Raw genomic sequence first — 57,671 nt, 5'->3', positions numbered from 1 at the left:
CGTCTTACCAGCCAACTCATTTTCATCTTTCCATTCCGCTTTCGGATCGATGAACGATTGCTCGATGAGGATTCTCAAGTATGGCGGGCTCTTTCGTTGCGTTAAGGATTGGTGCGCCAGCATCCTTACCTCCGGCAACTTTTCTTTCTCCTTTCGAAGGCTGTGAACATGCGCCCTTAGGTAGAGCCCAAGAGGATCTTTGGATTGCTCGAAGAGGGCAAACTCTTCATCGGTCGCGGTATTCTGCCTATCCAACCATATGCGTTTGATGAAAGCCAAAAAGATAGGAGCGGCTTGCGCACGGAACTCTTCACTATCGAGCCCCACTTCCCGATAGTCCTGAACCAAGCCCTCGACGACGCCTTCGATGTGACGCCGTCGGCCTTTGGTCGTCCGAGCTTCTGGATGACCAAACGGAGTCTTCCAAAGATCCGACAAAGCGGCCTTGAGGTGGGGATCCTCCTCCAGTCGCCTGGCCTCTACCTTGTCCACTTCCTCGAGCAATTCCTGCATGTCCTGAATCCATGGCTGGGCGAGTCGCTCTATCTCCTCGTCATACAGGTTTTCGTAGGCGGGCATGGTGTACGAAAAGCGGTGCTTCACATCTTTCAAGAAACTCATCGACTCTTGAAACGGCACTACCTTGCCCGGCGGACCGCTGGATACCTCAGGAGTCGGAAACGAAAGCAACTTGTACTTGCGGATTTGGTACGTCAGGAGCCCGCCGGAAACTACGATCAAACCGATCGCGAGAATCCATGTCTGGCGGGAACGGGAACGCTGGGGAGATGCAGCCGTCATACGAGGAGGATCCAAAGAGGGTGCGTGTGGGGACGCCCGCCAAATACCTCGGCATGCTTCGAATCAACATCTAGAAGGCCGGAGAATCTTTCCGCGGGCGGGGAAAGCTTGGACGATCAGTATACAAGAACCCCAGCGCGGAAATCTTCAGCCTCCCTGCGAAAAAAGCGAAGAATTCCGTGATCCTTCTCAAAGAGCCAAATCAAGACTTCGAGACGACGCTAGGAATTGCGACGAGACGGATTGTCAGAGTCTGCACCGTCCTGATTGGGCAAATCAAGCTCGATGTCTTCGAACTCGCTCAGCTCTTCGTCCTGCACAGCATCTTCCCCCTCTGCAGACTCGTCTTCGATATGCTCGTCTTCGGTATGCTCGTCTTCGGTATGCTCGTCTTCGATACCCTCGTCCGCATCCTCGTCCTCGGGCTCTTCATTCTCCGATTCTTCGCTATCGAACTCGTCTTCGAATTCCTCTTCGAATTCCTCTTCGTACGTGTCGTCGGCGTCCTCGTCGTAAGCTTCGTCCTCAAACGAATCGTCGTCGCTTTCATCAACGACCGGCAGGAGGTTGGCGCGCATGGCGCTAGAGTCCCCAATTTCGTCGCGAGAATCGTCGCGAGCGCGAGGCTGGAGATAGAGCTTGATCGGGATCTCACCAAACGGAAGGTGATCTCGAAGGAAGCCTAGAAGATATCGCCGGTAGGGAGCCGTGAAGCCCTGCGGTTGGTTGCACACCACCACGATGCTCGGGGGCGCTTCGCTGACTTGGGTCGCGTAATAGATCTTTGGGCGTTTGAGCTGATACAAGGGCGGTTCGTGCTTCTCCACGGCCGCTTTGATCAATCGATTGAGTTGTCCGGTGGAGATCCGTTGCTGGGATTGCTTGAAAAGCATCTGGGCATGGTTGAGCAAGGCTTTGACGTTCTTGCCCGTTTGGCCCGTAACAAATCCGATCGGGCAATAAGCCATCGTTGGGAACATCTCGCGAACGTATCGAACCCATCGTTCGGTCGGCATTTGCCCGGCGAGTTGATCCCATTTATTGACGACAAAGATACAAGGCTTGTACTGCTCAGCAATGTAATGCGCAAGCTGTTTATCCACTTTGCTCATCTGTTGTTTGCAGTCAAAGAACAGCAGTACCACATCCGCCCGACGGATGCTGCGCTGGGCACGGTGGACGCCATACCAATCGATATCGGTCTTCACACTCTTGTTGCGTCGAAGACCCGGAGTATCGATGGCCATGAATTTATGGCCATCGAGTTCGAACATCACGTCGACGCTATCGCGGGTGGTACCGGGAACTTCGCTGACGATGACTCGCTCTTCTTTCGCGAGCGAGTTGACGAAGGTGCTCTTCCCGACATTTCGGCGCCCGACAATAGCGACCTTCATAATCGGAGGCTCGATATCCTCGGGCTCTTCAATCATCTCAGGCAAGCGCTGGACAATCAAATCCATCAATATGTCTTTATTTCGGTTCTGTTGCACGCTGACCAAAGTCAACCAACCCCGTCCCAGCTTGCGAAATTCCTGAGCATTCGCATCGAGGCTGGGACTATCGGTCTTGTTCGCCACCAACAGAATCGGCTTGTCAACCTTTCGAAGCCGAAGAGCGACTTCTTCGTCGAGCGGAACCAAACCGGCTCGCGTATCGACCACAAAGAGGAGAATGTCCGCTTCCTCGATGGCCGCTGCGATCTGCCCTTCGACTTGCTCGGTCAAGTTGTCGACATCCTCGATCCCCATTCCACCGGTATCGATGAGCTCGAAGTGACGACCATTGTACTCGATCAAGGTCGTCAACCGATCGCGCGTCACTCCTGCAGTATCCTCGACGATGGCCAAGCGACGGCCACCGATCCAATTGAAGATAGAACTTTTGCCGACATTGGGTCTGCCGACGATGGCAACGCGGGGAATTGGCATTATGAAGAGGTTGGTTGGACCGGACTGGAAAACCTGTTATCGTAGTCTCGATACGGGATTCGCGGGAGGGATTTTCCCCTCCAATCCACGGCGAATCCCCGCTGGAATCCCTGCTAGAGTCCTGGCGCACGCGGGAAATCACCGACCGTAGAAGAATCCTCATGAACTCCTGGGCATCGCAGGCCGCCAAACAACTCTTTCAATCCTGGGCTCGATGCGGCGTGACACACGTCCCGCGTCCCAGCGAGGCAGGGGTCCGCGACGCAGAAAAGTGGGTGGACCAATGGAGCGTCGATTCGGGGGTCGAAGCCGCAAAAAACCTCGGTGTGCACCCAAGCCTCCCTTCGAACAACGATGCGCTCGCACAGCCCTCATCGGAAATCAAGGTTGCAGCTCCCGCACAACCTGCCACCGTTCCAACTCCGCTCCCACCCGCCGCCCACCAGCGAACGACCGCTCCCCTGCCAAACCTCCCCGCAGGACAAACCACGTGGAGTGAACGTCCCCTTGAGCTCGCGGCCAGGGTCGAGCGCTTTCGTGTTTTGCAGGAAGAAGTGGCTGCCTGTCGCAAGTGCACGGAAATCGTGTGCCGCCGCCAAAAGACGGTGTTTGGAGTCGGACCGACCAACGCGAGGATTGTGATGTTCGGCGAAGCCCCTGGGGCCGACGAAGATCGTGCAGGAGAACCCTTCGTCGGTGCCGCGGGGCAGCTAATGGACAAGATCCTCGTCGCATCGGGCTTGAGCCGCGAAGAGGTCTACATCATGAACGCTCTGCGATGCCGGCCACCGAATAACCGCACCCCAACCGAAGCCGAAGTCGAAAACTGCAGACCCTTCTTCGAAACCCAATTGGAAACCATCCAACCCGAGTACATCGTCTGCTGGGGCGCGGTCGCCGTTCGGGCCGTTCTTCGTTCCACCGAAAGCGTGGGGCGATTGCGAGGCAAATTCCATAACTACCGCGGTGCGAAAGTCATGGTGACTTATCATCCCGCCTACCTCCTCCGCAATCCCGACGCGAAACGACTTACGTGGGACGATATGAAAATGCTCATGCGAGAACTCGGCATCCCGATCCCACCACCCAAACGAGCCTAATGGGAATGCGCGATCTCACACGGCGGACGCTGGTTGCATTCGCTCCGAAATCATAACATCACCGAACAAAACTTCGGTGCAACAAATCGTTCACACTAGCACTCCTGCACCCGTCCCATTTCTTTCCCCCTTGCGAGGGTTGCGCCTCTGCGAGTGTTTCCCGCCTCTGCGAGCGTTGTGCCTTGCGAGCGTTTCCCCTTTGCGAGCGTTGCGCCTTGGCGCGCCAATCCCCCCAAGTGCTTGGACGAGGTTCGATAAACGTTTCCTCCCTGCGATGGCAGAGGCTTGCCTCGGCCCTGCCAGCTCCTTACAGTTGGTCCGTACAAGACGTGCAGACGGATCGGTCGGCGAATCGACCGCAGCCCGCCTAAACAACCTAGACGTCGCAGCTTATCAAGCAGGTGACATTTAGAGTTTCTCGAGGGATCGAGGGCATTTGTCCGCATTTCCCATCTTTGCGCTACATCGCGACCAACCCTGAGGGACTTTTCCGGTTGCTGTGTTGGTGACGGCAAAAGTCATTCAGGTTTTTTTGACCGGCGCTTTTGGGGCTGCATACTCCAATGCTTCCAGACCTCTCGGAAAATTCCATGTCCCCAACTGATTGCCCAAGCATGCTTTCCCACTTGAGAAAAGCTTTCGGTCTGTTCACGATCGGCACCGCCCTCTCGTTTGCTCCGACCAGTCTCTTTGCAGACGAACCGGCAGGTCGCGGTGCGGCCGTTAGCGAGAGCGACGTGATCGAAACGGGTCGAAAGCTGGAACAGGAACGCCGATGGCAGGAAGCGATCCTGCATTACGAGAAGTCAACCAAAAAGAACCCGAGCTTCGCCGAAGTAGGTAGCCGCTTACAAGTCTGCCGGGTGCACCACGACGTCACGCGCCGCTACTCCGATCGATCCTTTCTCCAAACCGTGGACTCGGCAAGCGCATCGGAGACACTCCAAGTCTTCAGCGAGGTGATCGCGAAGCTGGAAGTCTACTACGTCGAGAAAGTCAATTACTACCACTTGGCTCTGCACGGCACTGCGTTCCTCGAAGTCGCTTTGACGGAACCTGATTTTCTGGGCAAACATCTACGCAATGCGGACCGCGAGAGTGTCGAACGCTTCCGACAAAACATTCACAAGACGGTGTTTGGCCGCCGAGTTACCAACGCGGAAGAGCTGAAGGCGACCGCAACCCACGTGGCGAAAATTGCTTACGATGAACTCGGACTTCCCACCAATGCCGTCCTCTACGAATACATCGCAGGATCGGTCGGATTGCTCGACCCTTATAGCGCCCTGCTGACCCCTGGCGAATACCGGGAGGTCATGTCGCAAATCGAAGGGAACTTGATCGGACTCGGGGTCGAATTGTGGGCGGAAGGAACTCAGCTCCGCATCGTCGATGTTTTTCGAGGAGGTCCCGCTTATTTCGCCGGCTTGGTACCCAACCAACATATCGTGAAAGTCGACGGTCTCTCCGTTCAAGAAATCGGTGCCAAAAAGGCTGCAGACCTTTTGAGAGGTCCCGAGGGCTCTCAAGTCCAACTGCAACTTCAAACCGTTGATGAACGCTTGATCGATGTGCGAGTCGAACGTCGTCGTGTCGACGTCCCCAGCGTATCGATTGCTGAGATTGCCGAGCCCGGCATCGGATATATTCGAATCACGAACTTCCAAAAGACGACTCCATCAGAGGTCAACAAAGCCCTTTACGACTTGTCCGGAAAAGGAATGAAGTCCTTGGTCATCGACCTGCGGAAGAATCCAGGCGGATTGCTCGATGCCGCCGTCGATCTCGCCGATCAATTCCTCACCGGCGGGACCATCGTCTCCACGCAAGGTCGCAATGGGATGGAGAACCACAACTTCACCGCCAAATCCCCCGGAACTTGGGAGATCCCCCTCGTCGTATTGATCGATGAAGACAGTGCGAGCGCCAGCGAAATCTTCGCCGGAGCCATGCACGACCACGCCCGAGGGACCATCGTCGGCCAAACATCGTATGGAAAAGGAAGCGTGCAAGGTGTCTTCCACAATGAAAAAGGCAACGGCGGTCTCCGACTTACCGTCTCCAAGTTCTATTCGCCCAATGGAACCCCCATCAGTTCGAATGGAATTCATCCGAATGTGCCGGTCGAAGTCGAACCGACGCCGAGCCCTGCCACGTTGGACGTTGTGGCGCTCAAACCCGCCTCGGACGGGTCGCGGATGGTAAGCACTCAGATCAAAGTCGATTTGATCAAAGAGCGAGGACTGGAAATGGCTCGAAAAAAGATCCAGTTCGGTCGCTAGTAACTGGCTATAATGGGGCGATCTTTTTCATCCCCCCTTGATCCTCTCTCCGGATCCCAGCCATGTTGACATTCGTCGGTAAAGGTACTGCTCAAACATGCGACGGCACTCTGCGTCGCGATTTCTTACAAGTCGGTGCACTGGGGGCAATCGGTCTTGGCCTACCCCAGTTGGCCGCTGCCGCCGAAGCTGGAAAGATCGACCCGAGCAAAAGCAAACGCTCTGCGATCATGATCTTCAATCTGGGTGCACCGAGCCAGCTCGATACCTTTGACATGAAGCCGGACGCGCCTGCAGAAATTCGCGGCCCGTTCCAGCCAATCTCCACCAGCGCTCCAGGAATCCAAATCTCCGAGATCCTTCCTCTGCATGCGAAGATTGCGGACAAGTTCTCGCTCGTTCGGTCGTGCTTCCATCGTGGAGCGGCTGTCCACGACGCAGGCTGGCAAATCATGCAGACCGGGCGTCAATTCTCCGGAGGGGTCAATACACCCCACGTCGGATCCGCAGCCAGCTACCTTCTCGGTCGTCGAACCGACTTGCCTCCCCACGTGGTCCTCCCCGAGACGATGGGCCGCGGTGGCGGGAATCTTCCCAACGGACAGGCCGGCGGCTTTTTGGGCAAGTCGCATGACCCGTTTGCACTGATGGCGGATCCTTCCAAACCTGACTTCAAGGTCCCGGATCTGCTTCCTCCCGAGAACATCGGCACAGCCCGTCTCGATCGACGCAAACGGATGCGTGAAGTCGTCGAGAGCACCATCAAAAACTTTGAGACGAGCGAAGCGGCTCGCATGATGGACGAAAACTTTCAGTCGGCCTACCGCTTGATGACGAGCCCGCAAGCCCGCGACGCCTTTGACCTCACCAAAGAGCCGGAGTCCGTCAGGCAACGCTACGGAATGAATCGCTTTGGCCAATGCTGCTTGCTGGCCCGCCGTCTCGTCGAGGCCGGCGTTCGATTCGTGACTGTCAACACATTCCTTACCGTCTTTGATGAAGTCAGCTGGGACATTCACGGCAGCAAACCCTTCACATCGATCGAAGGGATGAAGAACATCGTCGCACCGATGTACGACCAAGGCTACACGGCCCTCATCGAAGACTTGCACCAACGTGGGCTCTTGGAGGACACCCTGGTTTGCAATCTGGCCGAATTTGGACGCACACCCAAGGTCAATCCAGCAGGAGGCCGCGATCACTGGCCTCAATGCTTCACCGTCTACTTCGCCGGCGGTGGTGTCCAAGGGGGCCGCGTCGTCGGAGCGAGCGACCCGATCGGTGCCGTGCCGGCGGATCGCCCCGTCGAACCACCTGAGATCGTCGCAACCATCCTCCATTCGTTGGGCTTGGATCTCGAGACCCATCTCCCTGGCCCCGCAGGCCGCCCCTTTCCGCTGGTCGATTTCGGATACCGCGAGATCCGCGAACTGTTTTAGATCCTTATCGATCACGCAGTTTTTGAATCAGTCGCATGGCGATGTCTTGCTCCACCGCGGCACCTGTCGCGCGCCAGCCTGGCACCGCGTTGACTTCAATAAGCATCGTTCGCCCATCCAGCGTTTCGATCAGATCGACACCAACCATCCAACCTCCCACAGCGCGCGCCGCCCGATAAGCGATTTCGGCTTGCTCAAAGGTCGGCTCGAAACGCTTCGCTTCGCCCCCTTGCGAGACATTCGCCCGCCAGTTTCCATTCCCATGGCGACGCACACAAAAGAGCTCGTCATCCAGCACCAGTAGTCGCAGATCGTAGCCCTCGTTAGGCAGGAATTCTTGCACATACATCACCGCTTGAATCTGCGATAACGTGCTGAACACCCGCCACGCCATGTCGTAGTCGGTCACCCGTACAATACCGCGTCCCTCCCCACCGAAGATCGGCTTGACCACACAATCCTCACCCAGTTGATGCCAAGCCTCGATGGCTTCCTCACGGCCTTGGCAGCAAATCGTCTTGGGGGTCAACAGACCAACGTGGCGCGCTCGCTGAATCGTGAGCCACTTGTCGATGCAAATCTCCAAACATCGGGGACCATTGAGGATCGGGACACCGAGTTGTTCGGCGACGTGCAAGGCGTTCATACGAAAGATGACTTGCTCCAACGACCCGAGAGGCATGGTGCGAACGAGAACGGCATCCAACGCGTCCAGAGGCATCGATTCGGTCGGCTTGGATGGCTCGTGCGATTCCATCGCGAGTGCGGAGCTTACGGACGAACGTTCGAGTGAAGCAGCCTGCAATCGATCGAATGCGAGGGGAATGATTTGGACACCACTCGTCTCGCCCGCAGCGCGAACCAAGTCGCGCATGTACCAGCTCACAGGTGAGCCCAACACGCCGATCATGAAAGGGAGCGTCATATGGATTCGACTCCCCTAGGCCGCTTTGCGAACGCGGGAGGCGGGGGGCGTGCGCCAGCGCCGATGAACCCACCAATATTGCTCGGGATCTTGGCGAATCGCCTGCTCCAGCCGCTGGTTGTACCACATCGTTAAGGCAGGGATCCCATTCAAATGCTCCCCATCCTGCTGAGGATCGGCGACACCGAGCAAGGTAAGATCGAACACGAGAGGCCGACCGCGTCGGACATTGCTACACACCATCATCGGGGCTCCACTGCTCAAGGTAAACAGTGCTAACCCCTTGTGACAAGATGCCAAACGCCCCATAAACTCGACCCAACACCCCTTTTCACCAGCATGTTGGTCGGCGAGCAACGCCAGCTTGCCACCATCCCGAAGCAGATCCTGTATCTCCTCCGCACTCCCCTCCTTCGGGAGAAAATGCTGGCCGCCGAGGGAACGAAACCCCATTACGAAGTCATGAATAAATCCGTTATCCAACGGCCGGGCGATCGTCGTGGAGGGAAACCCAAACAATCCCGTAATGAATCCTGCCAATTCGAAGTTCCCGAAATGTCCCGAGACGAGAACAGCAGGACGTTCATCCATCAACACTTGCAAGATGCCGCGTCGATCGGAGATTCGATAGTGCTCATGCCAATTCTCACGATGGATCTTGCGAGGCGCGTGCGCGATTTCACAGCACATCAATAGAAGATGATGCCACATCTCTCTCGTCACCTTCCGAGACTCTCTAAGGGACCAGTCCGGATAGATCAATTGAAAGTTTTCGGCCAACAAATTGCGACGGATCGGAATCCAGTCGGTCATCAGATACGCCAACAATCGACAAACGCGATCGCAACGTTCGAGAGATGTCATCTGAATGAAGCAGATGACCAATCGCAGCGCTACGTACGCCAACCAATCGGTTAGTCGGTACGATTGATTTTGTGCTTCGGCATGCGCGCTGCGAGACATAAGACCATCCGTGGCCAACTGGATCAGTTCGGAAACAAGATCACCAACTCCATTCGACACGTATGGTATCGATTTCTATCGATCGCGTACAGCGCATTTGAATGCTAGCATTAACGGATAGGATCAAGCCCATGCAATCGCCTCAGCATTCCGATTTGTCCGGCATGGATCGATTCGTGAAGCGGGCAAAAGAGCAAGGCACCGAGTTTGATTGGGAAGGCTGCGTATGGCATCTCTGTCGGCTCGGCAAGATGCTCGGCCGATAACGTTGGCAACACGGCCATCGCTTCGAGATGGATCCGTTCCAAACAGGCGAGCAACTCTTCCCTGGATGGATTCTCCGCAGGGTCGCTCGACGGCTTGGTCCCTTTGCCGAACTTCTTTCGAAGCCAGCCCGGCATCAACTCCAAGTCTCCTTCGGACCGCCCGCGCTGCCGAAACAACATCAAACCATATTGGGCCACCGCCAAATGCCCGACTTGCCACGCGAAGTGCGACGATCCCCCCGGCGGAATAGCGATCCAGAGAGAATCGGGAACATTGGCTAAGAGGTCCAAGGTATAGTTTCGTGCGAACTGCATCTGCCCGATGACGCCGTCTCGCATCGCGACCAAAGACTCCGCACTGGGAATGACTGACTCGGACATATCTCTCTACCTTTCTGTTTCACAACGGGAGGTTCCGGCTCGGTATCGCAAAAACGTGGTGGATGCGGTCAAGCGGACGGCGTAAGTGTAGTGGCAATCCAAGCCATGACGAGCCATCTTGTAGTAATGGGACAAACCCGTGAAAATGGTTCCCTTGCATAAGTTCTAGACCTGGATCGCCCAGCCGCAATCTTGGTCTTCATCCATCAACCCTGGACGATTCTGTGTCGAACGCACCCACCGGTAAACCTGTCAAAAGCATCGGCGATCTACTCCGCGAGTTTCGCGAGCATCGGGATCAGATGAAATCGGAACTGGCGAAGGCGATTGTCGGACAGGACGAAGTGATCGAGCAACTCTTCGCCGCTATTTTCACCCGCGGACATTGTTTGCTCGAAGGCGTACCGGGCTTGGCAAAGACACTTATGGTCGCCTCCCTCGCTCGAATCCTCGATGTGAACTTCAAACGTGTGCAATTCACCCCCGACTTGATGCCATCGGACATCACCGGGACGAATGTGCTCGAGGAGGACTCGAACGGAAAACGGGAGTTTCGTTTCGTCGAAGGCCCGATTTTCACGAATATCTTGCTCGCCGACGAAATCAACCGCACGCCACCCAAGACCCAAGCCGCCTTGCTCCAAGCGATGCAGGAACGTGAAGTGACCGTCGGCCGACAAACCTATTCCCTCCCCGATCCGTTCTTTACGATCGCTACGCAAAACCCTATCGAGCAGGAAGGCACCTATCCGCTGCCGGAAGCCCAATTGGATCGCTTCATGTTCAACATCAAAGTGGGCTACCCCTCTGCCGAAGAAGAGGAAAAGATCCTGCTATCCACCACCCGCGCCGACAAGCCGGAGACTTCGAAAGTTCTATCCGCCCGCGCCATTCTCAACATCCAAAAGCTTGTCGGCAGCGTCGCTGTCAGCCCGTTCGTCGTGAAGTACGTCGTCGCATTGGTCCGGGCCACCCGACCTAGCGAACCCGATGCCCCAGAAGTCGTCAAAGAACTGCTTGACTTCGGCGCAGGCCCCCGGGCAGGACAATTCTTGATCCAAGCCGGCAAGGCAATCGCTGCAATGGATGGTCGCTTCAGCGTTGCCATCGAAGATGTTCGCAAAATCGCCGTGCCCGTCCTTCGCCATCGCTTGGCCACTAATTTCCAAGCGCAAGCGGAAGGAATGACATCCGACAAAGTCATTCAACGATTGCTCAAAGATATCAAAGAGCCCGCCGTTCCTAAGTACGGTGGCATCGATCCCGCACTCGCTCCTCCGGTGCAGTGATCGGTTATGCACTTCACCGTCGAAGCTCAAGAACGGATCAGGCAGCATGTTCATTCACTGCCGACCGCCTCCCGCAAACTCCTTGCCCTGGATGCAACCGCAGGGAATGGATTCGATACGCTTTTCCTGGCCCAACTCGTTGGCGAACAAGGAATCGTGATTGCGATCGATCGTCAACCCGCTGCGATCGAGGCGACGCGTGCTCGGCTCGAGGAATCCGGACTCCTCCATCGCACGAAACTTCAAATCGGCTGCCACTCGCGAATCGAGGAAATTCTGGGAAGCGAGGAGACGGGGGAACCGAAACGGGAAATCGATATTGGGATGTTCAACTTGGGATATTTGCCACTGGGTGACAAGTCGATCATCACGCAATCGGCAACAACCGTTCGAGCGCTCGATCAAGTCGCTTTGCGGCTGAGGGCGGATGGAATCCTCTCCGTGATCTCCTATCCCGGGCACGGCGGCGGAAGCGAAGAGCATCAAGCGGTATGCGATTGGTTCCGATGCCGAGGAGATCGATTTTCCGTGGAGGCCTTCCGCGACGAGAACAATCCCCGAAGCCCCGTCCTTTGGCTAGCGAAACGGTAATTGCATCCCTGGCGAACGGTCGGCTTTTATGTCCTGAAAGGACTTGAGCCATTAACTGGCGCGATGCGTTAGGCGATGCTGATCTGTTGAGGACAACAGATCGACAATGTCGAACGGCTCGTCCTCGACCGTTTCAGCGCTATAGACCACCACTCTATCAACCAAACCACCTCTCCCACCAAGCTCCCTGGCCAATCGCCCGGGGGAGAGATTCTTAACTGGCGCGGCGCGTTAGGCGATCCTGATCTGTTGAGGACAACAGATCGACAATGTCGAACGGCTCGTCCTCGACCGTTCTAGCGCTATAGACCACCGCTCTATCAACCAAACCACCTTTCCCCCAAGCTCCCTAGCCAATCGCCCGGGGGAGAGATTCTTAACTGGCGCGGCGCGTTAGGCGATCCTGATCTGTTGAGGACAACAGATCGACATGTCGAACGGTCGTCCTCGACCGTTCTAGCGCTATAGACCACCACTCTATCAACCAAACCACCTCTCCCCCCAAGCTCCTTAGCCAATCGCCCGAGGGAGAGATTCTTAACTGGCGCGGCGCGTTAGGCGATCCTGATCTGTTGAGGACAACAGATCGACATGTCGAACGGTCGTCCTCGACCGTTCTAGCGCTATAGACCACCACTCTATCAACCAAACCACCTCTCCCCCCAAGCTCCTTAGCCAATCGCCCGAGGGGAAAGATTCTTAACTGGCGCGATGCGTTAGGCGATCCTGATCTGTTGAGGACAACAGATCGACAATGTCGAACGGCTCGTCCTCGACCGTTTCAGCGCTATAGACCACCACTCTATCAACCAAACCACCTCTCCCACCAAGCTCCCTGGCCAATCGCCCGGGGGAGAGATTCTTAACTGGCGCGGCGCGTTAGGCGATCCTGATCTGTTGAGGACAACAGATCGACAATGGACAACAGATCGATATCGACTAACTTTCCAATACAATCGCGGTCGCATTGTCGCGCCCCGATTCCGCAACAGCGTTCAAAACAAGCCGCTGCGCCGGAGACTGATCGATCACCGACGACTCTGGCCGCAAAACCAGATCTTCGATCGCTCGATCCCACAGGCCATCGGTGACACCATCGGTGCAAAGAATCAACTTCTCACCCGCCTGCAGCGTGAATCGACCTACTTGTGGTTCCGCAAATTGGTTCCCTGCCCCTAATGCCTTCGCAAGAACGTTTTTACGCGGGTGCGTCCGGGCCTCCCGTTCATTGATTTTGCCAGAACGACGCAGCCAACCGACATGCGTGTGATCCTCAGAGGCTTGCTCCATCTTCATATCTCCCTCGGCATTTTTGCGAAGGCGATACAGACGCGTGTCCCCAACATGTGCGAACATGACGACCGATTTATGAACCCAAACCATCGTCAGGGTCGCACCCATGTTGATGCAAAGGGGATCGTACGAACCCAATTTGACCAGTTCGCTATGAATCGCCGCGTAGAGTTCCTTCAAAATCGATTGCGAGTTCTCCTCCAAGTGTCTTTCGGACATCATGTAGGCGCGAGGCAGGAGTCGCGTGATGTTGTCGAGGGCGATTTTCCCGGCCAACTCCCCGGAGCGCTCGCCACCCATGCCATCTGCAACGGCGAAAAGCAAATCGCAGTTCGCCGTGCTCATCGAACCTTGCTTGCCCAGATAACGCACCCCTCGTTCGTCGATCAGCATCGCGAGGAAGCGATCTTCGTTATTGGTTCGAAAGGTCCCTTGATGGGTCATCGCTGACCATTTCAAGTCACGTGGCTGCGTCGCATCGCTCGCGGCATTCTCTTCCTCACTCGCGGATTCCGACGATTCCTCGAGGAATGTGGAAAACTCGAAATCGATAATGCAAAATCGGCCATCCGATGCTCGATAGGTGATATTTCGCAGGTAAGGATCGTCGTGGCGGATCCCGTAGGACTCCAATTCAGCAAAGATCTCTTTGATCCGCTCTTCTCCCATCCGCTCGACGCGCGCGCCGCAATTGGAGGTGACAATCTCCAACCGGTTCTTGTCCGCCGCGATCAACCGCGGGACGAATGGGCACTTCCTCTTCTCAAGGTATAGGAGTGCCTTGCATTCGTTCTCGAATCGCTTCTCCGCCTCGGGACCTTGAAACTGTTTGTAAACGCGTCCGTCGTATCCGATGCGCACGACAGCGCGCTGGGTGTTTTTGGCTTCAAACATATTGGGTTAAAACGCGTGTGGATGGTTGCTGTGCATCCAAAGGCCTAACCCTGGATTGCGAATGAAGTAAAAGCGTTCTCCGGACTGGCTTTCGTTCCAACCATCTTGAATCTCTGCGAGGCGATACTCGCTCATGGCTTGCTCGGGCGATCCTTTGTAGTAACCGACCCCTTCCAGCTCTTGTTGGGTGAGTTTATCCGTGCAGTACTCCACGCGGAATCGATTCTCGGGAGATGCGTGGATCAAATGGGCGGCGGTCGACAGATTGGCGCGCAGATCGTCGTTCTTCGCGACCATTTCTTTTACTTCTGGCGTCGTGCGGTATCCGTACTTCCGGATCAAGCCATCGACATCATCGTGTTCACCGAATCGAGCAACACCGGGTGCGATCACGACGAGCGTCCCACCATCGGCGATGGCCATTCGAGTGCGGTAGATCGATTTGTTGGCGACCCATGTCTTTTTGTATTTACTCGGATCCATCCACACCACGATCTTTTTCGGGGACTCGGGGATGCGGAAGCAATTGACTTGAGCGGCCAGCTCCCCTGCGATGGTGAAAACGGAATGGTCATCGCCGACGTACAAACCTCGCACAACAGGACCTTGATCCGGCGTCGATTCGACCACCGTCAGGACATACACCACGGGACGATGGGTGAGGTAGAGATCGGCCGCCCGGTTCAAGATTCTTCGCAGGGGGGTATCGCATCGCCCCATGATGCGTTCCATCCCGTAGAGTGCGCTCAAGTAATGACTGCCGTCGATCCCTGCATTCCCGCCGGTCCCCACGAAAATATTCTTCGTATAGTTGGCCATCCCGATCACCTCGTGCGGCACGACTTGTCCGATCGACAAGATCAGATCATGATCCCCGCGCGAAATGATCTTGTTGACTTGAGCTGGCCAAGCTTCGCTGTAGTTTCCTTCGGTGACCGTGTCCACGAAATCGGCGTCCACGTAGCCGAGGGTATCCACATCGGTCTTGTAATGATGCACGCGAATGAGATGTCTCGGGAAGTCCCCGAACATCTTGGTGAGCTCCTCCTCATTCATGGCCGAATGGGTTCCGAGCGCAGGCATCACATCGGTCAGCTTGTCCCCTAGCACCCGCAACGCGGCGTGGGTGATCGGTCCTGCCTGAGAATCGAGCCGGGTGTGATCGGGAGGAATTGCCAAGACCTTTTTGGCCCCGCCTCGAGCCTCCAGCGTCGTCTGGATGGCTTCGATAAAGTCTGGCATCCCAAGCACCGACTGCTTGGAACCTCGCGAAAAGTAAATCGTCATACGGAAAGGATGTTCAAGGGAACGCGGGGAAATCCGGGTTGGTCCGGGTAGGTAGCCGTGCGTATGATCCCAAAATCTCCCGGCGATGGATAGCTACCGTTCTCCCACGAATGTCACTTTTTCGGACGTGATTCAGGCGTCCCATCCTCCTCACGCAACAGCTCCGTGACCAACTCCTCAATCTGCTTGTCCCCGGTCGCCCCCTCCCAATTCAGCTCCCCCTGCCACCAAAGCCGTATATACCCTCGTTTGTCCACGACATAGACCGTCGGCCACATCGTATTTCCCCACGCATCCCAATTCTTCATCTCCGTATCGATCAACACCGGAAACTCGAATCCATTCTCCTTGGCATCCCGTCTCACCTTGTCCGCATCCCGCTCCGCCGATGTTTCGGGGGATTGAATTCCGATCACCTGCACGCCAGAAGACGAAAGCTCTCGCTGCCAACGCTGGTAGATCGGGAAGTTCTTTTTGCAATTGCCGCACTGAAACGCATAGAAGTGAACGAGCAACACCTTGCCGCGAAGCCCCTCGAGCGCCACGGGCTCATGAACCCACTCCGAGGAGGGAATCAACTCCGGCGCCAGCGGGTAAATACGCTTCAGCTTCGAAGTATCAAATGGCTTCCCGATCAACGATCCAAGCCGCTCTCGCTGCCGTTCGCTCAGTAACGCCACGACCTTCTTCGGCTCCTCCTCCAACGCGCGCGCCAACCTCTCGGCGGCAGCCTCCTCCACCTGACCAGGCTTCGGATACGCGCGCTTGCGAGTTTCCTCCGTCACTCCGAACAAAACCGTTAACGACTCCAATTGAGTCTCCGTTATCCCCAGATACCCCACCACCTCCGGACGGATCAACGCGCGCACTCCCTGCGATTGCCACTCCAATTGCCGCAACCTCTTGATCACATGCGGACCAAACGACTCGGACAAAAAACGTGCTAACCGGTCCTCTAACAATGCCGTACTCTTTCGATGCTCCACATCTGGCCGTATCCGTCCGCGCCACCACTCGCCATCGACCGTTCGCAAAAAACCCTCGACCTTCTCTCGCTCCGCTCGAGGAATCCCAATCTCGTCCAAGACCTGCGGCGTATGCACCAAACTCAACATCGTTTGCGGAACCAAAAGACTCTCCGCCGATAACGTACTCCGAACAGGATCAATCTTCTCCTGACCCACCACCCTATCAAGTCCCCATCCCCCAACGAACGAAACCCATCCCATCGCCACCAAAATCCATCGCACTCGTTCACGCTTCAACATGCTTTATCCTTGCGTTGCTGACCAGCCTCTCCCAATTCGTCGACCGCATCAAAGAGGTCAAGCGAGGCGAATGGGGAATCATGAAATGCAAAAGACGGGCCAATCGGGAAGATCACTGCCGTACCCCTTACTTCCCCTCGTTCCCCACCGTTGCCTCCCTGGAAACCCGCCGAGAAAGCAGGAAGAGTATCGAATTGCGTTGCAAAATGGGGGCGGGTGTCGCGAGATTGAACGCGCTGGACGATTGCCGAATTAAGATGGAGTGAAGAAATGCCAGCCAACCAGCGAGACCATCATGACAAAGAAACATCAGTTTGACCACAAAAAGTTTCGCGTGAAGGAAGATTCCAAGGTCGATCTATCCGAGCTTCCGACCAAAGCGGGCAAAGAGTTCAAGGGGAAACCAGAGGGACTCGCCGCATTGTCGGTCGACAACGAATACCTCCACGAAGCCCAATCCCGATTGTACGCGTCAGGCGAACGGGCACTGCTAATCATCCTGCAAGGCATGGACGCGGCCGGCAAGGATGGCGTCATCGAGCACGTCATGCACGGCATCAATCCGCAAGGATGCCGTGTCCACAGTTTCAAAGCTCCCAACGACGAGGAACTGCAACACCATTTTCTATGGCGCCCAATGCGATTTCTCCCCGCACGCGGCATGGTGACGATTTTCAATCGCTCCTACTACGAAGAGGTCATGGTGGTTCGCGTCCATCCTGAATTCCTCCAACCTCAAAAACTTCCGCCGATGAAGAAACTCGGGGACCTGTGGAAACAACGCTACGAGGAAATCCGATCCTTCGAAGAAACGTTGGTCGCAAGCGGGACTTCCGTGATCAAGTTCTTTCTACATGTTTCCAAAGAGGAACAAAAGAGCCGGCTGATGGAACGGCTAGTCGATCCCAACAAGCGATGGAAATTCAACGAACGCGACCTCGATGAACGGCAACTTTGGAGCGAACACCAAAAGGCCGACGAAGAAGCCCTAGCGGCCACGTCGACCAAGAAAGCACCTTGGTTCGTCATTCCTGCCGACGACAAGTGGTATGCCCGTGCGGCAATCGCTGACATCATCGTCAGTCACGTGGAATCGCTCGGACTGAGCTATCCGAAAGTCCCTAAATCGGAGGAACCTCACTTCGCAGAAATGATCGAACGGCTGGAGAACGAAAAGTAATCCGAGCCTCGTGACGAGGCTTTGCCATCGCTATCAATCATCTACTTCTTTCAGCTTCGCCGCCAAAAACGCTTTGGCGTACCGCCAATAACGCCCTGCCGTCGGTAACGAAACTCCCAGCGCCCCAGCACATTCCTCCATCGACATCCCTCCGAACGTTTTCATCTTGACCAACTGAGCTTTCTCGGGATGCTCCGCCTCGAGCAAATCCAATGCGTCGTTCAAAGCCAAGACATCGATATCGGGAAGCGTCGGCTCGATAACATCGATATCCGCATCCACCCGGCGGCTTTTGCCTCCGCGCTTCCAACTCCGCTTGCTCCGGTAGTAGTCGATTACCACCCTGCGCATCGCTTCCGCCGCAGCCGCAAAGAACAGCTCCCGATTAGACCAGATGGCCGAGTGGGGACCGATGGAAGCATTCACAAGACGCAAATACGCTTCATGCACCAAGGCGGTCGCGTGCATCGAATCATTCGGGGAACATTGATTCAAACGCGTCGCCGCGAGACTCCTCAACTCGTTGTACACCATGGAAATCTGAAACTCATTCAGCCCAGCCGCTAAGAACGATCCGGCACCGGACGATTCGGTCGGCTGCAAGGGAGCAGGTCCATTCGAACCACACTCCGGGTTCTCCATCGGTTCGCTATTCATGAGTTGCTGGACTCGATCCGCTCGGATTGGGCTGATCGCTTCGGAACGGTGACTCGACACTCATGGGCTCCACCTCTTCACACTTGGCCCAAGGAGAATGGATGTCTTTCCGCACGCTTCGGAAGTAATCGGCGATGGTGGACAACGCATAGAATCGATCCCCCGATTTGAACAAGAGCGCCCCCAACGCTTCGATGTGATCCGAAAAGTCCTGCGTGGTCTTCGCAGGCAGCGATTTCGGACGGCCGAAGATGGGGAACAATGCCACGAGCACCAGCATGCCGAGGAATGCCGCGTGCAAAGTAATGATATTGATGGGCCACATCGTCAGCATCTCAAACCCTTTTTGCTGTTCCGACTCTCCCGCTTGCAACACCCTCGGATCCCCGTCCGTCGAAAGAAATCCGATTTTCCCAGGTGGTAGATGACCGACGAGCTTTTCAGCGATCCTCCAATTGCCGGGATAGGTCAAGTTGTAATTGGCGAGTAGCGAGGGCGTGGACACCAACACCACGCGCGAAGAACTATCCGGCTCCGCCGCGACCGACGTGAGGAGCGGAACACCGTCGGCCGACTCCAGCCAAACCTCTGGCTCTTCGCTATCGAGCCCCTCCTCCCGATACGCTCGTATTCGACGTAGGTTGGCTTCGTCCTCATCGGTAATGCTGGACAAGCGAGACGCGAAGGATCGCATGGGCGTGAGCGGATTCAAAACCGGTTTGGTCGTGGTCGCACCGGCCTTTTGCTTCACAACAGCGTCCAATGCGATCTCCATCGCTGGGAGATCGACCGACGACAAGGGACTCAAAAAACCTCGTACGACAATCCGATGCTCGAGACCTGCCAACTCCAAAGCCCACCCGCCGACAAAACTCTCCACCGTGGCGGCGCGCTGCTTCGTATTGTCGACTTGGCACCAAGGGAGTATTTGGACGTCCCGATGCGCATACCGCATTGCGGCCAATTCGGCTTGGGATGTCGCGGCGATTTCGTAACAAGCTCGCCCCTTCTCCCGATCCGCAAAGCTCTCAGGCTGCGACCAGTGGTCCCGCGCACACTCCGACCAATAGTCAGCGTACGCGGAATAATCCCGTCCGACATAGATCAATGTTTTGTTACCGCGTCGCAGCCATTCGCGCATCCAAGTCAGAGTCGGCTCTTCGTGCCAGTCCAAAGTCTTCGGCGACCAAACGATTGTATCCAACCGCTCGGCCGCCTTCTCCGACAGATTTCCCAGGCGCATCGTGCTGCGATTCTCTTCCTCACAAAGCCTCCGAAAGACGGATAGACCATCGGGACTGAGCCGAGCTTCATAACCCTCGCTCTCAGCGTAGCGACTCACAGGCGTTCGCCCCGTGCACCCGGCTACCAACAAAAGGAACATGACAATGACGGATCGAGCCCAGGGTTGGATCATCGCGCCACCTGCTTTCGATGATCTCGTTGCCACTCGCTTTGCGACTCGGGAGCCTTCATCCACCCCTCGAATTCCGGGACGCGCTCTCGCAAGCGTTCAAACGCATCGGCATCCATCGCATTCTTCCCAAAGAACACATGCTCGAACCAGCGAACCACATGGTGCATATATTTGTTAATCTTGTCGTTCGGAGCCAACTCGCGCAAATAATAGCGATTGGTCTTGCCTCGCTCCAATCGAATCAATCCTCCTGCATCCAATTCCACCAATAGATGGCTGAATAGGTAGATCATCGCTTTGGCATAGTCACCTCGCCGACGAAACTCGTCGGACTGAGCCAACAACCCCACTTGCGATTGCTCCAACTCGAACGGGAGGTCGGTAACCTTCAGGCGGTCCCGCTCGGCCAGATCCTTTGCGGGAGACCGTTTGGAACGGGCCAAGGAAAACCCGCGTCGCTGCCATACAAAAAACAAAACGATCAATCCGAGTATCACGATCCCGATGAGAAGCAAGTAGGACCAGATTTCGAAGATGAATGCAAAGAAATCGTCCCAAATGGAGGTCCCTCCCGACCTTGCCGAACCACCTGCCTTATTCGCTGCCTCGATCACGTCGTGGCGATCGCGTACATCGATCCGATCCCTGGTCCTGGGACTGCGAACCGTCCGCTCCCCCGACTTGGCCGAATACCAACTTTCGTCCGTCGCCTTTTGAAGGACGGATCGCTCCGACTCCGAAAAGGCTTCTTGTTCGAGGGCTCTCGCTGGGGTCAGGCCCACCATCCAGCACCCGAGCACGATACCCCAACTCAACAGCCACCGAACGGGGCGCGATCGCAACTCCATCGTCATGCCATCACCTCCCTCAATCGCTCCGATTCGGCCTTCAGACGCAATTCGATTTCCCAACCTTCGGTTCGAATTCTCGAGTTCATGTAAAAGAGAAAACGAAGGACCGTCATCCAAATGGCGATACACCAAAGGACAACAGGAAAGACGATGAAGTCCATCCAAAAGCCCCACGACCAAACCCCAAATAGCACTCCGGACAAGAAGATGCACCCGAAGCAAAACGAAAGGGCCGTGGCCGCTGCAATCAACGTGGAGAGGACATGGGAACCAAACGTGTCGTTGTATTGCGTCGCATGCAACCAGTTGGAACGCTGCCGAAAGCTTTGCTGCTCAAACGGAGCCTTTCTCTTTCGCAGCGGACTCTTCTCCAACACCAAGATCTCTGGAGCAAAGGGACGAAATGCCCGAACACAATAACTGATTACAAACATCCCAAAAAAGTAAACCGTCAATTCGATCTCAGGACGAAACTGAGGATCGACCGCCAAGAGCACCAAGGGAACATACGAAAGCAATCCCATCCGAAGGATGCCGAGAATGGTCAGCACTGGAATCGCTCGACTTAGCACGCCTCGCACCACCTGACGCCAGCTCTGCCTTTCAAAAAACACGGCTTGCCCGATAAAATAAGTGACCAAACTCATCGCGAGCGGGGCTTGTAGAAAAACTGCCCCAATCATGATGCAGTAATACCGAACGCGGTACGCCTCAGAGGATGTGATCGTCGTCGCCGACATCGCCAGCTGATCGTATTGCAAAAGAGGCCATGTCAGCAGGAAATTCAACAACGCAAACGGGAACGCTCCCAGTAGACCCAATTGAAAGATTGGCCCCGCGTAGTGCCGGAGCACCAACAGGCTCAAGTCGGCGAGATCGGTGATGTTCCGTTCCGAAATGATGATCGATGTCTTATCGAGCTGCATCGCTGCGCGTCCTCCAAGGATTGTCTTCGCATGACTCCAAGCGAGTTAGCCTTTGATCGGTCGGAACACCTAACATGACAAAATACAAAAGCAAAAGGGTCGACGAAAAAACAGCAAACGAAGCCTTGATCCAATACCCTGCACTCGAAGGAGACAAGCATCCCTCCGTAAATGCGGCCAATACAAACAACATTACCGAACACAAAATAATCGGAATCGCCCGTTCGGCGTTCAAACGGAATGACTCCAATCTGGATAACCCGCCAGTCGAAAACAACCCGACCCCCACCCGAAGCCCTGCCGCAGCTGCCAAAGCGATTGCGGTCAATTCAAACGCTCCGTGGGCCGTGACGAACTGCATGAAATTATCTCCCTGCGGCACATCGGGCCGAGCCATGTAACCAAAGGTTGCACCCAACACAACTCCGTTGTACCCCAGCATGCAGAGGGATGGCAGAAGCAATGGTCCCAAAGCAAAACATTGCAATCCGATTCCCGCATTGTGCTTGATGTACCATCCGGAGGCCTGCAAGTAATAGCGGTGGTTTCCACCGTCGATCGGCTTCTCGTACATCTGCTCGAATGATTCCAACTGCTCGACTCCCAACACGCGCTGTGGATAGGTGGGAAAGGTCGATTCGGAAAACGCCAACAATGCGGACAGGCCAAACGTTCCAAAGAAGACCAGCCCCGCGACCATCACACAGGGGTCACGAAAGACAGCGTGCGGAATCACCAACGTGACGTACTCGTACCAACGCTCCAGCGGAAGACGCTGCGAACGATAGAGCTGACTGTGAGCCCGACCCACGAGTCGATGCAAATACTCCACCGTCGCCGGAGGAAGCTGATACTGTTCGGACATCGATAGATCGGTGCAGGCCGCTCGATACAACGATGAGAAACGGGCTAACTGACTCCCTTGATCGCGATAGGGGAACCTCGCATTCTGCAATGCGTCGCACATGGCTTCCAACTCCAACCAACCTTGACGGCGGCGTTCTAGCACCTCGGCAATTCGCATCGTTTCCTACCTTTTCGTGAATTCCAACTTTGGTTTGCGTCCATCTCTCGCCTCGTCATGAGGAAACCGGAGGCAAGGGGGGAGGAGCGATCACCTTCGCCGTAACCGGCGTGGAGGTCCCAGAACCTGACGTCCCAGAACTTGATGCCATCAGGGCCGGCGTCGACATGGACGGCCCCAACGACGGCGCCGAAGGCACCAGCGATGGCACTGGAGGGGCCATGCCGGAGGAACTGACGAGCGGAGAAGCTCCCACCGGAACACCGGAGACAGGCCGGCCCCCTTGGGGACGAAACGCCTCCTTGCTCACAAACTCTCGATAGTACAGAGCGCATAGCAACAAGTCCGAACTGGTGTCCTCGCGAAACCCAAACCGGTGTATCAAGGGCTTGGCGAGGTAAGCAGCCAACTCTTGGCGACGTCCCGCAGGAAGACGAGCCCGCCTCTCCGCATAGAGCGCGAGCGCTTTGGCCAACGTCGAACTGGGACGGAAGCCGGGGGGAATGTACTCGGCCAAACTCGGGATCCGCGCATCCTCCAGCTTGATATTCGTGGGCACCCAAGACCGCTCGTTGACGACCACCATCGTCCCCGCCGCCAAATCTCCCAATCGCTGAAAACGCTTGGTCAACACCATACAAACCAACGAACAAAGAAACGTCGGGAGGATATACGCCGGTGGGAACTCGCTCGAAAAAACCTCCAGCGATACCATCGGAGCAAAGTCGGCCGGACGCAACAAATTGCGAATCGTTGCTTGGAATGCATTCACGGGGCGCCCATCCACCGAAATGACGCGGATGCGACAAGCCCACTTGCCCGGCGTCTGACCGTTCCAATAGCTCTCGAAAAAAGTCCCGTAAAACCAAAGGAGCAAGAAATCGACCACCATCGCGATGAGAATCGCAAAGTCCTGAAGAATCGACTGCCCGGTCACGGAAAGAAACGTCGACGATGCCACCAAGATCGCAATGTATCCCGCGGCGATCATCAACATCCGAACCACCCAGTCGATCAACAAAGCAGGGAAGCGCCGAAAAGGACCCGCTAAGCGATACTCAAACTGAATGTTCTCCGGCGTCTTGATGACTGCGGTCAAGTCGAGCGGACTTTGTTTCGGACTCAAAATAGCCGTGACCCTGCAAGCGTTAAAGAGGCGTACCAACGTCGCTGATACAAGAAAGAGCCCCAGAGAAACTGTCCCCCGGAGCCTTCCTCCACCAACAAAACTGCACCTAGTGTAACCGGTCCGCCTAAACTTTTCCTAAGCCAATTCAGATCTGGGTGCTCGTGGGCGGAAGCCCCGCCTTGATCGTCCTCGCCAAGTACGCGAGCTGCTGCATGTTGTCGCTGTAGGAACTGAAGGTCATTCTCTTTCGAAGCCCTTCATAAAGCGCGGCTCCCCCCACCGTGAACAAGACCCCCTTGGGCAACTGCTTGGCAAATTGCTCACAGTCCGCAATGAACTTTGCCTCGTCCGGCACATAAGAAACACTCAACCAAAAGATTTTCGGCATGTGCTTCCGAGCCGCCGACAAAAGACTGGCAAAGGGCAAATCACACCCCAGATTCACCGAACGCCAACCCGCCTCGCGAAAGGTCATATCGATCAACTGGGTCGGAATCTGATACTGATCCCCCGACGCTGTCCCACCCATCGCCAAGGGTGCGTTCGGGGAAGGCTCCGCCAACAACCGCCGCAACTCGTGAATCAATCGGATGCAGATCTCACACCCGCGCCTCTCTTGATACACCTCGAGGTCGCCGCACTCCCATAGCTCCCCAACCGACCGAAATACCGGTGCGATCAAATCGTCCGCGACCGACACAATCCCGCCGTTGCGAGCATACCAGGTACTGAGTATCCGCCTCGCATCCCCCTCGTTCCCCGCGAGAATCGATCTCTCAAATTCCTCTCGCATACCCGCAAATTGCGAGGAATCCAAGCTCGATCGCTCGGCCACGTCCGGCGTCGCCGCCGCACCCGCCAACCCGATTGCGACCGGGTCGATCAGCCGACGATTCGTCGACTCGAGAAACTCCATCAGATTCTCCAAAGGAATCCGACGGTGCCCCCCCATCGTCCGGTCCGTTCGGATCAAACCCCGATCGCACCACCTCTTCACCGAGGATTCGCTCACCTGCAAGGCGTGGGCTACCTGTTTGGGGGTAAAGCTCTCTTCCACCGCTCAACCAAATCGTTCTTAAGTGTCGAAATCATTCAAAGTGAACGTTTTCAGGAGTATAGACCGATCGGCAAGTCGGATTCAAGATTTCAGCCAAAAAACGCAAATTTACCAGGCAATTTATTTACCGAATTCCGCCTAGACTTTCTTGCTCCCGCCGCATTCCGTCCGTATAAAGGTTCCATATGAACGATTTGAACGGTTCAGTGAACGATTCCCAATCCGAATCGAACAAAAAACGTTCAGCGACGTATCGATGTGGACGAAAATCAATTTCGAAAGAGTAGTGGGAGCATGACGATGACGGTCGCAGTTGCAAAAACCAGAAAACGAAAAGTCACCAATCTCGACATTCCAAGCCTGGAGTTGTCCAGCGATAGGGTGGCGAAGCCTTCCACCGAGAACAAACCCAAAATGGCGAGAACATTTCGACGCAACGCCGTGGAAGCCGATTTCCTCCACTTCGTTCAGCTCTCCATGCCCCTGCCTATCGCCGATACGGCCCTTCGCGCCGAAGCGAAGAGACTGGCGGCGACGGAGATCGCCTTCATCGGAAACCCCTCCTTCTCGGACTCGTCGGCCGAAGGGGAGATCTTGGGTGACCTCCTCTTCAGCACCGGTGAACCCTCGGGCAGCGTCAAGGCTTCCAAGATTCCCGATCTCCCCTCCTATCTGGCCCGCTTGTGCGAAACCAAACTCCTCACACCGCTGGAGGAAAAGGCTCTCTTCAACCGGATGAACTACCTTCGCTTCCGAGCGAACCAGCTGAAGTCGAAGCTCGATTTGAACAAGCCCGATGATTGGCTCATCCGCCGTATCGACGGATTGATGCGGGCCGCCGACTGGCACCGGGACTGCATCGTCAAATCCAACATGCGACTGGTCATCTCGATCGTCAAGAAATTCGTCAACACCCAAAACGTGTTCGACGATCTGCTGAGCGATGGTATCGTCGCGCTAATCCGAGCGGTCGACAAGTTTGATGTCGCCATGGGATTCCGCTTCAGTACCTACGCCACCCAAGTCGTGCGACGAAATACCTACCGCCGCGTCATGGAGAAGCAAAAGGAACGTCAGCGGAACATCGCCAGCATCGACGAAAACGGCATCGACTTCAGCGACGAACAAAAATCCTCCTCCATGAGCGAAAACCGCTGGAACGAGCTTCGCTCGCGCTTGGCTCTCATGCTCGATCACTTGGATCGCCGTGAGAAGTTCATCATCCGGGCCAGATTCTCTCTCGGTGGACACCGCAAAGTCCAAACGCTTCAGCGGCTGGCGGATAAATTAGGGGTTTCCAAAGAACGGATCCGACAATTGGAGAAGCGTGCTCTCGATAAGCTTCGCGGCATGACCGATTTGTCGATTCTTCCCGAATCCGTCGGCTAGAGAACGTCACCGTGTCCCACTCCTTCGAATGGTCCTCCGAGTTTCCTGCCTCGCCTGAACAACTCTTTGGGTACCATGCGAATCCAGGCGCCATCGATCGCCTTATTCCGCCTTGGGAACGAATCACCATCCTTCGACGCGGGGCGTCGATCGATGTCGGTGCAGAAGTCGTCCTGCAACAACGCCTGGGACCTCTTCGGCTCAAGTGGCTCGCGCGGCACACGAACTTGGATGCCCCTCGCTCCTTTCAAGATACACAAATCAGCGGCCCATTCGCCTTCTGGCAACACGACCACCTCATCGAAGCGGTCGACGAGGAACGATCCCGACTTCGAGATCGCATTCGCTTTGATCTTCCTTGGGCACCACTTTCGAACATCGCCCTTCCCATGGTCCGCAGCATGCTGCGGCGCATGTTTGTTTATCGACATGAGACAACGCGGCGCGATTTGGAACTGCACGATTTCTTGGCCCCTTGGGTATCGGGACGTTCCCTCCGTATCGCGATAACCGGTTCCAGCGGGATGATCGGATCTCGACTCGCCGCACTCGCATCGGTCCTAGGACATCGCGTGGTTCGGATCATCCGACCTGAATCTCAATCCGCTTCCAACGAGAGTGGCAACATAGGAGAATCGGTTGTTTGGGACCGGCAATCGGGATTCAACCGACTTGATGCCATGCAGGATCTGGACGCTGTGGTTCACCTCGGCGGCTTTGGGATCGCAGAACGAAGATGGACCGAAGAAACGAAACGAAAGATCCGATCAAGCCGCATCGACGGAACCCATGCCTTGGTCAAGTCCCTGACGGATCTATCTTCCCCTCCCAAAGCATTGGTCTGCGCATCGGGGGTGGGAATCTATGGCGATTGCGGGGATAGGGAGTGCCTCGAATCATCCCCCCCCGCCGACGACTTTCTCGGGCAAGTCGCCAAGGACTGGGAAGCCGCGGCCAGGACCTTTGAATCGTCCGGGGGCCGCGTCGCGATCGGAAGATTGGCCATGGTGCTCCATCCCCATCAAGGCGCACTTGCCAAGATGCTTCCGCTGCTCCGCTGGGGACTCGGGGGAAGGATCGGGAACGGCCACCAATCCTGGAGCTGGATCCACCTCGATGATGCGGTTGCGGCATTCCTGTTCCTCGCTGCCTGCCCCGACGCATCTGGCCCCTTCAATTTCGCATCTCCGCACGGCACCACGAATCGAGAATTCACCCGCACTCTCGCTCGAGCCCTATCGCGGCCGGCTTGGTTTCCCGCACCTGCCCCGGCGCTCCGCATCGCGCTCGGAGAAATGGCCGATGCCTTGTTACTTGCTAGCACCCGAGCGGTGCCTCAACGATTGGAGCAAATGCATTTCCCCTTTCGAGCCCGGCGCTTGGAGGATGCCTTGGCGCAACTCCTCGGCGACGCCTAAACCAGTCAGCAACCTAAACCAACTAGCAGATAGTCGCGCCGAATATAGACCCGGACCACCCCTAGCCCCCAGCGGTTGAACTGCTCGCGCCGCGGGCAAACACGATCACATCGACTTTCTTCGCACCTGCATTGATCAAAGCCTTAGCAGCCTCATTGGCGGTCGCACCACTGGTCAAAATATCATCGACGATCAATATCGTTCGATCTTGCACAGAGGTTTTGCGATCGTGGGAGATCGAACCCAATACCGCGCGCAATCGTTCTTCAATCGTCTTGGTTCCTTGCTTCTCGGTCCATCGCGTTCGGACCAACGCCCCCTCGGCATAGGGGATCGCAATCTTTTTCGAAAGCACCTTCGCAAGAACATCGGACTGGTTGTATCGGTCTCGCCACCGCTTCATCCAATACTGAGGGATAGAAACGAGAAGATCGTATCGAGGGGTAGGCTCCGTCGAAAGAAACCAATCTCCCATTCGATTTGCGACCTCTTTGGTCAATGGCTCGTATTTGGGCGTCTTCATCCGTCTCGCGATCTTAGCCGCTTGATTGCGATACGTGCACAAGCAATAGACGCGCCCGAATTTCCATTCTCGTTTGCAGAGTGAACAGCTCTTAGGAGAAATCGCCTTGCTCTTCGAAACGGGGGCGCAACATCGCTGGCAACGATTGGGATCCGGCGAGAGCTCCTGCCAACATCCCTCACAAAGGGACTCGTTCCAGGAATCGAGGATCAGCCGATCGCAAAGTGTGCAATAACGCGGAAAGAGGAGATCGAAAAAGGGACGAATGGACCGGGTCCATGGCGGGCGTGTAGTGGGCATGATCGATCGCTTGGTGAACTACTTTCGGGTCGCTACAGGTTTCTTTCGATTTGGGTAGAGTTCTTTGCAAATCCCGCAAACCGTTCCATTGCACCCGCGGGCCGTGCAATGCTCGCGTCCATAGAAAATGATCTGCAAATGAAGTTGATTCCACGACTCCTGCGGAAAGAGTTTTTTCAAATCTCGCTCGGTCTGCTCCACCGATCTGCCATCGGTAAGGCCCCACCGCTGGGCCAATCGATGAATATGCGTATCGACCGGGAAGGCGGGGTGCCCGAAACCTTGGCTCATCACCACGGACGCGGTTTTGTGCCCCACACCGGGCAACTCTTCCAGCAACTCGAAGGACTCGGGAACCGCCCCTTCGTATTTTTCGACCAGGATCTGCGAGAGCTCCCGAATCGCTTTCGATTTCTGCGGGCTCAATCCGCACGGCTGGATGATCGCTCGGATCTCCTCGACCGATCTTCGACTCATGTCCCAAGGGTTATCAGCGAGCTTCCACAAGCTCGGTGTTACCCGATTGACCATCTTGTCGGTGCACTGGGCGCTGAGCAATACCGCGACCAGGAGCGTATACGGATTGGAATGGTCCAGCGGAATCGAGGTCTCGGGGTACAACTCACCAAGACGTTCCAATACCGTTTTCGCGCGGTCCTTGCGTAGCATCGTGCTATGTCACTCGTTTCGAACTACCCCATGCTACCGTCGGCTGCGCTCGATAGCCAATTCATCGACATCCGCAAATCCATCTTGGTTCGTGTCTGCCTTGGTGAAGTCTCCTGACGAGTTGTAGACCTTGTACTCGTCGATGTCCAATTTCCCATCTTGGTTCTTATCGTACTTCGTCACACGCCCTGCCATCCACTCTCGGGTCCGTTGCGAAACGGCACTATTGCTCTGCGATGCACCTGCACCACCGCTAGCACTACCCGCCGCTCCACCCGGAGTCGAGGATCCACCCGAGCTGCCTGGTGCTCCAGAGCTGCCTGGGCCTTCCGAACTAGCGGTTGCACCGCTGCTACCGCTACTCGAGGAAGAACTGCTCCCGCTGCCACTGCTGGATCCAGGAATGAAACCATTCTTATGAGCGGCCAAACATTCGCGCGCCGTGATGAAACCGTCCAAGTTCGTATCGAACCGTGCGTAATCCTCAATCGCCTCTGCAGACGGACGCTTCACGAACTCGTCCATCGCAACTTGGTTATCACTGTTAACGTCATACCGTGCAAACCATTCTGGCAACCCCGCAGGTCGCTTTGGCTTGCCATCGCGATCAGTCAGTCTATAGCTGGCGATCTTCTCGAACGGATTGGCAATCTCTTTCTTCTCTTCTTGACCGCGGTCTCCGTAACCTTGACGATCGCGGTCGCTCCGGCTGTCGCGTGAATCGCGGCTATCTCCGCTGCTGCTGGGGGAACCTGACGACTCCATGCGACGCTTGGCATAACGAACGGCCAATTCATCGCGGGTCAGCTTTCCGTCTCCATTTTTGTCGTACTGCATCGGAGAATCGGACCACCGGCCGTCTCGCAACTCCGCTTCGTCCAAGACGGAATCCCGATTTCGATCGTAGCGTTGGATCCGTTCGTCGGCATCGCGCAAATCCTGTTCTTCCACCCGGATGCTCAAGGCATTGGCGTTCATTCCAAAACCGGGAACCGGAGGTCGCTCGATCTTGACGCCAAAGCCCGGCACCAAGACCGCTGGTCCACTCGCCACTTCATCGCTCGAGGACGAACTGCTGGAGCTGCCACCTCGCATTTGCTGAAACCCCTCGGTGATGACCGACAGGGGAATCGGTTTGGACAAGTCAATTTTAGGATTGCTCCTCGCCATGCGTTCCAACATGAACCGAGCAGGCCCCTCCATCTCATCGGAATCGATCATGCCGTTCCCGTTTCGGTCCATCCGCCCCAAGAACATCGAAGGATCAAAACCTCCGCCTCCGAAGCCTTCCCGGCCACCATCGCGACCGAAATCACGCCCCGAATCCCGCCCATCTCGTGAGCCCCAACGGCCAGAAAAGCCCCCCTCTCCCATACCGGGAGGTCCGCCGCCACCAAACGGAGGCCCGCCGCCGCCCCACGGGGGCTGAGCCGAACTTTCCGAGGCCAGAATCGATAGCCCGCTAGCCACCAGCATGAAATATCCAATCAGTTTTCGCATGATCGACACAAGTCCTGGGATGTTGGTGGACGGGGAATGGGACAGCTTGGCAACGGAATCTTGCCATTTTAGCTGGGCGTAAATCCTACGCATACAGAAAACACCGGATCCGCTTATTTGTTTCGATCCGAGGCCCGAACCTTCCCTACTTGGTCCCCCCCGGCCAGCCGAGTACCATCACGGCATGAACCTTTCACCGATGATGAAACAGTACGAAGAAGCCAAAGCCGTTAGCGGCGATGCGATCCTCTTTTTCCGGATGGGGGACTTTTACGAGCTTTTTCATGAAGACGCAAAGACCGCCGCCCGCGTGCTGGGACTCACCCTGACCAGTCGAGACAAGGGTGAGAATCCTGTCCCCATGGCAGGTTTCCCGCACCACCAGCTAGAGGGATACCTGGCCAAACTGGTCCGGGCCGGCTACCGAGTGGCTGTTTGCGAGCAAATGGAGGACCCGGCCCAAGCCAAAGGGATCGTTCGCCGCGAAGTCCAGCGGATCGTCTCAGCAGGCACCCTGACCGACGACGCCCTCCTGGACCCTCGCAGCGGAAATTTGCTCCTCTCGGTCTACCAGCCCGCCCCCGGTAAACCGGGCGCCTCGTCCGCTTGGATCGGCTTGGCCTGGGTGGAGCTTTCGACAGGCCGCTTCGAAGCCGGGGCCTTCCCCACCCAAAGCTTGGCCGATCAAATCGCCCGCCTCGAACCGGCTGAGATCCTGCTCCGCGATGACGACTCGACGCTCACCCGAGACGACTACGAAAAGTGGTCGCTCACTCGCCGCCCCGCTTGGCAATTCGGCTTCGAAGAGTCCCAACGGATCCTGCACCAGCATTTCGGCGTACTCGACCTGGCCGGCATGGGCTGGGAGCTGCGCGAAGGTGCCGATGCCAACGACACACGCTTCCAAGATTTGCTCGCGATCAGCGCCGCAGGCGCCGCCATGGCCTACCTGCAGGAAACGCAAAAGTCGTCGCTGGACCACATCCTGCAACTGACCCCCGCCCGTTTGAGCAGATCCCTCGAAATCGATTCCGCCACACGCCGTTCTCTCGAGTTGACCCAAACGATTCGAACCGCCTCGCGCGACGGCTCTCTCCTGGAAGTGCTGGACCGCACCGTGACCTCAATGGGAGCCCGGCGATTGGCCCAATGGCTCGCATCCCCGCTCATCTCCAAAGAACAAATCGAACTCCGCCTCCAAGCGGTCGAAGAATTCGCCAACGACGATCGCCTGCGAAACACTCTTCGCACCCTGCTCTCAGATATCTACGACATCGAACGATTGACCGCTCGAGTCGCGACCGGCCGCTGCAGCCCACGCGATCTGAAACAAATGGGTCGCTCTCTATCGCAGCTCCCCAAAATCAAGGCCCTGCTGGAGGATCGATACGCCTCGCGTCTCAGCCAACTTCAACAACGCCTCGATTTGCTCCCCTCCCTGCGCGACCACCTGGATGCCGCCCTCGAAGACGATTGCCCGCTCCAACCCAAAGACGGTGGCTATATCCGCCCCGGCTACGATGCGAGACTCGATGAATTCAGACAGCTCGCGACGGGTGGCAAAGATTGGATCGCTCGCTACCAAGCAGAACAAATCCAATCGACCGGGATCACGAGCTTAAAGGTTGGTTTCACCTCCGTCTTCGGATACTACCTGGAAATCACCAACACACATCGGGATCGCGTCCCCCCCAACTACATCCGCAAGCAAACGCTGAAGAATGCCGAACGTTACATCACTCCCGAGCTGAAGGAATACGAAGAAAAAGTTCTCACGGCCGACGAGTCCTCCAAGAATCTGGAGTTCGAACTCTTTCTCGAACTTCGACAACTGGTCCACGCGCAAACACCCACCCTGCAAATCAACGCCGCTATCCTGGCTGAACTCGATGTCCTCGCGTCGCTCGCCGAACTCGCGGTCAAGCAAAGCTATGTGAAGCCAATCATCACCGACGAGCCTATCCTCGAAATCTACGAAGGCCGTCACCCGGTGCTCGACGCCACCCTACCCAAAGGAACCTTTGTTCCAAACGATAGCATGGTCGGTGCAGAGCATGGTTCGGTTTTGCTGATCACCGGTCCAAACATGGCAGGTAAAAGCACCTACATTCGCCAAACGGCTCTCATTACAATCCTTGCCCAAATCGGAAGCTACGTGCCGGCGCGCAAGGCGACGATTGGTATCGCCGATCGACTCTTTGCACGCGTCGGGGCCAGCGACGAACTGGCACGCGGCCAAAGTACCTTTATGGTCGAGATGGTCGAAACGGCCCGGATCCTCAATACCGCCACCGATCGCTCGCTCGTTATCCTCGACGAAATCGGACGAGGGACCAGCACCTACGACGGCCTCTCGCTGGCTTGGGCTATCGTAGAACAACTCCATGACATCAACCGATCGCGCACGCTCTTCGCTACCCACTACCACGAATTGATCGACCTCCAACGCTCTCTCTCGGGCGTTCGCAATTGGAACGTGTCGGTCAAGGAATGGGATGACAATGTCGTCTTCCTCCATCGCATCGTCCCCGGTGGTGCGGATCGAAGCTACGGGATCCACGTCGCTCGCTTGGCAGGCGTCCCCAAGAGTGTTAACGACCGAGCGAAGGAGATCTTGAGCCAACTCGAAGCGAGCCATCTGAACAAGTACGGGCAATCGGTCCTCTCTCCCCCTCGCAAAAAAGGGAATGGTTCGATCCAAATGACCTTGTTCGAATGGAAAGAAAATGCCGTCGTCGACAAACTCCGATCTCTCGCCATCGAACAACTCACGCCCATCGAAGCCATGCAAACCTTGATCGAACTTCAACGCCTCGCCCACGAAGGAAATTAACCAACGCAATCCCCGAAGTCGATCCCTCCATTCTCCAACCGTTCACAGATCGAACAGCCTATCTCGGAAACGAGGGAATCAGCCGAGCGCGATGATTCGACGATGCTTCGTCGTGCACGCGACGGGACGGAAGGAGACAAGAGGATGGCGTAGCGGAATCCGCCCCCGAGGGGTAGCTGTTGGTCATGGACGCATCGTGAGGAGCGACTCGAGATTGCCAAGGCCCCCAAATGGTTCTCAGCATCGCTCCATCCATACAGGTCACACGATCAGAAGGTTCGATCGGCATCGCCGCAAACGCATCGACATGCCGATCGAGGAAGAGAGAAACGCGAGTGGATAAAAGCGAGGCTCGCAACGGCACGACGATTTGACAGACTCCCAATACTCGATCGACTCGCTCTAGAACCACATAATCGACCGGGTTCTCGCGCAGTCGATCCATCCACGCGATCGATGCCTTCTTTTCCTCTTCCGACCAAACATCGTCTAGCAAAGGGAAATGCGAAACAAGTCGGCTCACCGATGCAGCATGAGCGGGGTGAAGCGACTGGGAGGCATGCACTCCGACCGTCTGCAACCGCACGGAGACCGAACCCTCCGAACGTGCTCGGAAACGCGAATCGCTCAATCCCCTCTCGGCCATGATGGAAACAGGGATACGGATTAGCGTGTCTCCCTGCAGGGGATGGATCGTTGCCACAGCATCCGTCATTACCATCCCCTCGGGTACCAACAGCGTTCGCGCACCCCACTTCACACCGAGAAACGCATGTTCCAACGGGTCCTCCACATCCTCGTCACTGCTTGACATATCCGCAACAGCAGCCCGCGACATCCACCGCTGCCGATAGCCTCGCGCGATCCGCTCCAACGTCTCCTGCCAGGACAAAGGCGTGCGCTCCAAAGGCTTGGAAATTCGCACCTCCCAAGCCAATGCGTTGAAAGCAGGAAGGGGTATTACAGGCGATTGCGTCCGCCCAATTGAAGGCTCGATCGCCGTGCATGCGGCCCATACGACCGTGATGACAAACGCCCGATAGAAGTTCATTCCCCCAGCCTCCATCGCCGTTCACGTGGTAGGAGGGAACCATTCAACTCACACCCCTTCCACGCTTTCGGTAGCTTGCTCGCGACCATTGTGTAGGGGTCAATCATTCCAACCACCAACCCAATCCACACCCAATCGCTCCCATACTGCATAACCACCGCAGCCCCGCTGTCACCCTCCGACACGATCGATGAGGAAGCGGATCGGGAATGAATCACCATCAAGTCTCGAAAAGAGTCCCCACCCAACTCGATCGAATGGACGATCGGCATCGTCACCCGTCCATGCACAACCCGCCCCGTGCTCGCACCACGGACCGACACAGGAACTTGCAAAAGCCAACTCCAATAACTGGCCCGCGCCGGAGCGGTCACCAAGAACTTCATCTCGGAAAACAACTCTTCGAAACCGAGTACACCTTCCGTCGCTTGATCAACGAGATGCACCGATGCCGCATCCACTCCCGAACGAGGCGAACGTTTGGATGCGAGGACCGTTCCCACCGAGGGCTGCCGTTCCCCATCGGAATCGGGTGATGGAAACACGTCGCCATGGGACACGACATGTTCGCAGGTCAATCCGACCAACCGCTGCGAGGATTCCCGAAAGACCAATCCCAACGTCCCCCAGCGATTCGCCCCATTCCCTTGGACCGCAACACCTCCCGTGATGGGCTCAATGGCTTCCAGAGAGGAGCCGGCGTTTCGATCTTCGTCGCGGGGGCGCGTCTCGCGGCGATCCACGGCGAACTTCAACACCCCTTCTTGCACTTTGACCGGCAAGCCGCCGTAGGTGGTGGGGATTGCGAGGACTGGGTCGCTCGGACTGCGCCGGCGGGGAATGGCTCGCCGAGATGCCAACAACTCGCCGGCAACTCGCTTTCGCTGGACCCACACGGTGACGCAAAACTGAAGCGGGAGAGCGACCAATCCACGCTTATGAAGCAGCTCGACCCCGACACCCGTAATCTCGCCGAACGGGGCCGAGCGAAGTCGCTGCTGCAGTCGGCGAGCGACCGCCAGAGCTTTCCGATATTCCTGCTGCAGCTCGCCACGTTGCGAGTCGAGAAGAGACGCCAGCGACGGATCGTTCGGATCGAGAAGCTCCCGTTGTCTGTATCGCATAAGGGTCCACGTTGATACACAAAGGGAAGATGTCGAAGGGGAGGACGATCCGTCCGTTCACGGGACAGTTGCAAAGCAACTGCTGGATTGGCAAGCCAGATGTTCGGCAATGAAGGCATCGACCTCTTGCTCCCAGCAAGGTTCGTTGATATCGAAGCGCCTCACAGCGATAACCGCATCGTAGGAATGCCAGCCCCCCAGCTCGGTATTCTTTCCTTTCGCGGCAACCTCGGCCGCTTGTTTGCGCGAGGGTGCACCGATGAGTTTCTTGAAATTTGGGATAGCGGCGTTTAGATCCTCGATCGTCTGATCATCGATCTTCCCCTGGATCGATTCAAAGTAACCGGCTTCATCGAGAACGATCCCATTGCCATCGCTATCCGATGCGAGACTGAGCGTTCCCGCAGCTGGTCTTACAAAGTCCACAGTGAGGACTTTGGGAGTGTAGATCGTTTCCATTTCGACGCGTCGGAGGGGTTTCCCAATTTGCGGAATAACCGTTTCTCCACCTCCTTGAACGATGAAGTACTCTTCGACGACACGAACATCGACATGGGTGGGGACTTTTAATGTCACTGGAACCCCCTTCGTGCACTGCCGACTATTTTTGACAAACTGGTCGGTAGGCAATCGCGACATGATGGTCGATCGATAGGAGGTACACCCGATCGGGAGGGAGGTAGTCATAAACACAAAGAGAATGGCCAGCGTGCGTGACATTGTCGTTCACTCCGCGGGGGCAGTTGTCGCTACCCCTTGATAGATGGAACTGTTGGGGGAGCAAGGAGAGCAGCGGTTCACATGCTCTTCGAGAAACGCATTGACTTCCTCTTCGAAGCCAGGGGATGCGAGATCGAACAATCCAAAGGCGATGGTCCGGTGCGTCGTATAGACCCCTTGCAGCGGGTCTGCGGGCGCATCTTCCGAACGGGCGACTGGGGTAGCTAGCAAGGGTGCGATATTCGCGAGAAAGGTCGATACGTTTGCCAGCGTTTGGTCATCGACTTTGTATTTCAAGCCTTGCAGATAGCCGTGCCCTGCGGAACCTTGCGCGGCCGCTTTGGCGGCATTGCTATTTCCATCGGGTCGGCTTTGGAAGGTAAAACCATAGTTCGCAGTCCCGGACATAGGTCGTTTGGGATCGAGAACAAACATCTTTTCCGTCACACGAAGTTTGGCTTCAACGCTTCTTAGCGAGGTGCCGGTAGGGCCGATGACTTGCACGGTCGTCTTCCCTGGGTATTTGATCAAGTGAATGGTTTCATCGACGCGTAGTTCGAGATGAGTCGGAACCTTCACCATGACTGGGACGCCACGAATAGGAACATCGTTCTCTTTGCAGAGCGTGTCATCTTCATGGCGGTGGAAGAAGGTCGTGTGCAGGGAGGAACAACCCGTTGCACCGACATATAGCAGAGCGAGAGTGAGAGCGAGTCGGTATCGAGATCGCATAGTGCTCCTCCTTGAGCAAAATACAAACCCCCGTTCTCGATCCGAGCGATCTTCCTTGACCGCAACCAACGACTCCGTCCGAATGTTCGGGCGTCTGACAGAGCGAGACGTTTCTAACGCTCCATCATCGAACGGCGTTGGGTGGTATCTCGCGAAATAGTCAGAGGGGAAGCTTGACCGTCACAATGCGCAGGCTTTATAGCTAGCAATCCACAGCAAGCTAGGCAACAGGCACCAGACTCCAGGCACCAGACTCCAGGCACCAGACTCCAGACTCCAGACTCCATGCTCCATGCCCCAGGCTCCAGGCTCCAGGCTCCAGGCTCCATGCTCCATGCTCCATGCTCCATGCTCCATGCTCGGTATTGGTTCAGGACATGGGTGGCGTGTGGGGGTGGGAATTCGGAGGCGGAAGGTGGTTCGGGGGGTGGCAGTGGGGGGAGGAATTCGGCGAAATCCTTGGGTTTTTTCAGGGCTAGAAATTTTCGGGCGACCGCTTACAATTTGGCCTGTTGGTTAGTCAACTTGCACCTGTAGCTCAATTGGATAGAGCATCGGTCTACGGAACCGAAGGTTACACGTTCGAGCCGTGTCAGGTGTATTTCTGAATCTTTTCGCCGATTCTCGCAAAGGCTCGCAATTTCATCGTCTTGCGGCGAGCCACTGTTGCCGCTGCGGTCGGAATAAAGCCCGCCATGATTCGCAGCTTGGTACAGCTTCTCGCGTGTGCTCTGCCCCCGCTAAGTCTAGGACCTCAAGGTGGGTATAGGTGCTCGCAGTCAGCTTCGGGTCGTGATAGCGGGCCAGCTTTTGAGCCGTGGTCAGCCGCTCGCTCAAGTTCCGGACGAATCACATCAAACTCGTATGGTTGCATGAGAAGTCGCCTTTCTGCCGAACGTCCTTGGTAACAATCCGTATGGAACGCAATGAGCCATCCGGGCTAAGTAGCCTTACAGCTCGGTTGGAGCTAGTACTCCCGATCCTCGTGCCTGACGGGCAGGAGATTGAGTAGTTGCCTTCGCTCTTGCCATTGAGGCATAAAACGATCCATCAATGCGACGAAGCGAGCATTGCGGGTCGGCTCGAGCAAGTGCATCATTTCGTGGACAACGATGTACTCAAGGCACTGGATAGGCTTTTTGGCCAAGTTTGTATTTAACCGAATGCTGGCGGTAGCTGGATTACAGCTCCCCCATCGCGTTTTCATCCGTTGAACGAAAAACCGGTCGACCTTCACACCCAAGAGTGTTTCCCATTGCTCGATCAACTTTGGAACCTCGGATCGAATCTGCTCGCGATACCAACGTTCCAAGATGTCTTGCCTTTCGTCACGATCTGATCCCGGACGGACGCTCAAGGTTATTTTATTGACGCGAACCGTAACCGATGGCGGTTTGTCTTTCTCGACTACTGTGAGCAGCACCCGCTTGCCCCTAGTCCTCGATCAAGCGAAGTTTGGTTGAGGTCGTTTTAGATTTGCGTAAAAAAACCTGAAACCTCCCGGCGTTTTTGCGGTTTAACGAAGTAACAACAAATCGATTAAGCCACACACACGGAGGGTTTCAGGTGAAGTTAAGTCTCGCAAAACGTATCGGTACACGCAAGAAGCAAATCCAGAAAAGGCTCGCAGCAGCAAGGGAGAATCGATTCTCTCGTGGTATCTCGAATCCGAATCCGGTTCTCGCTACCAACTCTGTCAAATACGAACTTGCAGATCGCACCCATGCCATCAGCTACGCTGGTGTCTCCGCCAAGCTCAAGCTCGCCGAGCATGCCGGATTGACCGATGCCATCAATCATCGTGTCCAACTCTTAAAGTCACATGCTCCTTATCATGAATCCGACCACGTCCTCGCGATGGTTACGAATGTTCTATGCAATGGATCGAGGCTCGAGCATTTGGAGCGTCTTCGAAACGATTCGACATTCCTCGATGCGATCGGTGCCGATTCGATTCCTGATCCAACCACGGCAGGCGATTTTTGCCGTCGATTCCATCAATCCGACATCGACTCCCTGATGCAAGCTATTAACGAAGCCAGGATCAACGTATGGAGGCAACAGGATGATGCGTTCTTTGACCAAGCCCTTATCGATGTCGATGGCGTTATCGTGGCAACTACAGCCGAGTGCAAAGAAGGAATGGATATCTCGTACAAGGGGAGCTGGGGATACCACCCTTTGCTGGTCAGCTTAGCCAACACCAAAGAAGTACTTGCGATTGTGAATCGCAGCGGTTCGGTCCACAGCGCTCACAACGCGGCAGCCTACTTAGATAAGGCGATCTGCACTTGTATCGCTGGAGGCTTCCGGCGCATTCGAATGCGAGGGGACTGCAAGTTCTCGCAGACGGAGTATCTCGACGGATGGGATGCCCTGGGAGTACGCTTCCAGTTTGGTTATGAGGCGAGAGCGAATCTGAAGGAAATCGCAGACAACTTGGATGCGTCGGCGTGGAAGAAACTCACCCGCGCCTTGCCAAAAAACAAGACCAATGAAACGCGTACCAGACCCACCAATGTCAAACGCCAAATCATTCGGGAACGCAATTACGTCCATCTGGAGTTACTACATGAGGAAGTGGCCGAGTTCGAATACCAACCAAACGCCTGCGATAAAACGTATCGAATGGTGGTTGTCCGGAAGAACGTCTCCAAAGAGCAGGGCGATGTTCGGCTCATCGACGAGATCCGCTACTTCTTTTACATCAGCAACGACATGTCCTCGGTATCGGGCGAGGACATTGTTTTTGGCTGCAATGACCGATGCGACCAAGAAAATTTGATCGCACAACTCTCCGGTGGAGTTCGATCGCTGTGCGCTCCGGTGGACAATTTGGAAAGCAACTGGGCGTATATGGTGATAAAGCCTTGCGAACCAAAAACAGAAGTGGAACAGTTCCTTGACTGCTTGCACTGAATCCGACTGCGGAATATCGCGGGGGGAATGAACAGCACGATTGCCCAACGTTACGATTACCTTGGCTTTGCTGAAGACCGTTTCGCCTGCTGTGTGCTTAAACGTTGGCTCGTGAATCAAGGCCGAGATATTGTCTTGGTAGGGCAGCTTTAGCGATCGATCGAACTTACACGCCCAAGCCACCGCTAGTTCCAACGCCCGCCTTGCGTAAAAGCAGGAAGTACGCGGGTCGGGAATCGCAGCCGATTCAGCCTTGATGGCCGCTGAGTGGATGTTCTTCCACTCAGCGATTAAAAAGTCAAAGCTGCTCATTTTCGTGCGTGGGCGTTTGCGGGGAGAAAATTGCCGCCTCAAAGGCACAGGATTTGCGTGATTTTAGTCAGAAGAGCGTGGTTGCAACGTTCCCGAAGCATCGCCGACACAAAATTGGCTTTGAAAAGCTAGCTCTGGCAGTCTGAATTGATCTGCGAAGAGTCGGTTGGCTTACTGTTTAGAACAAATGGGGAACGGGCCGCTCGATTGTCTACAGGACTCCTAGCTACCTTGTTTGTTGGCTGAAGGCTATGCTCCAGAATGTTTCGTTCCCATTCCGGCCAATGTTGAATTTTCTCGTTAGCTATCCTTACTTGTTCCAGAATTTCCATCTTGGTCATTTGGATCATCCTTCAGAGGATTGCGAGTTATCTTCTTGCCAAAGGCTTGGCATGCTGTCAATTCAAGCCGCAAGTAACTTGTCGGCCGAAGTTGTAGCCGAAGTTGGGCATTTTCGATACGCCACTCCTTCTTCTCGCCAGTATCGCTGATTTTGCGGTCGAGTTTGTAACTAGAGCCCAGATTCATCGAAAAAAGTTCGAAGAAACGCCGGGGGCCGACCCCGACAAAAGGTTCAAACCTAACCCGCCGATCGCCTTGATCAGCCTCCGAGTCAGAGTAAATGATCGAATCATCATGGAACTCTAGGGCTTTGCTTTTGGAATAGGGTTCGACGAAAACGACCCGAGCGATTCCGGCGGCGACAATGTGTTTCGCGCAATTGTGGCAAGGGAAAGTTGTACAGAAAACCGTTCCGCCGACGGAACTGACACCGCGTCTCGCGCAGCTCATCAACGCCTCCATCTCAGCGTGCACGACCCGCCCAAACTCGGTTAGGTCCCGAATGCCACTTTTCTTCAATACCTTTCTCAACGTTGCCCCATCGAATCCAGGCGATTCTCTTTCCGCCTCCGTGATGATCCGTTCAATGATGGCAAGTTGTTCCGCACGGTTGGAATCGCGACCTCGTTTGAAGTCCCTGCCGTTTGGATCATCTTCCAAGCAACCGCTCATCGAATTCCTCTCCGGCCAATATAGCCCACCGCCTGCTTTCGGACATTCGTTTGCACCAGTCGACAGAATCTCGTTATCGCGTGTGATCACCGCTCCCACTTGTCGCGACAAATCAGCGGACCGCAATGCCGATGCAAAGGCCATGAACATCGCGTATTCATCGAAAGAAGGTGTTAAAAACGGATTCCCGAACCACAGTTCAACCAACCGTTGGATGTCACAGCGGAGCCGATCGTGGCTATCGGATATTCGGACGAAAAAGTCAGCCAGATGAAATGTGTCGTTGACACGTTGTCCATGAGGCTCTGTAGACTCCGCTTGGTCTCGCTCGATAAGCTTCTGTGCTTGCTCTTTCGTCATGCCCTTATTGTTGACGAGATGCTGCGTACGACGCTGCAGATCGGAATGGATGCCTAGTAGCAAAAAGCCAGATGAGTAGATAACCCGCAGTTTGGCCACTTCCTCTGGCCGTTTAAGGGAATCGATAATGTATGCTGTTTTTGGTACAGGCGTCTCGCTCGGTTCGACATCATCGGCACTGTTCTTTTGTTGCTTTCGACGAAGCAACGAAATGCATGTGGCAATTCCGTGTGCCAGAATCGAATCGTCAGCTGGTTCCAGTTCCCTGCAATCATTGCCTGCGGTCATCAAGTCTGAATAGCGTTTGAACTGGTCTGTGCCGGGGTCTTCAATTTCAACAATCTGAGGAATCACGTCGCCAGAGACCTTTACCAACTCAACCCGGTAGCCCGCTCGCCCCAGCCGTTCTCGTAAAAGATCAATGACCAAACTCGATTCAGTCCCTACAGAACAAACTAAGCCGATCACAAGTTCGGTATCAAATTCGTTGGAATCGATCGAGTCGATGTTAGTCATAGTCGTAATCATCCTGAACCAAAAGTTTCAATTCCGATCATCTGCCTCGGTGAGGAATGCCAAGTATCTCGTCACCCGCGGGCGTGTCTTGGTTGTTCCACCATCATAGTTCGCCTCGAAACGCTCGATGCTGGAGGGATGCGAAGAGTTGGTCGAGTTCGGTAAGCGACGCGCTCTGTGCGGTTTTTAGCCCCCGAGCAGCGGATCGTAACCGCCCGACAAATCCAGCGAAGGCGGTGCAAGAGGGGTAATCGCGTCTGACTCAACTTTAGCATGCGCATCGGCCTCAAGAGAATTGTCGGCAGGCATCCCTATCAGTGGTTGTCCCTGTCGCTGCTTACGCGAGTTCACCCATGACAATAGCGAGTCCAAATCACGGGGATCGTACCGATGGCGTTGCGCGTACTGCTTGGCGGTTTCTCCTGCAATGCCACCATTCTCCCAATATCGTCGTACGTTAATGACAGTAGCCGGTTTCGGCTTCCTCTTGGTCTCATGACTACCCTAGTCCTTCCCGCAAGGGAGATCAAGATCGTGGATGAAAGCCCGCTCGCTGTTCCTTCCAATAAGAACGTTGATTTTCATGGTTTGGTTTCTCTGATCCAATCCACCGAGCAAAGCTGTACGCAGTCTGCAGCCAAAGCCGTCAATGCCATTATCACCGTCCGAAGCTGGTTGATCGGTTACCACATTATCGTGTACGAGCAACAAGGTTTCGATCGCGCTGCGTACGGAACTCGATTGATCGAAGAACTGTCACAGCGACTCCATCAGATCGGTGTTCCACGAGTGGAACCCAGGGACCTACGGCGTTACCGTCAGTTCGCACTCTTGTACCCGCAGATTCGGGAGTCAGTGACTGCCAAATTCCCGAACTTGTTGCATGACAAGACTTTATCGCTACCTTCAGCGATTTGGCAGTCGGCGACTGCCAAATCAGGAAACGAGTTGATTTCCAGCCTGTCTTTCACCCATTTTTGTGAATTGCTGCGTTGTGAATCGGATGAACAACGAGCGTTTTACGAAGACGAGTGCATTCGAGGTTGCTGGTCTGTCCGCGAGCTAAAACGCCAGATCAATAGCCTGCTGTACGAACGAAGCGAGTTGTCAATCGACAAGCAAAAACTGCGTGAACAAACGTCTGTGCATGTCGAAACCGCATCGCCACGGCTTGTTATTCGAGATCCGTACGTGTTTGAGTTTTTGGGACTGAAGCCGCAGGAAGTGATGAGCGAGTCGACTCTCGAAGATGAATTGCTAAACAAGTTGCAAGAGTTCCTGATGGAATTAGGGAATGGCTTCTGCTTCGAAGCTCGCCAGCGTCGAATCTTGATCGGTGATAATCCTGACATCTGGAAGACGCTCTCACCCATTGGAGGACAAACACGATGAAAACCACTGACCTTCGGCCCGGCGATGTTTTGCTCTACAGCGGCCAGTCCCTGATCGGCAAACTAATCCGTGCACTGGATGGGACTGAAGTCACCCATGCGGGGATTTTCCTCGGAGACGGCAACGTTGGTGAGGCGTTGATGGTCGGAACACCAGGGATACATGCGAATCCCATTGATAGATCCATCGAAGGCACGAACTGGGTGGAGGTTCGGCAACTACCGAAACAGAACCTAGCGTACGAGCCCCTGATGGTTGTGGCAAACGGTTACATCGCCCAAGGAAACCGTTATGCGTACGCGGAAATCCTGCTGGTCGCGACGATCTGCCTCACGCGGAAACTTAACTGGAATGATGGGCTTCTTAGGCGCATAGCGATTGGCGTGATGAACAAGGCGAATCGCTGGATTGCCGAAATGTTCGACCAGGGCAAGGAGCCCATGATTTGTTCGGAGTTCGTCTATCGTTGTTATGACGAAGCAGTCGATGCCGAAGATGACCCGTATAGCCTCACGATTTTTTCGCAGGCGGGCACCCCCTCTCGGCATCGCTCGTGGCGACGGTTACGCCGAAAGGCCATAACAGCTTACGCAGACACAGAGAGTCCTACCGTTCACCCCGAAAGCCTCCTTGGTCGACTCATGAATGAGCCGGAGAAATTGCAAGGTAAGAACCAGGCCGCAGCCCCTAGCGAGGCACCGACGGAACAGATCTCCGATAACGAATTGGACGAGTTGATCGAGATGTATTTACAGAAGCCGCAGGGAATTCAACCGATGGGAGCCTCGGCAGTAACAGAGGACTTAGAGCGGGCCGCATCTGATTTCTCAGTGGCGTTGATGGCCACTGGCGACCGAAGGCATGGAATTTTTCCGAATGAGGCAGTCGCGGCCAAGATAGCAATGGCCCTTGCCGACTTTGTCACGCCTGGCGATCTTCTCAAGTCGCCGAGCTTGAGTCGCGTCGGCCGAATCTCAACATGAGTTGCCGTCGAACTCATAATGTCGGACGACTGCACAGTTCCTCGAAGGTTTTCGAAACGCGATTGAAAACGACTCGCGTGATTACAGGTGTCACCATCGAGAATCGCAATCTGATTCGAGACCGCCTGAATCTTGGCGGTATCCCTCATCCTTCTCCCTCCGCGCCTCTCCGCGGTAAGTCCTTCTTCGCCCCGCTGCGCCAGAGCGCTACCAACCACTTGTCGCTCTCGCGGTTTTCATATGAATCGGTGATGGTCCACCGCGGAGGAAGCGGAGGATCGCGGAGTTGGTCCCGTGTCGTTGTGCAATGTCATAAGCGTGGTTCCATGCACTGGAGGGGGGGTGAACCGATCCGGTGTTGTGCCGAAATCTTCGGTGCATTTCAATGCTCATCGCATCTATCTCGCAACAATCTCTTTCGTCCCTACCGGGACTGACGCGATGATCGTGCGCGTACCCAGCCTTGAAAGGCTGGGCTATTGTATTCCGTCCCTATCGGGACTAAGAGTGCAATGCTTTGGGGCAATACTCAAAGGCTCCCAGCTCGATTGAGCAGCTAGTCAGCTGATGGCAAGCCTTGATAGCCTGGCACCGGCCCGATTAGGTGGGTGCCTCCTCTTCGCTCCAAAAAGGTGGGCGTCTCCTGTTCCTCATCCTTCTGCCTCCGCGCTACTCCGCGATCTCCGCGGTAAATCCTTCTTCGCTCCGCTGCGCCAGAGCGCTACCAACCACTTGTCGCTCTCGCGGTTTTGATATGAATCGAGGATGATCCACCGCGGAGGAAGCAGAGTGGCTCTTGTGTCGTTGTGCAATCTCATAAGCGTGGTTCGATACGCTGGCCGGTTTGTAAACCGATCCGGTGTGTGCCGCAATCTTCGGTGCATTTCAACGCTCATCGCATCTATCTCGCAACAATCTCTTTCGTCCCTATCGGGACTGACGCGATGATTTTGCGTATACCCAGCCTTGAAAGGCTGGGCTATTGTATGCCGTCCCTATCGGGACTAAGAGTGCAATGCATTTGGACAAGACTCGAAGGCTCCCAGCTCGCTTGGGCAGATAATCGGTTTGAAGGCACGCCTTAATAGCCTAGTAACGCCCCGATTAGGTGGGTGCCTCCTTTTCGCTCCATAGTGATTGGAACGAGAGCAAATGTCCCGATTAACCTGAGAGTCAACCGAGCATTTTGTCGACTTTCTACTCTCCCAACTCTGCTCTCTTGCCACCCCGCAGCTCCCGATTACTCATGCGCATTTCATCAGAATATTCTAACGTGCCCGAGTGCGAGGAATCTCGGCTTCGCCAAATGAAGTAGAGATGAATAGACAACCAAAACAAGATCGGAATTCCACAGGCAACTGTTTGATACGGGAGGAATGGAAAACTAAATGCAATCACAACCAGGAAATACAACAAAACAAAGAAATAGCGAACAGCCACCTCATAGACCAAATCTGGTTTTATTTTGGAAAACCACGAATAAAAGGCAAAGATTGCAATTGTTCCAATACCAATCGAGAAGACTAAATCAGAGGGAATCCAAATATCAGATCTGAATTCCGATCTCTGCCTAACACCATCACGCAAACTTCTAGCAAAAGGCTGAGGAACAGATAAGACCGCAACGAAGAAGAGCAGCTTCCGTCTTTCCAAAAGCTTTACTATTCCATCAATTGCAACGACATTATCCATTATGACATCCATTAGAACTTAATTCCCATGCGAATAAGGACATGAGGGTTCAAGCATCTGTCTCCCGAAAAAATCATTATCGGTCCATGGGTAAAAAAAATGATTCGTTAGCACTAAGTTCGAGTAGCCGACAATAAGCGATTGCAGATGGAAGACATCGGATTCGTATTGGATCCCTCCCCCTAACCCTCCCCGCCAGACCACTCATTCGCGTTGCATGGAAGTGACACAATCTTAAGGTGGCATCCCATTCACGTTCCGTGTAGGTGTAGCGGTTCCGAAGCGTTGAGCTTTGAGGTGTAAGGGGTGAGCCAGAAACATCCAAAAACACTGGCTGGCCGTTGGAGGTGTTACCGTAGCGCTCGGCTACAGAGCCAGAAGATGTAGTTACAGCCGTGATGCTGAACTGCTGGTTTCCTTGGTAGTGCCAGGTGGAACTGGTGGCTTCGACAAGGGACGGACTAACGCTGGCGTTGATGGAATGCACGTCAAAGCTCGGCCAAGCAGCGTTAGTTACTTCGGTGCAACCAAGGGTTGCATTTGGCTTTCCCGTGCGAGGGCTCGGGGAGCGGAGCACTTGGGAAGTTGGATTGGTGGCGTTCAGGGTGTGCATAGCCGTAGATTGTAACGGATCATAATGTCGATTGCAGCGTTTCGAATCGAGGTTTTCATCCTCGGCGGCGCCACTCGCGGTGCGCGCGTGAAACTCTGGCTCCCTTCGCCCCGCCCTGGGGGAGAAGGGCTGGGGATGAGGGGGAGAATGTGCAATGTTAAAAGCGTGGGCCGATACGCTGGCCGGTTTGTAAACCGATCCGGTGTGTGCCGCAATCTTCGGTGCATTTCAATGCTCATCGCATCTATCTCGCAACAATCTCTTTCGTCCCTACCGGGACTGACGCGATGATCGTGCGCAGACCCAGCCTTGAAAGGCTGGGCTATTGTCTGCCGTCCCTACCGGGACTAAGAGTGCAACGCCTTAGGGAAATACTCGAAGCCTCCCAGCTCGCTTGAGCAGATAATCCGTTGAAGGCACACCTTGATAGCTTGGCACCAGCCCGATTAGGTGGGTGCATCATTTTCGCTCCAAAAAGGTGGGTGACTCCTATTCCGTTTCGGTGCATTTCAACGCTGACCACATCTATTCGCCGTATTTTCTTTCGTCCCTACCGGGACTGAGACGATGATTGTACGCAGACCCAGCCTTGAAAGGTTGGGCTATTGTATTCCGTCCCTACCGGGACTAAGAGTGCAACGCCTTAGGGAAATACTCGAAGCCTCCCAGCTCGCTTGAGCAGATAATCCGTTGAAGGCACACCTTGATAGCTTGGCACCAGCCCGATTAGGTGGGTGCATCATTTTCGCTCCAAAAAGGTGGGTGACTCCTATTCCTCATCATTCTCCCTCCGCGCTTCTCCGCGGTAAGTCCTTCTTCGCCCCGCTGCGCCAGAGCGCTACCAACCACTTGTCGCTCTCGCGGTTTTGATATGAATCGAGGATGATCCACCGCGGAGGAAGCAGAGTGGCTCTTGTGTCGTTGTGCAATCTCATAAGCGTGGTTCGATGCACTGGAGGGGTGGTGAACCGATCCGGTGTTGTGCCGCAATCTTCGGTGCATTTCAATGCTCATCGCATCTATCTCGCAACAATCTCTTTCGTCCCTACCGGGACTGACGCGATGATTGTGCGCGTACCCAGCCTTGAAAGGCTGGGCTATTGTATGCCGTCCCTATCGGGACTAAGAGTGCAACGACTTTGGGCAAGTCTCTCGTGCATCTTCTTGCTCGCACGCGACTCTTTATTCCTTCCAGGCACCGAAGGCGGCAAAGCAACTGTGCTTGTGCAAGAGTTCGACATGGGCGAAGCCTACGCGGCGAAGTAGCTCCAGTTGATAGGTCACCGAGCGCGGCGAATCTTCTTTCGCAATGTAATCAAAGACTTTGACTCGGTACTCGCTTCCACCTAGACCGGTGAGGTAGTCTCCGTAACGAGACCACATCCATTCGTGAATCGGAACAGTCTCTTGAGCGACCAAGTCTGTAATCCACACCGATCCGCCTGGCTTCAATATCGATAAAATCTTCTCAAATGCCGCTTGCCAATCTCGATCGTCTCGCAAATGGTGCAGTACCGCAGCGGCCAAGATCACGTCGTAACTTTCGCGAGGCAACTCCGCATCTCGAAAGTCCACTTGCCAAAGCTCCACCGTCTCAACTCCGGCATCCCAGATTCGTTTCCTGGCCCGTTCCAGCATGGGTCGACTGAGATCTAGCAAGTCACAGGCAAACGGTTTACCGTAGACTTCCCTCAGCTTCAGGGTGTTGTTCCCCGCCCCGCAGCCGATGTCGAGCACGCGACCGATCTGTGGCGTCAAGCGCACCGCCGCTTCCGTGATCAGTTGCATCGACAACGGTGCATCAATCGTCGCGGTCTGACCAGACTCCAGATTGCTAAATCGTTCTACATCCACATCGAACCGTGTCTCGATCTCTTTCGTCGATGACTTGTCCGAAAAATCTTTGACTCGATACTTCAGTGCCGCAGCCCGCTCGCGTCGCAATCTCCGGTCGTCGGAATCGAGTCGACCCAGTTTGCGAAGTTCTTCGATCTGCTCTTTCGTACAAAATTGATCCACCGATTCATTCGGACCGAAATCGCCGCGTTGCAGTCTAGCCAATTCACTGGGATCGGTAACTTCGCTGTCTTCGTAGTGGGAAGCATACCCGTAACGACTCATCTCCAAGGGCGTTCGGTATTCTGAGCTTCCAGGCGGATTGATTCCACAACCGCCCTCTATGCGTCTCAGATCGGTTTCATGGGGCTTGTAATGGTAGGAACCATCTGGGCGAAAGCACCAATGATCACCCAGGTGACCGGCAACACCCTGACACTGGTCCCGCAGAGCAATCATCTCAGGACATTGGACCGCCCAAACTCGCTTCCACCAGCGCCCTTCACCATCGGCGTAATAGGTCAGATGCGACATCCTCAGTCGATCCGTTCCTGCTTGAGAAAGTCATTGACGCTTTCAATCTTCTTCGGCTCTTCTTTCTTGAACCAGCTGGCGAACATCGAGGGCTTCTTCGGCTTGGCATAAGCGGGTGTCGCGGGCTTTGGCTCGGGATAAGGATCTAAGATCTCCGCAGTCTTATCCCACCATTGCTTGCTCGTCTTCGACATCTTCTTCCAAGCGGAATCGTTCTTCTTTGCATACGAGCTAGGCTTGTCCTTTGCAGACCACGGCATCTTGGGAGCTTTCCACTCCGGCAACCATGATTTGTTACTCGACGAGCTCTTCGAATAGAGCGGACTGGAATCTTTGCTCTCTGATTTGCTGGCAAAGGGATTCCAAGACCACCCCTCGGCGAGTAGTGGTCGAGAATTCAAACAAGCCAATACAAAAACGACGGTCCATAATGTTCGCAGACGATTGCTAAACATGCTCATTGTTCCAAGGGTAGGTCGTAAATGTTGAAGCAATGGAGCTATAACAACATCGAGCCCCCTGTGTCCAGACGAGTCTTCGCCATCCGTTCGCAAGAAATCCAACAGCTAGGGAGCATCCCCCATCACGTTTCGCAACCGCCTTAAGACCCGACTCCGAATTTGTCTCACATTCGATGGAGACATGCTCAGGGTAATTGCGATCTGATCGGCAGGCTTCCCCTCCACCGCCGACATCCAAAACGCACTCCAATGCCGCTCTTGAAACTCGCTTTGCACCAGACGCATCGCCCTGGCCAAGACGCCTTGAATCCACTCGGGATGGCTCCATTCCTGCGACTCGTCGTCAGGAGTAGGGATCTGCTCCATTCGCAAGGCCGCCGTGCTTCCCCCCACCGGACCGGGAACATCTCGCGTTTTGCGATACCCATCAATCCACTTGCGATAGGTGATACGCCATAGCCACCCGCGGAAGCTGCCACTCTTTCCGTCCGCTTGAAACGAATCAAGCCCCTTCGCGGCCGCAGAGAAAACCTCTTGGCATAAATCATCGCACTGTTCGGGGGTCGCTCCCAGCCGTCTCCCCCAAGCCACGATCAAGGGGGAGTAAATCAGAACGATCTGCGACCAAGCCTCTTCGGAGCGAGCCTTCGCGCCGGCGATCAACGAGGGACGGGTTCCACTGCTGGAAGGCATGATGAAAAATAGAGAAATCTTTGTTGGCGTGAGGAAATCGATTCCAGTTTAGTGTAGTCGACTTTCGAGGGTGCGAAACGGTGCGTGGTCTCCAACCGTCGCAGACAAAACGGTTCCGGCTAAGTTTTTTGTCACACCCCTTTCGTCCTGGTATAGAGTAAGAATCGCTCCCGATCGTCGCCACGAAAGGTTTGTCCTCATGGAACAGCTCACGCTCGATACCGAATGCATTTCAACCGAAACACTGCAAGCCTATTGGGAAGGTCGCTTGCCAATCGAAGCGATCGATTCCATCGAAGCCCACTTGAGCGATTGCAGTCGCTGCTCTTCGCTGTTCCGCGACATCGAGTCACGTCCCTCGCAAGACGAATTGGTACTCCCACTCCGTTCTATGCAGCGGACGGGTGAACCCCAGGACGCAGCCGATCCGATCGGGATCATTCCTCACCACCCCCTCTTCCCTGGGATCGCGGGAACGAGCCCTTTGGAAGTGGATCAACGCATCGGTCCTTATCGATTGCTCGAACCCCTCGGCTGCGGAGGGATGGGCTCGGTCTACTTGGCCGAGCACACCGTGCTGCATCGCCAAGTGGCCATGAAACTCCTGTACCTGCCAAGACAGACGCCCGACGCGATCGCTCGATTCGATCGCGAGATCTTGGCAGCAGGCAAACTCCGCCATCCCGCGATCGTCGCTGCCACCGATGCAGGACATATCGGCGATATCCATTACTTGGTCATGGAACATATCCGTGGCATGGATTTGTCCAAGCTCCAACGATCGGGACTTTCGCTCGGTGTAGCAGAGGTCGCACAGATCGGCCATCAAGTCGCGATGGCTTTATCTCATGCCCATAGCGAAGGGATCGTGCACCGCGACATCAAGCCCTCCAACATCATGCTCGATGAGGCGGGGAATGTGAAAGTCCTCGACTTTGGGTTGGCGTTGCTCGATCGTTGGGATGGGGTCTCCAGCGAGTTGACGACAGTGGGTCAGTTTCTCGGAACGCTGGACTACATGGCACCCGAGCAAGCAGAAAAGAGTGGTGCTGTCGACTATCGCGCGGATTTGTATTCACTCGGAGCAACCCTTTTTAAATTGCTTTGCGGTCGAGCTCCCTTGGCTGCCGCCCCCCATCTGTCGCCCATTGAAAAGCTTCGTTTGCTGGCCCATCATCATCCGCCCCGGGTTCAAACGTTGCGACCCGATTTGCCTGATGGTTTTGCCAAGGTGATCGATGCGTTGCTCGCAACCGATCCCAAGCTTCGTCCCGCCAGTGCGGCCCATGTCGCCGAGGCGCTGGCTCCTTTCGCCGAAGATTCGAGCTTGGGGCGATTGGCGCAGCAGATGAAGCAGACGGCAGTGCCTGTCGAGAGCGATCGCATTTCACCAAGCACCCGATACCGTTCCCGCTCGAAGGTCGAAACCAATACAGCTCCTTTGCTGCCAGTGTCGTCGTCATCGGGATCAAGTGCGGGTCGATGGGGCATCGGGTTGTTATGCGGACTGGTACCGTTGGCATTCTTCCTGGGTGTATGGATCAAACTCGATACGAACGAAGGTCAGCTCATCATCGAGTCCGAGTTGGATGAAGGACAGATTTCGATCAAGAAAGAAAAGGGTGGCATTGAAAAGAAGTTGGCGATCGAGACCGGCAACACGGTAACGCGATTGAGGGGTGGCGTTTATACATTGGAGTTTGATAGCCCAAGTACTGGGATGGAGATCGACCGCGATCAATTCACCATCGCTAACGGCCAAACGGTCATCGCGAGAGTGCGACGGGTGAAGAAGGAGGTAGCCAATGGGACCGAAGGTCGGGCCGGGAATCTCGAGGAAGGACTAACCAAAACGGAAGTAGCGGAGGTTGCGCCGAAACCTCGCTTTGAGGGAAAGACAATCGACGAGTGGCTCGACGTACTTGTGAACGAGAAGTCGCCTACCGCATGGGAGCAGGCCCATGAAGGTTTCATCCTGTTGTACAACAGTAAAACCGACAAGGAGCTATTACCGACCTATTTCGAGCTTTGTCAGAAGCGTGGAAAGATAGAACTTTTGTTGCGATTAAGGTCTCGTGAACCAGCAGTAGTGGATCTCTTATACGAAGATCTGGTCAAGTCAAAGCCTGAAGATCGACGTAGGAAGGCGCAGGAGATTCTCCCAAGACTTGCGAATGAGAAACTACCACGTGTCATGGACTGGGTAGAAGAACAGCACGTCAAGGAAGCGGCTGACGCCCATCACTTGTTCTTGGCATTGATTGGTGTCGATCATTCTGGTTCCATGCCTCGATGGTCGATATCGAAACTGAGGGACTTGTATAGTCCAGAGTTGAACGCTGCCACCTTTCGTTCATCGACCGGTCGTCGCTCTGCATTGTCGTACCCAGTGTATGAAGTCCCACCGATCGTCGATGTTGTCTCAAGACTGGAGTACTTGAATCAAGACCCACATCCGCTTCTCCTGAGGTACAAAGACCGGCTGCCCGAGATACTTAATTCGATAGGGGCACCCATTCCGGAATTATGTCCTGTTTTGCGGAGATTGATGCGAGAGGTTGCCCTGCAGGATGAGGCGTCTTACGCGACGCGTGTCGCTGCAGCTGTTGCTTACATGAAGCTAGGGGGCACTGCAGATCTGGAACCGTTCGACGAGACTTGGTGGAAAACAGTCAAAACACTGGTCGAGCAAATCCCCGATCAGATGAGTACGCAATACGACTACTACTCGCCGAGTGATAACTCGAGATTCGCTGCAATCCCCGGCGTCCAACGAACTCCCTCTCTGGATCTGGCTTTGGAGTTTCTACATCCAGACAAGACAGGAGAAGAAAGATTAGCCCGCTTTGAACAACTGCGACCATCCTTCCGCCTGGTTTCGAACCGATTGCTGGGGAACGCGAAAACGGGATGGAAGGCATTTACCGACCTGGCCATCGCACAGCATGAAGACTTCCCCCTCAAGATCGGTGAAAACCAGATCGCTCGATTCTATCGAATCAAAGAGGCGTTGCTGCGGTCCGAGGATCGCTTGCGTCAGAGTTGGCGGACCCATGAAGAGAGCTTGAAGGTCGAGGGTGGGACACTTCAAAAGGTATCCAACAGTTTCCTCATCCACAATCTCGTGTTGATGAGTTGCATCAGCAAACCCGAGCGGTCGTTTGGATTGTGTTTGACCCCAGCTTTAGGACACGAATGGATGGAACTGCTCGATCGATGTGATCAAAACAAAGACGGCTACTTGTCAGAAAAAGAATCCGTGAGCGAGTATGCACAAAGCATCGGACTACCTGCCGAAGTTATCGCCACAGCCAAGTATTTCCGGATTCAAAACTATGTGGATTGGAGAGCCGATTCAGTCCAAGAGAACGATGCCGCGTTGACGGACGAATGGAGGTTATCCCAGTTTGAGTTTCAGGCCTATGACACGAACAAAAATGGGGTTCTGGAATCGAACGAGTATTCCGATTTCGAGCTTGGGAGGCTGGGGTTCAGCAGAGCCAAGGAAGATTTGGAGAAACTGACCATACCGTCTATCATCAAAGTGCATTGTTTGACATCGAGTCAATATCGGGGAGGGAGCATTCGGCTGGATTGAGCCCACCCTACATCGTTACAGAGGAAGAGTATGAAGCGGTTGGAGGAGATTAGCGCGTGGTTGGAGGAGAGTGCGGACCCGATGCCGCTGGTGGCGGTCGATTCGTCGCCCGAGGAGCAGCGCGTATTGGGTTGGCTGCAGCGTTATCCCATTCTCGTCGAGGAGCCTCTCGAAGCGATCCTCTGGGTGAGAATGGGGATGATCGATAGAGCGCATGAGATTGTTCAAGACGCAACGAGCGGTATCAGCGCTTACATCCATGGGATCATCCACCGACTCGAAGGGGACTTTTGGAATGCCAACTATTGGTTCCGCCAAGTCCACTCCCCCGAGCTCATGGCCCGAGTCGCCGAGAAGGTTGGGGTGGGAGCCGATGGCAAACCCTTTGACCCGTCGCGATTCACGCAAGCTGTCGAGGCTTGGAAGTCAGCCTCCGCTGCAACCGACGTCACTCGCCTGCAAGAAATCGCACTGCGTGAATGGCAAGCCATCTGGGATGAGCTTACTGGCTAGCACGCGGTCATTGGATCGTACGCTTTTGGCTCCCACGATTCCGGCCGACCGATTCGCCACTCGCGCGAAATGATCGCCGCGAATTCCTTGTTTTTTCAGGGGAATCGCCCTGGTGCGCGACTATCAGCACCGCTCCCGATCGGACCAAAAAATTGGAACGAAATATGCTCAGGAATCCAACCCATTGCCGTTTTCGTACGAATTGACATAGTTCGCACGCGACACGGGCGTCCGATTCCTCCTACATGAAATGCCCTGAGAGAGACTCAAATGCAAGCAAATCAAAGCTTCTGGAAGTGGCTCACGATGACTGCGGTGATCGCCGGCCCTGTGGGGTATTGGTTTTATTCCGACGCAGGACGGACCAGTTCCGCCGTTTATGCCCAGCAGGTCGCGGAGGCGCGTTCCTCCCGAAGCGAATTGGCCAATGAATCGAGCGTCGCGAGTGCGGACCAGCTCTCCCGGGTATTCCGGGATGTGAGCAAATCGGTCAAGCCAGCGGTCGTGAGCATTAAAAATTTGGTGAACGTTCGCCAACGGACTCGAGGCTTGACCCCGGCCGAGCAATTCTTCGGTGGTATCGGCGGAACCGACTTGAGCGAGCAAGCCGGCGAGATGCGTCAGATTCAAAACGGTCTCGGCTCCGGTGTCATCATTCGCGAGGACGGATACATCTTGACCAACAACCACGTGGTCAAAGATGCGACGGCTCTCGAGGTTTATTTGAGCGATGATCGCAAGTACGAAGCGAAGGTGATCGGCACCGACGAGCGCACCGACTTGGCCGTCCTCAAGATCGATGCGAAGGGTTTGGTGTCGGCTCCCCTTGGAGATTCCGCCACGATGGAAGTGGGGGATTGGGTGATTGCCATCGGCAGCCCGTTTGGATTGGCTCAAACCGTTACCGCGGGAATCATCAGCGCCACCGAGCGAACCGATCAAGGCATCACGGCCTACGACAACTTCATCCAAACCGATGCCGCGATCAATCCCGGTAATAGCGGTGGCCCCTTGGTTAACTTGCGAGGGGAAGTCATCGGGATCAATACGGCCATCGCATCGCGCGGAGGCGGGTACAACGGTGTTTGTTTTGCGGTACCGAGCAATCTAGCCAAACGTGTCGTGGGAGACATCATTTCCACTGGGCAAGTCTCCCGTGGGTATGTTGGCATCGGTCCCGTGACCGTTACTCCCGAGTTGGCCCAACAGTTGGAGCTGCCACCTTCCACGCGCGGCGTGATCGTTGGACGCGTCGATCGCAAATCACCTGCCGAACAAGCGGGCTTGGAACCTGGAGACATTATCACTGCGGTGAATGGCAAACCGGTAACGACCGACTCCTCCATTATCCGTCTGGTCGGTGAGACGAAACCTGGCTCCACCGTCTCGTTGACTTATGTGCGCAACGGAAAGTCGGTAGATACCAAGGTGACGATCGGGGAGTTCGATCAACGCAAGCAAGAGCAGCGCGTGCAGTTGCTTGAGAACTATGGCATCGAAGTCGAAGAGGTCTCGAGTCAACTGCGTCGTGAATACGGCCTGGAAGCGAACGAAGGGGTCGAGGTCATGGCGGTCAAACGAGGCGGACCTTTTGCAAGACTCCCGGCCGGTATTGTCATCAAGTCGGTGAATGGCCAAGCGGTCTCCAACCCCGACGCCTTTTACAAAGCGGTGGAAGAAGCGTTCGAAGCCGGATCGCTACGCATGGTAGTGAGAACGGAAGAATCGGAAGCGATTGTCCGCGTGCTGTAGGTCGGGAAAACCGGTCTGAGACCGCTGAAAACAAACGCCGGTCGGAGACCGGCTACTGCTAGGAGCGGCTACCACTCAGGGGGCGGTGGCGTTTTGCAGCTGCTCGGACCAGAAGGTCCGAGCTTTCTCGATCCAAGGTGCGTAGTTGGCTTTTTGCGGCGTGGCGTCGATGGCTTGCTCGGCATGGGCCAGCCACTGCTGCATGAACTCAACCGCTTGCTTGGAAATGCGAGCCTGATTATCGAACTCGAAATAGAACGGGGCAGTCGTTGCAAAGCGCTGCCCCTTTTCATGCGCCGTCACCACGCGCACCACCAACCATCCGCTCTCTTCAATCTGCAGCGGGGGAAACTCCCCTCGGTTGTAATGGTCTTCTAGTTTGGCGCTATAAAGCGTCTCACCATTGAAGATCACATCGAGGTAATCCACTGGCTCACGCACCGTCAGCGAGACCGCGATATCGAGATCGATAGGCGTACCACTACTGCTAGTCTGATTCGAGCCAGGAGGAAGACCATTGATGAGGGTTCGAAGCAATGGGCCATTGGTGGGTGTCGTTCGGCCGAGCGACACGGCATTCAACCAAGCCTGAGGATCGGGTGGTGACTCGCTGTAAAAGTACGTGCGGTTGTAACCGAGATGCGTATCCGCTTGCCCAAACCCGCTGCTCGCGGTGGGTGTCAATCGCAGCCCGGCGTCCAGCATTCGCCAGTAGACTTGCTCGGTCAGCTCGCCAGCGGCCTTCGGACCTTTGAACCGAATGCGATCTTCCTGTGTGAAGGGTGCAAAAACGGAGAGCTGACTTCGCTCCTTGCCCATCGAACGTTGTATCGTGGCAAAGACACCCGACTTTTCGGCTGCGGGGCGCAAGACCAGCGGCTCATCCGATTGCGGGCGATGCGAGGCGGACAGGATTTGAACGGCGCGAATCCCTTTGGTCGCCAGCAAGATCGGAACATCGCGTGCCCAAGGATCCTTCAGCTCGGCGATGCGATCGGTGAGGAGCGGCATCTCCTCCAATTGCTCAAACAGATTCTTCGATCGTGCGTTCGGCGCATCCTCTAGTTCGGCGCCATCGAGCTCCAACTGGGGAAGTCGGTGAATGAGCACGCATCCATTCTGCGAATTGCTCGCGGTGCATGGGATTTGAAGCTGGTAGCCGACGAGATGGGGGTCGGATGATTCGACCAGCTTGTCCCGTTTCTTTTTGGACTTCGGTGCATCGGATTTGTCATTGGCATCCTCTGCGCTGGCGTTTGAATGGGAATCGGGA

At 55.3% G+C, this 57,671-nt stretch carries 44 protein-coding genes, 1 tRNA gene and 1 pseudogene (2 of these 46 only partly in view); 16 read left to right on the top strand and 30 right to left on the bottom strand.

What is annotated here, in order from left to right; translation table 11 throughout:
- On the bottom strand, window positions 1-801 hold the start of the coding sequence (locus VN12_RS13800; RefSeq protein ID WP_146677380.1) for a hypothetical protein. The gene continues 1,686 nt to the left of window position 1, outside the view; only the first 801 of its 2,487 coding nucleotides appear in the window; its start codon is at window positions 799-801; the stop codon falls past the left edge of the window.
- 221 nt (window positions 802-1,022) lie between these two features.
- A complete protein-coding gene (gene der / locus VN12_RS13795; protein ID WP_146677379.1) occupies window positions 1,023-2,732 on the bottom strand; it encodes a ribosome biogenesis GTPase Der in 1,710 nt (569 codons plus the stop codon).
- A gap of 161 nt (window positions 2,733-2,893) precedes the next feature.
- On the opposite strand from der, the gene VN12_RS13790 reads away from it, so the two are divergent.
- From VN12_RS13790 to VN12_RS13780, 3 genes are all read left to right on the top strand, one after another.
- A complete protein-coding gene (locus VN12_RS13790; protein ID WP_146677378.1) occupies window positions 2,894-3,832 on the top strand; it encodes a uracil-DNA glycosylase family protein in 939 nt (312 codons plus the stop codon).
- Window positions 3,833-4,422: 590 nt separating this feature from the next.
- On the top strand, window positions 4,423-6,114 hold the full coding sequence (locus VN12_RS13785) for a S41 family peptidase (protein ID WP_168164394.1): 1,692 nt from the start codon (window positions 4,423-4,425) through the stop codon (window positions 6,112-6,114).
- A 62-nt stretch (window positions 6,115-6,176) separates the two neighbouring features.
- The gene (locus VN12_RS13780) at window positions 6,177-7,553 is read left to right on the top strand and encodes a DUF1501 domain-containing protein (protein WP_146677376.1); all 1,377 of its coding nucleotides are present in this window, start codon (window positions 6,177-6,179) and stop codon (window positions 7,551-7,553) included.
- A gap of 4 nt (window positions 7,554-7,557) precedes the next feature.
- Here VN12_RS13780 and VN12_RS13775 read toward each other — a convergent pair whose 3' ends face one another.
- From VN12_RS13775 to VN12_RS13765, 3 genes are read right to left on the bottom strand one after another with little or no spacing between them, the layout of a single operon-like run.
- On the bottom strand, window positions 7,558-8,478 hold the full coding sequence (locus tag VN12_RS13775) for a RimK family alpha-L-glutamate ligase (protein WP_146677375.1): 921 nt from the start codon (window positions 8,476-8,478) through the stop codon (window positions 7,558-7,560).
- Window positions 8,479-8,493: 15 nt separating this feature from the next.
- Window positions 8,494-9,501, bottom strand: coding sequence for a lysophospholipid acyltransferase family protein (locus tag VN12_RS13770; protein ID WP_240491145.1), 1,008 nt, complete (start codon window positions 9,499-9,501; stop codon window positions 8,494-8,496).
- A 50-nt stretch (window positions 9,502-9,551) separates the two neighbouring features.
- Window positions 9,552-10,088, bottom strand: a complete 537-nt coding sequence (locus tag VN12_RS13765) for a DinB family protein (protein WP_240491144.1) — start codon at window positions 10,086-10,088, stop codon at window positions 9,552-9,554.
- Window positions 10,089-10,390: 302 nt separating this feature from the next.
- On the opposite strand from VN12_RS13765, the gene VN12_RS13760 reads away from it, so the two are divergent.
- Both VN12_RS13760 and VN12_RS13755 read left to right on the top strand, forming a co-directional pair.
- Window positions 10,391-11,377: an AAA family ATPase gene (locus VN12_RS13760; RefSeq protein WP_146679923.1), complete on the top strand. Its 987-nt coding sequence runs from the start codon at window positions 10,391-10,393 to the stop codon at window positions 11,375-11,377.
- Between the two features lie 6 nt (window positions 11,378-11,383).
- Window positions 11,384-11,968, top strand: a complete 585-nt coding sequence (locus VN12_RS13755) for a class I SAM-dependent methyltransferase (RefSeq protein WP_146677374.1) — start codon at window positions 11,384-11,386, stop codon at window positions 11,966-11,968.
- A gap of 939 nt (window positions 11,969-12,907) precedes the next feature.
- Here the strand turns inward: VN12_RS13755 and VN12_RS26205 are convergent.
- From VN12_RS26205 to VN12_RS13735, 3 genes are all read right to left on the bottom strand, one after another.
- Window positions 12,908-14,155 carry a protein phosphatase 2C domain-containing protein gene (locus VN12_RS26205; protein ID WP_205855042.1) on the bottom strand — a complete coding sequence of 416 codons (1,248 nt, stop codon included), beginning with the start codon at window positions 14,153-14,155 and terminating at the stop codon, window positions 12,908-12,910.
- Between the two features lie 6 nt (window positions 14,156-14,161).
- Window positions 14,162-15,442, bottom strand: coding sequence for a lactate racemase domain-containing protein (locus tag VN12_RS13740; RefSeq protein WP_146677373.1), 1,281 nt, complete (start codon window positions 15,440-15,442; stop codon window positions 14,162-14,164).
- Window positions 15,443-15,555: 113 nt separating this feature from the next.
- Window positions 15,556-16,710, bottom strand: coding sequence for a redoxin domain-containing protein (locus VN12_RS13735; protein ID WP_146677372.1), 1,155 nt, complete (start codon window positions 16,708-16,710; stop codon window positions 15,556-15,558).
- A 295-nt stretch (window positions 16,711-17,005) separates the two neighbouring features.
- Between VN12_RS13735 and VN12_RS13730 the strand changes: the two genes are divergently transcribed.
- On the top strand, window positions 17,006-17,890 hold the full coding sequence (locus VN12_RS13730) for a PPK2 family polyphosphate kinase (protein WP_146677371.1): 885 nt from the start codon (window positions 17,006-17,008) through the stop codon (window positions 17,888-17,890).
- Between the two features lie 33 nt (window positions 17,891-17,923).
- Here VN12_RS13730 and VN12_RS13725 read toward each other — a convergent pair whose 3' ends face one another.
- The 7 genes from VN12_RS13725 to VN12_RS13695 form a co-directional block, all read right to left on the bottom strand.
- Entirely contained in the window at window positions 17,924-18,547 is a 624-nt protein-coding gene (locus tag VN12_RS13725) for an ECF-type sigma factor (protein ID WP_205855041.1), read from the bottom strand.
- Window positions 18,540-19,964, bottom strand: coding sequence for a hypothetical protein (locus tag VN12_RS13720; RefSeq protein WP_146677370.1), 1,425 nt, complete (start codon window positions 19,962-19,964; stop codon window positions 18,540-18,542). The genes VN12_RS13725 and VN12_RS13720 overlap by 8 nt, the downstream gene beginning before the upstream one ends.
- Window positions 19,961-20,818 carry a DUF4129 domain-containing protein gene (locus VN12_RS13715; RefSeq protein WP_146677369.1) on the bottom strand — a complete coding sequence of 286 codons (858 nt, stop codon included), beginning with the start codon at window positions 20,816-20,818 and terminating at the stop codon, window positions 19,961-19,963. Before VN12_RS13715 ends, VN12_RS13720 begins: the two co-directional genes overlap by 4 nt.
- Window positions 20,815-21,741 carry a hypothetical protein gene (locus tag VN12_RS13710; protein WP_146677368.1) on the bottom strand — a complete coding sequence of 309 codons (927 nt, stop codon included), beginning with the start codon at window positions 21,739-21,741 and terminating at the stop codon, window positions 20,815-20,817. The genes VN12_RS13715 and VN12_RS13710 overlap by 4 nt, the downstream gene beginning before the upstream one ends.
- A complete protein-coding gene (locus VN12_RS13705; RefSeq protein ID WP_146677367.1) occupies window positions 21,728-22,765 on the bottom strand; it encodes a stage II sporulation protein M in 1,038 nt (345 codons plus the stop codon). Before VN12_RS13705 ends, VN12_RS13710 begins: the two co-directional genes overlap by 14 nt.
- A gap of 55 nt (window positions 22,766-22,820) precedes the next feature.
- Window positions 22,821-23,891: an RDD family protein gene (locus VN12_RS13700; protein WP_205855040.1), complete on the bottom strand. Its 1,071-nt coding sequence runs from the start codon at window positions 23,889-23,891 to the stop codon at window positions 22,821-22,823.
- Window positions 23,892-24,039: 148 nt separating this feature from the next.
- Window positions 24,040-24,951 carry a helix-turn-helix domain-containing protein gene (locus tag VN12_RS13695; RefSeq protein ID WP_146677365.1) on the bottom strand — a complete coding sequence of 304 codons (912 nt, stop codon included), beginning with the start codon at window positions 24,949-24,951 and terminating at the stop codon, window positions 24,040-24,042.
- A gap of 300 nt (window positions 24,952-25,251) precedes the next feature.
- Between VN12_RS13695 and VN12_RS13690 the strand changes: the two genes are divergently transcribed.
- Window positions 25,252-26,340 (top strand): sigma-70 family RNA polymerase sigma factor, encoded by a 1,089-nt coding sequence (locus VN12_RS13690; RefSeq protein ID WP_240491143.1) that lies wholly within the window; start codon window positions 25,252-25,254, stop codon window positions 26,338-26,340.
- 11 nt (window positions 26,341-26,351) lie between these two features.
- Window positions 26,352-27,758 carry a TIGR01777 family oxidoreductase gene (locus tag VN12_RS13685; RefSeq protein ID WP_146677364.1) on the top strand — a complete coding sequence of 469 codons (1,407 nt, stop codon included), beginning with the start codon at window positions 26,352-26,354 and terminating at the stop codon, window positions 27,756-27,758.
- A gap of 61 nt (window positions 27,759-27,819) precedes the next feature.
- Here the strand turns inward: VN12_RS13685 and VN12_RS13680 are convergent, their stop codons facing one another.
- The 3 genes from VN12_RS13680 to VN12_RS13670 are packed head-to-tail and all read right to left on the bottom strand — an operon-like array spanning window position 27,820 to window position 30,843.
- Window positions 27,820-28,581 (bottom strand): ComF family protein, encoded by a 762-nt coding sequence (locus VN12_RS13680; RefSeq protein ID WP_146677363.1) that lies wholly within the window; start codon window positions 28,579-28,581, stop codon window positions 27,820-27,822.
- Between the two features lie 18 nt (window positions 28,582-28,599).
- Window positions 28,600-29,250, bottom strand: a complete 651-nt coding sequence (gene nth / locus VN12_RS13675) for an endonuclease III (protein WP_146677362.1) — start codon at window positions 29,248-29,250, stop codon at window positions 28,600-28,602.
- A 33-nt stretch (window positions 29,251-29,283) separates the two neighbouring features.
- Window positions 29,284-30,843 (bottom strand): hypothetical protein, encoded by a 1,560-nt coding sequence (locus VN12_RS13670; protein WP_146677361.1) that lies wholly within the window; start codon window positions 30,841-30,843, stop codon window positions 29,284-29,286.
- A gap of 91 nt (window positions 30,844-30,934) precedes the next feature.
- Between VN12_RS13670 and mutS the strand changes: the two genes are divergently transcribed.
- Complete coding sequence (gene mutS / locus VN12_RS13665; protein WP_146677360.1) at window positions 30,935-33,583, top strand: DNA mismatch repair protein MutS; 2,649 nt, start codon at window positions 30,935-30,937, stop codon at window positions 33,581-33,583.
- A gap of 58 nt (window positions 33,584-33,641) precedes the next feature.
- Here the strand turns inward: mutS and VN12_RS13660 are convergent, their stop codons facing one another.
- Genes VN12_RS13660 through VN12_RS13645 form a run of 4 tightly spaced genes read right to left on the bottom strand, consistent with a single transcriptional unit; the run spans window position 33,642 to window position 37,210 of the window.
- The gene (locus VN12_RS13660; protein WP_146677359.1) at window positions 33,642-34,634 is read right to left on the bottom strand and encodes a hypothetical protein; all 993 of its coding nucleotides are present in this window, start codon (window positions 34,632-34,634) and stop codon (window positions 33,642-33,644) included.
- On the bottom strand, window positions 34,631-35,758 hold the full coding sequence (locus tag VN12_RS13655) for a hypothetical protein (RefSeq protein WP_146677358.1): 1,128 nt from the start codon (window positions 35,756-35,758) through the stop codon (window positions 34,631-34,633). The genes VN12_RS13660 and VN12_RS13655 overlap by 4 nt, the downstream gene beginning before the upstream one ends.
- A 57-nt stretch (window positions 35,759-35,815) precedes the next feature.
- Window positions 35,816-36,478 carry a hypothetical protein gene (locus VN12_RS13650; protein WP_146677357.1) on the bottom strand — a complete coding sequence of 221 codons (663 nt, stop codon included), beginning with the start codon at window positions 36,476-36,478 and terminating at the stop codon, window positions 35,816-35,818.
- A 6-nt stretch (window positions 36,479-36,484) separates the two neighbouring features.
- Window positions 36,485-37,210, bottom strand: a complete 726-nt coding sequence (locus VN12_RS13645) for a hypothetical protein (RefSeq protein WP_146677356.1) — start codon at window positions 37,208-37,210, stop codon at window positions 36,485-36,487.
- 527 nt (window positions 37,211-37,737) lie between these two features.
- On the opposite strand from VN12_RS13645, the gene VN12_RS13640 reads away from it, so the two are divergent.
- Window positions 37,738-37,811, top strand: a tRNA-Arg gene (locus tag VN12_RS13640).
- Window positions 37,812-38,177: 366 nt separating this feature from the next.
- Here the strand turns inward: VN12_RS13640 and VN12_RS13635 are convergent.
- The gene (locus VN12_RS13635) at window positions 38,178-38,633 is read right to left on the bottom strand and encodes a M48 family metallopeptidase (protein WP_146677355.1); all 456 of its coding nucleotides are present in this window, start codon (window positions 38,631-38,633) and stop codon (window positions 38,178-38,180) included.
- 143 nt (window positions 38,634-38,776) lie between these two features.
- Between VN12_RS13635 and VN12_RS13630 the strand changes: the two genes are divergently transcribed.
- Entirely contained in the window at window positions 38,777-40,129 is a 1,353-nt protein-coding gene (locus VN12_RS13630; RefSeq protein ID WP_168164392.1) for an IS1380 family transposase, read from the top strand.
- Between the two features lie 42 nt (window positions 40,130-40,171).
- On the opposite strand, the pseudogene VN12_RS13625 reads toward VN12_RS13630, so the two are convergent.
- Window positions 40,172-40,441, bottom strand: a pseudogene (locus VN12_RS13625) (hypothetical protein); the annotation flags it as partial.
- A gap of 300 nt (window positions 40,442-40,741) precedes the next feature.
- A complete protein-coding gene (locus VN12_RS13620) occupies window positions 40,742-42,331 on the bottom strand; it encodes an anti-phage dCTP deaminase (protein WP_240491141.1) in 1,590 nt (529 codons plus the stop codon).
- Between the two features lie 495 nt (window positions 42,332-42,826).
- Between VN12_RS13620 and VN12_RS13615 the strand changes: the two genes are divergently transcribed.
- The gene (locus tag VN12_RS13615) at window positions 42,827-43,723 is read left to right on the top strand and encodes a PDDEXK nuclease domain-containing protein (protein WP_168164391.1); all 897 of its coding nucleotides are present in this window, start codon (window positions 42,827-42,829) and stop codon (window positions 43,721-43,723) included.
- On the top strand, window positions 43,720-44,706 hold the full coding sequence (locus tag VN12_RS13610; RefSeq protein WP_146677351.1) for a hypothetical protein: 987 nt from the start codon (window positions 43,720-43,722) through the stop codon (window positions 44,704-44,706). The genes VN12_RS13615 and VN12_RS13610 overlap by 4 nt, the downstream gene beginning before the upstream one ends.
- Window positions 44,707-45,903: 1,197 nt before the next feature.
- Here the strand turns inward: VN12_RS13610 and VN12_RS13605 are convergent.
- The 4 genes from VN12_RS13605 to VN12_RS13590 form a co-directional block, all read right to left on the bottom strand.
- On the bottom strand, window positions 45,904-46,398 hold the full coding sequence (locus VN12_RS13605) for a hypothetical protein (protein ID WP_146677350.1): 495 nt from the start codon (window positions 46,396-46,398) through the stop codon (window positions 45,904-45,906).
- A gap of 1,795 nt (window positions 46,399-48,193) precedes the next feature.
- A complete protein-coding gene (locus VN12_RS13600) occupies window positions 48,194-49,381 on the bottom strand; it encodes a class I SAM-dependent methyltransferase (RefSeq protein WP_240491140.1) in 1,188 nt (395 codons plus the stop codon).
- A gap of 2 nt (window positions 49,382-49,383) precedes the next feature.
- On the bottom strand, window positions 49,384-49,836 hold the full coding sequence (locus VN12_RS13595; RefSeq protein ID WP_146677349.1) for a hypothetical protein: 453 nt from the start codon (window positions 49,834-49,836) through the stop codon (window positions 49,384-49,386).
- Between the two features lie 111 nt (window positions 49,837-49,947).
- On the bottom strand, window positions 49,948-50,535 hold the full coding sequence (locus VN12_RS13590; RefSeq protein ID WP_146677348.1) for an RNA polymerase sigma factor: 588 nt from the start codon (window positions 50,533-50,535) through the stop codon (window positions 49,948-49,950).
- A 199-nt stretch (window positions 50,536-50,734) separates the two neighbouring features.
- Between VN12_RS13590 and VN12_RS13585 the strand changes: the two genes are divergently transcribed.
- The 3 genes from VN12_RS13585 (at window position 50,735) to VN12_RS13575 (ending at window position 56,398) form a co-directional block, all read left to right on the top strand.
- Window positions 50,735-54,133, top strand: a complete 3,399-nt coding sequence (locus VN12_RS13585; RefSeq protein WP_146677347.1) for a serine/threonine-protein kinase — start codon at window positions 50,735-50,737, stop codon at window positions 54,131-54,133.
- Window positions 54,134-54,163: 30 nt separating this feature from the next.
- Window positions 54,164-54,646 (top strand): hypothetical protein, encoded by a 483-nt coding sequence (locus VN12_RS13580; protein ID WP_146677346.1) that lies wholly within the window; start codon window positions 54,164-54,166, stop codon window positions 54,644-54,646.
- Window positions 54,647-54,916: 270 nt separating this feature from the next.
- Window positions 54,917-56,398 carry a Do family serine endopeptidase gene (locus VN12_RS13575; protein WP_146677345.1) on the top strand — a complete coding sequence of 494 codons (1,482 nt, stop codon included), beginning with the start codon at window positions 54,917-54,919 and terminating at the stop codon, window positions 56,396-56,398.
- Between the two features lie 75 nt (window positions 56,399-56,473).
- Here the strand turns inward: VN12_RS13575 and VN12_RS13570 are convergent, their stop codons facing one another.
- Window positions 56,474-57,671 carry the 3' portion of a hypothetical protein gene (locus VN12_RS13570; protein WP_146677344.1) on the bottom strand. 527 nt of this gene lie beyond the right edge of the window, so only the last 1,198 of its 1,725 coding nucleotides appear in the window; its start codon lies off the right edge, out of view — the gene reads right to left on this strand; its stop codon occupies window positions 56,474-56,476.

Origin of the sequence: Pirellula sp. SH-Sr6A (assembly GCF_001610875.1) — a bacterium.
GTDB lineage: Bacteria > Planctomycetota > Planctomycetia > Pirellulales > Pirellulaceae > JBKCUI01.
This window is presented reverse-complemented; position numbering and strand designations above follow the sequence as displayed.

Excerpts from the sequence above, each read along its gene's own strand:
- der (WP_146677379.1), bottom strand. The coding sequence starts at position 2,732 with ATGCCAATTCCCCGCGTTGCCATCGTCGGCAGACCCAATGTCGGCAAA.
- VN12_RS13790 (WP_146677378.1), top strand. The coding sequence starts at position 2,894 with ATGAACTCCTGGGCATCGCAGGCCGCCAAACAACTCTTTCAATCCTGG.
- VN12_RS13785 (WP_168164394.1), top strand. The coding sequence starts at position 4,423 with ATGTCCCCAACTGATTGCCCAAGCATGCTTTCCCACTTGAGAAAAGCT.
- VN12_RS13780 (WP_146677376.1), top strand. The coding sequence starts at position 6,177 with ATGTTGACATTCGTCGGTAAAGGTACTGCTCAAACATGCGACGGCACT.
- VN12_RS13775 (WP_146677375.1), bottom strand. The coding sequence starts at position 8,478 with ATGACGCTCCCTTTCATGATCGGCGTGTTGGGCTCACCTGTGAGCTGG.
- VN12_RS13765 (WP_240491144.1), bottom strand. The coding sequence starts at position 10,088 with ATGTCCGAGTCAGTCATTCCCAGTGCGGAGTCTTTGGTCGCGATGCGA.
- VN12_RS13760 (WP_146679923.1), top strand. The coding sequence starts at position 10,391 with ATGAAATCGGAACTGGCGAAGGCGATTGTCGGACAGGACGAAGTGATC.
- VN12_RS13755 (WP_146677374.1), top strand. The coding sequence starts at position 11,384 with ATGCACTTCACCGTCGAAGCTCAAGAACGGATCAGGCAGCATGTTCAT.
- VN12_RS26205 (WP_205855042.1), bottom strand. The coding sequence starts at position 14,155 with ATGTTTGAAGCCAAAAACACCCAGCGCGCTGTCGTGCGCATCGGATAC.
- VN12_RS13740 (WP_146677373.1), bottom strand. The coding sequence starts at position 15,442 with ATGACGATTTACTTTTCGCGAGGTTCCAAGCAGTCGGTGCTTGGGATG.
- VN12_RS13735 (WP_146677372.1), bottom strand. The coding sequence starts at position 16,710 with ATGTTGAAGCGTGAACGAGTGCGATGGATTTTGGTGGCGATGGGATGG.
- VN12_RS13730 (WP_146677371.1), top strand. The coding sequence starts at position 17,006 with ATGACAAAGAAACATCAGTTTGACCACAAAAAGTTTCGCGTGAAGGAA.
- VN12_RS13725 (WP_205855041.1), bottom strand. The coding sequence starts at position 18,547 with ATGAATAGCGAACCGATGGAGAACCCGGAGTGTGGTTCGAATGGACCT.
- VN12_RS13720 (WP_146677370.1), bottom strand. The coding sequence starts at position 19,964 with ATGATCCAACCCTGGGCTCGATCCGTCATTGTCATGTTCCTTTTGTTG.
- VN12_RS13715 (WP_146677369.1), bottom strand. The coding sequence starts at position 20,818 with ATGACGATGGAGTTGCGATCGCGCCCCGTTCGGTGGCTGTTGAGTTGG.
- VN12_RS13710 (WP_146677368.1), bottom strand. The coding sequence starts at position 21,741 with ATGCAGCTCGATAAGACATCGATCATCATTTCGGAACGGAACATCACC.
- VN12_RS13705 (WP_146677367.1), bottom strand. The coding sequence starts at position 22,765 with ATGCGAATTGCCGAGGTGCTAGAACGCCGCCGTCAAGGTTGGTTGGAG.
- VN12_RS13690 (WP_240491143.1), top strand. The coding sequence starts at position 25,252 with ATGACGGTCGCAGTTGCAAAAACCAGAAAACGAAAAGTCACCAATCTC.
- VN12_RS13680 (WP_146677363.1), bottom strand. The coding sequence starts at position 28,581 with ATGCCCACTACACGCCCGCCATGGACCCGGTCCATTCGTCCCTTTTTC.
- nth (WP_146677362.1), bottom strand. The coding sequence starts at position 29,250 with ATGCTACGCAAGGACCGCGCGAAAACGGTATTGGAACGTCTTGGTGAG.
- VN12_RS13670 (WP_146677361.1), bottom strand. The coding sequence starts at position 30,843 with ATGCGTAGGATTTACGCCCAGCTAAAATGGCAAGATTCCGTTGCCAAG.
- mutS (WP_146677360.1), top strand. The coding sequence starts at position 30,935 with ATGAACCTTTCACCGATGATGAAACAGTACGAAGAAGCCAAAGCCGTT.
- VN12_RS13660 (WP_146677359.1), bottom strand. The coding sequence starts at position 34,634 with ATGAACTTCTATCGGGCGTTTGTCATCACGGTCGTATGGGCCGCATGC.
- VN12_RS13655 (WP_146677358.1), bottom strand. The coding sequence starts at position 35,758 with ATGCGATACAGACAACGGGAGCTTCTCGATCCGAACGATCCGTCGCTG.
- VN12_RS13650 (WP_146677357.1), bottom strand. The coding sequence starts at position 36,478 with ATGTCACGCACGCTGGCCATTCTCTTTGTGTTTATGACTACCTCCCTC.
- VN12_RS13645 (WP_146677356.1), bottom strand. The coding sequence starts at position 37,210 with ATGCGATCTCGATACCGACTCGCTCTCACTCTCGCTCTGCTATATGTC.
- VN12_RS13620 (WP_240491141.1), bottom strand. The coding sequence starts at position 42,331 with ATGACTAACATCGACTCGATCGATTCCAACGAATTTGATACCGAACTT.
- VN12_RS13615 (WP_168164391.1), top strand. The coding sequence starts at position 42,827 with ATGACTACCCTAGTCCTTCCCGCAAGGGAGATCAAGATCGTGGATGAA.
- VN12_RS13610 (WP_146677351.1), top strand. The coding sequence starts at position 43,720 with ATGAAAACCACTGACCTTCGGCCCGGCGATGTTTTGCTCTACAGCGGC.
- VN12_RS13605 (WP_146677350.1), bottom strand. The coding sequence starts at position 46,398 with ATGGATAATGTCGTTGCAATTGATGGAATAGTAAAGCTTTTGGAAAGA.
- VN12_RS13600 (WP_240491140.1), bottom strand. The coding sequence starts at position 49,381 with ATGTCGCATCTGACCTATTACGCCGATGGTGAAGGGCGCTGGTGGAAG.
- VN12_RS13595 (WP_146677349.1), bottom strand. The coding sequence starts at position 49,836 with ATGTTTAGCAATCGTCTGCGAACATTATGGACCGTCGTTTTTGTATTG.
- VN12_RS13590 (WP_146677348.1), bottom strand. The coding sequence starts at position 50,535 with ATGCCTTCCAGCAGTGGAACCCGTCCCTCGTTGATCGCCGGCGCGAAG.
- VN12_RS13585 (WP_146677347.1), top strand. The coding sequence starts at position 50,735 with ATGGAACAGCTCACGCTCGATACCGAATGCATTTCAACCGAAACACTG.
- VN12_RS13580 (WP_146677346.1), top strand. The coding sequence starts at position 54,164 with ATGAAGCGGTTGGAGGAGATTAGCGCGTGGTTGGAGGAGAGTGCGGAC.
- VN12_RS13575 (WP_146677345.1), top strand. The coding sequence starts at position 54,917 with ATGCAAGCAAATCAAAGCTTCTGGAAGTGGCTCACGATGACTGCGGTG.